This is a genomic window from Flavobacteriales bacterium, assembly GCA_020435415.1.
Taxonomy (GTDB): Bacteria; Bacteroidota; Bacteroidia; order JACJYZ01; family JACJYZ01; genus JACJYZ01.
On the sequence record JAGQZQ010000010.1, the window covers coordinates 1 to 57,671 of the forward strand.

Genomic DNA, 57,671 nt, shown 5'->3' on the forward strand with positions numbered 1-57,671 from the left:
AGGCAGAACATGGTCCGGACAGTCAGGTGGTTTTGTTGGCTACGGAGAAAGACTGGATAGACAAAGTGCTGGCGCAAATCAACACACAACTGGAATCGCTGCCAAGAAAAGACATCGCCGTGAAAGCCTTGAAAAACAGCAAGGCCATTGTGGTGAAAGACCTCAACGATGCGATGGCGATCAGCAACCGTTATGCACCGGAACACCTGATCCTGGCGACCGACAATGCACTTACACTCGCAGAGTCCGTTGTCAATGCAGGTTCGGTTTTCATCGGACATTACTCCCCGGAGTCAGCGGGAGATTATGCTTCAGGAACCAATCACACTTTACCCACCAATGGTTTTGCAAGAACCTACAGCGGCGTATCACTGGATAGTTTTGTAAAGAAGATCACCTACCAGGAGATCACCAGGGAAGGGTTGGCAAATCTTGGCCCCACCATCGAGGTTATGGCCGAAGCCGAATCTTTGGATGCACATAAAAATGCTGTGAGCATCCGGTTGGCAACGCTTAAAAACAACAACAATGTTTAGTCTGGACAAGATCATACGGAACAACGTGAAATCCCTGAAGCCCTATGCTTCGGCACGGGATGAGTTCAAGGGAAGGGAAGGGATCTTTCTGGATGCCAATGAAAATCCGTTCGGCTCGCTGGCAGGAGACGGCATGAACCGATACCCGGATCCGCTCCAGCGCAGTGTGAAGGAAAAGATCGCCGATTGGAAGGCCATATCAACCGAACACATCTTCCTGGGCAATGGCAGCGACGAGATCATTGATCTGCTGATAAGGGCATTCTGCGAACCGCGGGAGCACAACATCATCATCACCCCTCCAACCTATGGGGTTTACAGTGTATATGCTGAGATCAATGATGTGGTCGTAAAAAAAGTTCTGCTTGATGAAACGTTCAACCTCAACGTCGACCAGGTCCTGGACGCAGTCAACGAACAGACCCGACTAATTTTTCTCTGCTCACCGAACAACCCTACGGGGAACATTGTTCCACGGGAAACAGTGATCAATATCGCCAAAGACTTCCCCGGGTTGGTGGTGGTAGATGAGGCCTATGCCGATTTCTCAGAGCAGCCGTCCATGGTACATTTGCTCAATGATCTTCCAAACCTGTTTGTTATGCAAACCTTCTCCAAGGCTTGGGGCATGGCGGCCCTCCGGTTGGGAATGGGTTTTGCAAATCCGGACATCGTTAAGGTGCTTAACAAAATCAAACCGCCCTACAACATCAACGCCATTACGCAGGAGCTGGCATTGAAGGCCATGGATAGAAAAAGTGAGGCGGCTGATTGGGTACAACAGATCATCCTGGAACGATCAGACCTGGCACAACAACTCCGTGGTTTGGATGTCGTGAAAAACGTATATCCCTCCGAGGCGAATTTTCTGCTGATCAAAACCACGAATGCAAAGAAAATTTATGATTACCTGACCGGCCGCGGCATCATTGTCCGGAACCGCTCATCCGAACCGGGATGTGCGGAATGCCTTAGGGTAACGGTGGGCACGAAAGACGAGAACATCGAACTCATTGCATCGATGAAAGAATATTCAGAGAACTTGAATCCATGAGAAAAATTCTATTCATAGACCGGGACGGGACCCTGATCCGTGAACCCGAAGACGAGCAGATCGATTCGCTGGAGAAACTGGAGTTTTTTCCGGGAGCAATCACCGGACTGGCGAAAATTGTTGCGAATCTGGACTACGACCTGGTGATGGTAAGTAATCAGGATGGTCTTGGCACAGACTCTTTCCCGGAAGATACCTTCTGGCCCGCCCAAAACAAGATGCTGGCCACACTGGAAGGCGAAGGAATCACCTTCAGGGATATTCTGATCGACAGAAGCTTCCCCAAAGACAATGCGCCAACAAGAAAACCGCGCACCGGAATGCTAACCGCATACATGAACGGTGGCTGTGATATGGAGAACTCCTTCGTGATCGGAGACCGGCTCACGGACATTGAACTGGCAACCAACCTCGGCGCCAGGGCGATCTTTATTGCAAATGAAAACCACAAGGATGCCGCACTGACCACCATGTCATGGAATGAGATCTACCGGTTCCTGAAATCACTGTCAGGTCGCACCGCAACCGTTGAAAGGAAAACAAAGGAGACGGAAATTTCAATCACCCTGAACCTGGATGGACAGGGCAACACAAACATCAATACCGGACTGTCTTTCTTTGACCACATGCTGGACCAACTTGGCAAGCACAGCGGATGTGATCTCAATATCGTCGTAAAAGGCGACCTCGAAGTAGATGAACACCACACCATCGAAGACACCGCACTGGCGCTGGGAGAAACTTTTCTAACAGCCCTGGGAGATAAAAAAGGCGTGGCCCGTTACGGATTCACCCTGCCTATGGATGATGCATTGGCACAGGTGGCCATCGACTTCGGTGGCAGGCCCTGGATCGTTTGGGAGGCAGAATTCAAACGCGAAAAGATCGGAGATATGCCCACCGAAATGTTCTACCACTTTTTCAAATCATTCTCCGACGCAGCGCGCTGCAACCTGAACATCAAAGTGGAAGGAGACAACGAACACCATAAGATAGAATCGCTTTTCAAAGCCCTGGCAAAGGCCATCAGGCAGGCCAAGAAGGTAGAAGGCGATGCATTGCCAAGTACCAAAGGTGTATTATGATGAGACCATGAACATCGCCATTGTAAAATATAATGCCGGGAATATCCGGTCCGTCCTCCATGCCCTGGAAAGGTTAGGAATTGAAGGGCAGATCACCGAAGATACCGCCGACCTCCTGATGGCCGACAAGGTGATATTTCCTGGTGTGGGAGAAGCAAGCAGTGCCATAAAATACCTGCAGGAACGGGGACTGGACCGGGTGATCACCAGTCTCAAACAACCCGTACTGGGCATCTGCCTGGGTCAGCAATTGCTTTGCAAACACAGCGAAGAAAACGACGCAGACTGCCTGCATATTTACGATCTGGACGTAAAGAAATTTCCACCCCGCGATAAAGTACCGCACATGGGCTGGAACAAGATCACCGGATTGAAAGGACCGTTGTATGAGGGGATCGGTGAAGGATCCTACGTATATTTTGTACACAGTTTTTTTGCAGAGTTGGGTGAAGACACAACCGCACAAACGGACTACATCGTTCCGTTCAGCGCGTCCCTCCGAAAAGCCAATTTCTTTGCAACACAATTTCACCCCGAGAAAAGCGGCGAAGTGGGCGCCAGGATTCTTGAGAACTTTATAAGGAATACATAAAAAGATGAAGATCATTCCGGCCATAGACCTGATTGAAGGAAAGTGCGTACGCCTCACCAAGGGAGATTATGCACAAAAGAAAGTCTACAATGAAGATCCGTTGGAAGTGGCCAGATCTTTTGAAGATGCAGGCATCCGTCGCTTACACCTGGTGGACCTTGACGGCGCGAAAGCAGGACACATCATCAACCACAAAGTGCTGGAAAAGATCGCAGGCAAAACAAAACTGCACATCGACTTCGGAGGAGGCCTCAAAGCGGATGACGACCTGCGCATTGCCTTTGAGTGCGGTGCCCGCCAGATTACCGGTGGCAGCATTGCAGTGAAGAACCGGGACCTTTTTCTATCATGGCTCGAAAAATACGGCCCGGAGAAGATCATCCTTGGCGCCGACGCCATCAAAGGAAAAATTGCCATCAGCGGATGGCAGGAAGAAACTTCATTGTGGCTTCAGGACTTTCTGAGGGCTTATCTGGACGAAGGAATCCGTTATGTGATCTGCACGGATATTGACAAAGACGGAATGCTGGAAGGACCTGCAACAACTTTGTACAAAGACCTGCTGGATGAATTTCCAAAGATGAAACTCATCGCCAGCGGTGGCGTTTCCGGGATGAAGGACATCGAAGAGCTGGCCGAACTGAACCTTGAAGGCGTGATTGTAGGCAAGGCCATTTACGAAGGCAGGATCAATCTCAACGAGCTAACAACCATCCGATGAGTCCTTTCATTTTCAAACCCGCCTACCAAAGCAAGGGCCCAAGCGTTGGCCGGCAGGTTGATACATTCTCAAACCCGCCTGCCTCGCTCAAGCCAATATTTTGGCGGGCAAATCTTCAAATTAACCCGTGCTAACAAAACGCATCATACCATGCCTCGATATCAAAGAGGGGCGCACCGTAAAGGGGGTGAACTTCGAGCAACTACGTGATGCCGGAGACCCGGTCGAGCTGGGTGCATTATATGCCCGACAAGGCGCAGACGAACTCACGTTTCTGGATATCACCGCCACCCTCGAAGCACGTTCTACCCTGGTTGATTTGGTGAAGCGTATTGCCAGAGAGATCAACATTCCATTTACGGTCGGAGGTGGAGTGCGAACCGTGGGGGATGTAGGTGAACTGCTACAGGCCGGTGCGGATAAGATCACGATCAATTCCGCTGCCGTGAGAAACCCGGAAGTGATCTCTGAAATGGCAAGGGAATTTGGTAGCCAGTGCATCGTAGTTGCCATTGATACAAAGAACGTGAACGACACCTGGCTTGTACACACACACGGAGGCACAAAACCTACGGATATCGAAACCGCGGCCTGGGCAAGAGAGATTGAATCTCGCGGCGGAGGTGAGATCCTACTGACCTCCATGAACAATGACGGGACCAAAGACGGCTTTGCCCTGAACATCACAAGGAATGTATCCGATGCCGTGAACATTCCGGTCATCGCATCGGGTGGTGCCGGCACCATGCAGCACTTCGTGGATGTTTTCAAAGATGGTCATGCCGATGCAGGGCTTGCGGCCAGTATCTTTCATTTTAAAGAGATTGCCATACCGGATCTTAAAGCATTTTTACAATCACATCAAATACCCGTTCGCCTATGAAACCCGACTTTAATAAAATGAATGGCCTGATTCCCGCAGTGGTTCAGGATTCCCGCACAGGCCGGGTGCTCATGGTCGGATTTATGAATGAAGAAGCCCTGGCTAAAACCGAGGCAGAAAAGAAAGTCACTTTTTTCAGCCGCAGTAAGAATCGCCTTTGGACAAAAGGTGAAGAGTCGGGAAATTTCCTCCTGGTAAAAGACATCCTGATCGATTGCGATGAAGACACCCTTTTGATCAAAGCTGAACCTACGGGACCGGTTTGCCACACCGGCAGCGATACTTGCTTCAAGGAAACAAACAGAAGCATCGACTTCTTGTCTCACATGGAAAACGTGATCAAGAACAGAAAGGAACAACCGGATGAAAAATCCTATACCGCATCACTGTTCAAGAAAGGCATCAACAAAGTCGCACAGAAAGTTGGAGAGGAAGCCACCGAACTGGTGATCGAAGCTATGGACAACAACGATGAACTTTTTCTGGAGGAAGCCGCAGACCTGCTCTTTCATTACATCGTGTTGCTGCGGGCCAAAGACAAAGGACTGGCGGACGTGATGGATGTGCTGGAAGGAAGACATAAGTAAACAGGATCATCCCCGGATCATTATTAACTTGCACCTATGGAGATCAAAAAAATAGAACTTCGTAATCTTCGTGCTGAGGATTATGCACAACTGCAAAGCGTCATCCGGGCATATTATTCCAACTGGGAGAACTCATACTGGAAACCCCATCACATAGAAAAACTCGTGACACTGTTCCCGGAAGGACAACTGGCGGCGGTGGCAGATGGCAAGGTGGTAGGGTGCGCATTGACATTGATCATCAATCATGAAGAATTTGAGGATGACCACACCTATCGTGAGATCACCGGAAATTTCTCATTTGACACCCACGATCCGGACGGAGATATCCTTTATGGCATCGACGTATTCGTAGACCCGGATTACCGCGGACTAAGACTTGGTCGCCGGATGTACGATGCAAGGAAGGACCTGTGCGAACAGCTCAACCTGAGATCCATTGTATTCGGCGGACGCATCCCCAATTATGGAAAATATGCGGATACCCTTTCACCCAAAGAGTACATTGAAAAGGTCAGGCTGAAGGAAATCTATGATCCCGTGCTGACCTTCCAACTGAGCAATGATTTTCACGTTCGTAAAGTGTTAAAGGGTTATATGCCGGGCGATGAGAACTCACAGGAGTATGCCACCCTGCTTGAATGGAACAACATCTATTACACCAAACCACAAAAGATCATCAACACCAAAAAGTCGATCGTTCGGATCGGTCTGGTGCAATGGCAAATGAGACGCTTCGACAACCTCGAAGCATTATATGAACAAATGGAGTTCTTCGTAGATGCGGTATCCGGCTACAAAGCAGACTTCGCACTGTTCCCGGAACTTTTTAACGCACCGTTGATGTCAGAATTCAATCACCTTCCGGAAGCGGAAGCGATTCGAAAGCTGGCGGAATATACCGCACGCGTCCGTGACAAATTTCAGGAATTTGCCATCTCCTATAACGTGAATATCATCACGGGCAGCATGCCGGAAATGTCCGAAGGAAAACTGCATAACGTAGGATATCTCTGCAAACGGGACGGTACCTTTGAAAAATACGAGAAACTGCACATCACCCCGAACGAGATCAGTTATTGGGGTATGCAGGGCGGCAATGGATTGAAGGTCTTCGATACGGATTGCGGTAAGATCGGAATCCTTATTTGTTATGACGTGGAGTTCCCGGAACTGTCACGTATCCTGGCACAGGAAGGCATGAACATTCTCTTTGTCCCTTTCCTTACGGATACACAAAATGGTTTCACCAGGGTAAAAAGCTGCGCTTCGGCCAGGGCCATTGAGAATGAATGTTACGTGGCCATTGCAGGAAGCGTTGGAAATCTGCCTGGGGTGAACAACATGGACATCCAGTTCGCAGAGTCTGCCGTATTCACACCTTCGGATTTTTCTTTCCCCCCGGATGGCACCAAGGCCATTGCCACGCCGAATACTGAAATGACCCTCATCGCCGATGTGGATCTTGACCTGCTCAAACAACTGAGACAATACGGTAGTGTGACAAATATGAAGGATCGCCGGATAGACCTCTACACACTATCACGGAAACAGGATATGACGCAGTAACGCTACCGGCGCTTTTTCTCAAAAAAACGGATGAGTATGGCTGCACAATCTTCCGCCATGATTCCATGGATCACTTCTGTCCTGGGATGCAGCATGTCAGGCGTCATGCGACGGTAACCACGTTTAGGGTCCGAAGCCCCAAAAACCAATCGCGGAATCTGTGTCCAGAAAGCAGCACCGGCACACATGGGGCACGGCTCAAGGGTCACGTAGAGCGTGCAATCCGTCAGGTATTTTCCTCCCAGAAAATCCGATGCTGCGGTAAATGCCTGCATCTCCGCATGAGCCGTCACATCATTCAATTGTTCGGTCAGATTATGTCCCCGGGCAATGATACGGTCTCCCGCAGCTATCACAGCACCAACAGGCACTTCGTCCTTATCAAAAGCTTTCTCCGCTTCCCTGAGCGCTTCCTTCATAAAGTAATCATGCCCGAATGGTTGTAACGACATCTGATTGCTGATTGATGCCGAAAGGTAGGCAATCCCCGCAAGAGAACCGGCTTTCCACCCGACCGATCTGATTTTTTTCTACCTTCGGACTCCAATTACCACTACCATGTTACGAAGTCATACCTGCGGAGAATTAAGGTCGGAAGATATTGGAAAGGAAGTCACCCTTTGCGGTTGGCTGCAACGTTCAAGGGATCTGGGAGGAATGACCTTCCTGGATTTGAGAGACCGCTACGGCCTGACACAGCTGGTTTTCAACATGGAGACCCAGGCTGAACTCTGCAAACAGGCAAGGGCTTTGGGCCGGGAAGATGTCCTTCGGATCACCGGAACGGTATCTGAACGCAGCAACAAAAACAAACAGCTATCAACCGGTGACATCGAGATCATCGTGAAGGCACTGGACGTTCTGAATCCCTCAAAACTCCCTCCTTTTACCATTGAGGATGAAACGGACGGTGGAGAAGAATTAAGGATGAAGTACCGGTACCTGGACTTACGCCGCCAACCCATACGAAGAGCTCTTGAGTTACGACATAAGGTAACGGGCGAGATGCGCAGGTACCTGGATGAACAAAGATTTGTAGATGTTGAGACACCGGTGTTGATCAAATCCACCCCGGAAGGAGCCAGGGATTTTGTGGTTCCGTCACGGGTGCATACGGGCGAGTTTTATGCCCTGCCTCAATCCCCGCAAACGTTCAAACAATTGCTGATGGTCTCGGGCCTGGATCGCTATTACCAGATCGTAAAATGTTTCAGGGATGAAGACCTGAGAGCTGACCGCCAGCCTGAATTCACACAGCTGGACTGTGAGATGTCATTCGTTGAACAACATGATATCCTGGATACATTCGAAGGACTGGCAAAACACCTGTTCAAAAGAATACGAAATGTGGAGCTGCCCGACTTCCCGCGGATGAGCTATGACGACGCCATACGGAATTATGGCAGCGACAAACCCGATATCCGTTTTGGAATGACTTTCATGGAATTGAATGACACCATGAAAGGGAAGGGCTTCCAGGTCTTTGATCAGGCGGAGCTCGTGGTAGGCATTTGTGTTCCCGGCTGCGCTTCGTACTCGAGGAAGGAAACAGATGCACTTATTGATTTTGTAAAACGTCCGCAGGTTGGAGCCAACGGAATGGTTTTTATCAAATGCATGGAAGACGGTTCTTTTAAATCTTCGGTGGATAAATTTTATTCAGAAGAAGATCTGAAAACCTGTGCTGCAACTTTTGATGCAGCAGCAGGGGACCTGATCCTGATCCTGGCCGGTGAGACCCGGAAAACAAGATCCGCATTGAATGAACTAAGGCTGGAAATGGGAAAGCGACTGGGGCTTCGGGACAAAGATATATTCGCTCCACTGTGGGTGGTAGATTTTCCTTTGCTTGAATGGGATGAGGACAGCCAGCGTTTCTTCGCCATGCATCATCCTTTCACTTCTCCCAAACCGGAAGACATTCACATGCTTGACAGCGAGCCGGGCAAAGTGAAAGCCAATGCCTATGACCTTGTTATTAATGGTGTAGAGATCGGAGGAGGATCCATCCGTATCCATCGACGTGACCTGCAGGAAAAAATGTTTCAGACACTTGGTTTCTCCGATGAAGAAGCGAGGGAGCAATTCGGATTCTTACTTAACGCTTTTGAATATGGTACGCCTCCACACGGAGGGATCGCCTTCGGCCTGGACCGGTGGGTATCTCTCTTTGGCGGAAGTGAGACCATTCGCGACTATATTGCATTCCCCAAGAATAATGCGGGACGCGATGTGATGATTGACACACCTTCAGGTATATCAGAAGATCAACTGAAAGAACTTGGGTTGAAAATTGCCTTTGACCAAACCGAGGCTTAGATTTGTATCTACCATGACGACAACAGACCCCAAAAAACCGACGGGGCCGGCGGGGCAAACTCCACCGCCTGCACCTGCATCAGCAAAACAAGCAACCACTGAAAAGAAACAAGGCAAACGCCGGGGGGTGGTTATCCTGCTTATCATAAGTGTGGCCATCAATGCGCTTTTGATTTCAGGCGGAGGATACACCGTGATCAAATACGACAATCAGGTCGATAGTCTGGTTGATGTAAGTGTTGATCTGAAAACGGAGCTCAACCAAACTGCAACCGACCTTGATAAATACCGAGGTATCTCTGATGAATTGGATAAGATGCTCGCCTCTGCCAATCTTGAACTGGATACCACCAGGGCCAAGATCGAGCAGATGATCGCGAATGGTGTGAAGGACAAATCCATGATAGATCAACTGCGTCATGAATTGAGAAGAATCAAACGTAAACGGGCCAGGTATGAAGAAGAGATTGATCAGCTGTTGCTTGAGAACCGGGAACTAAAAAGTAAGAATCTTGATCTTGCTGTTACGGTTGGCAACCTGGAAGAGGAGAAAGAAGAGCTGGTAAAAAAAGTGGATGTGGCCTCCCGCATGTCTGTGGAATATGCCAACATCATTGGATGGCGGGGAAAGGGAAAGTCATACAAGGAGACGGCATTGGCAAAGAAAGTAGAACGGTTTAATGTTTGCTTTGATGTCATGGAAAATAAGGTAACGAATCCTGGCAACAAAGTGGTATACCTCAGGATGACTGGTCCCGCCGGAGAGATTCTTGGAAATGAAGAACTGGGATCCGGTAAATTTGTTGACACAGAAACGCAGAAAGAAAAACTCTTCACAATTCAAAAAAATATAGACTACCGGAACGAACGCCAGAATTTCTGCGTGGAGTGGGAGGATCCTGGCAAGGAAGATTATGAACCGGGAACCTATACTGTTGAATTTTATGTTGACGGTACAAAGGCGGGGGTGACTTCCTTCGTATTACGCTAATTCTTTTATCACAATTCTTTTATTTTAAAAAGCAGGTTCAAACTTGTCATATATTCTGCATTGCATGATGATGTGGGGTGACATCATATCCTTCAATCTCATACAATGTCAAGGGTTTAGGTAAAAATGGCGCGCTAAAAAGATGGAAATTTTCAGAATTACATTTATGTCAACATTACTTCCCTTGAAACCAGATGGTTATATAATAGGTGGTAAGAATCCACCCCATTTGCAGTCTAAAATTTTTTTGTACAAAAATTTGTCTCGTGGTTAGAATCTTTTCTATATTGGCCCCGGTTATTTATCCTTCCCAACGAAAATTGACGTCCGGCCTCCCCGATATTTAAGCCTGAAACCACTGGTTTCACTAGGCTCTTGAGGGGATGTTGTTATACGATCGGAGTGTTATATACCCGTTGCAACGTCTTTGGTTCGTTAGCCTTATGAAGGAGAGGATGCATCACAATACCATGAAAGCGCATTTATTTGAGTCTATATTTTAAACACTTGTAATTAACCAAAACCCTAAATAAACAACGTTACGCATGAAGAAGTTTTTCATTTTGGGAAGCCTTTGCCTGGGTCTATTGACGCAGGCATTGGGCCAGGACGGCGGCGAGAAAAAAGACAAACCTATCTCGGGGACCGTCATAAATTCGGCAGACAACCAACCGGTTGTCGGTGCCACGGTGGTCGTCAAAGGAACCATGTTGGGTACTTTGACCGATATAGACGGTAAGTTCAAAATCACCGTCCCCGCCGCCAACAACACCATCGTGATTTCATATGTAGGTATGAAATCGCAGGAATTTGAGGTAGGTACAAAAACCTCCTTTGATGTGAAGCTGGAAGAAGATGTGGTTGGTTTGGATGAAGTAGTGGTAACCGCTCTCGGTATCAGCCGGGAAAAGAAGTCACTCGGTTATGCCAGCCAGCAGATTGATGGTGAAGCGGTAGCCGAAACCAAAAGCGGAAACTTCGTAAACCAGATCTCCGGTAAAGTAGCCGGTGTTCAGGTGAAGACCAACAACAACATGGGTGGATCCACCAACATCGTGATCCGGGGTTACTCGTCACTGACCGGTAACAACCAGGCCCTGTTTATTGTGGATGGTATTCCGATGAACAACGACAACAGTAACGCATCGAAATATGCACCTGGTCTCCGCACACAGGCGGAAGGATTACCTGGGTATGACTACGGTAACGCAGTTGCTGACATTAACCCAAATGACATCGAGTCCATCAACGTACTGAAAGGTGCAGCTGCAACCGCACTGTACGGTTCACGTGCTGCGAACGGCGTGGTGATCATCACTACTAAAAAAGGAAAACAAGGAACCGGAAAACAACGGTTGGGTGTTGACCTCTCTTCTAACGTAACGCTTGGTTTCGTTGACAAGAAAACATTCCCTAAATATCAAAACAAATATGGTCAGGGATACGGACCCTATTACTATAACGATACCACTGGTCTTTATAATAATGACTTTATTTGGGCCGATCTTGATGGAGACGGTAACCTTGATCCTATCACCGCACTGACTGAGGATGCCTCCTATGGCGCTGAGTTCGATGAGAACCTGATGGTTTATCAATGGGATGCCTTCATTCCGGAGTCTCCTAACTACCACAAGAAAACCCCATGGAAAGCTGCCGATAACGGCCCCATCACCTTCTTTGAAACTTCCGTTTCTACTGCAAACAACGTTTCCATTACAGGTGGTTCGGACAAAGGTTCCTTTAGGGTTTCCTACCAAAAACTGGATCAAAAAGGCATCATGCCAGGTGGTGAACTTCACCGTAACAACTTCGGTTTCAACGGTGCCTTGACCCTGACAGACAAGTTCTCCGTAACGGCTACCGGTAACTACATCAACACCAGGGCCAAAGGACGTAACGTAACCGGTTACAACGCGAACCTCGTTTCCGGATGGCGTCAGTGGTATGCACTGAACGTAGACATGATGGATCTGAAGGAACTCTATGAACTGACCGACAGAAACGTTACATGGAACCCGAACGATTTCGAAGATGATCCGGTACCCATTTACTGGAACAACCCATACTACCAACGTTATCATAACTACGAAACAGATGAACGTAACCGTTTTTATGGAAACGTAGCGTTGAACTATCAGTTGAGCGAAGCCTTCTGGATTCAGGCAAGAATATCTGCCGATAACTTCGCTGAAATTCAGGAAGAGCGTCTGTCTGTTGGTAGTAACCCGACCCTCTTCGGTGTGAGCAGAAACGTGTCCCCTTCCGGATACTCCCGCTACAACAAAACATTCCTTGAAACCAACTTTGACCTGATGGGTTTCTATGAAAAGGATCTTTCTGAGAACCTGAACTTCAAAGGAACCATCGGAAGCAATGTACGCAGAACACGCACCAACTCAATCTTCGCTTCTACCGAAGGAGGTTTGGTTATCGCGAATCTCTACAGTCTTGATAACTCGTTTGACCGCGCATCTATCGAAAGCGATCAAGCCATTGGTATCAACGGTTTCTTCGCCAATGCGTCTTTTGGTCTGAAGCGATTGATATTCCTTGACATCGCAGGTCGGGTAGACAAATCCTCTACGCTTCCCGTAGACAAGAACACTTACTTCTATCCTTCTGCTGCACTTAGCTTCATCTTCTCTGAGAAGTTGAAACAAGACTGGTTGGATTTCGGTAAAGTGAGACTTAACTATGCACAAGTAGGTAACGATGCTCCGTTTGGTAGCCTTCAGGATATCTACTCCAAACCTTCTTCACACTTCGGAACCACTCCGCTTTTCTCGGTTAACCATACCAAGAGGAATTCTGAGCTGAGACCTGAGATCTCTTCCAGTATTGAAACAGGATTGGAAATGATCTTCCTGAAGAACAAATTTGGTTTTGACGTAGCATACTACAACACCAAAACCAAAGACCAGATCTTCCCTGTAGCTGTATCCGCCGCAACCGGTTACACCACTCAGTATGTAAACGCAGGTACCGTGCAAAACAGCGGTATTGAGTTGAGTCTGAATGCCAACCCTTATAAATCCGATAACTTTAAGTGGGATATCGGCATCAACTGGGGTCAAAACAGAAGTAAGGTACTCGAACTCTTCACCGATGCCAGTGGCAATGAAGTGACCAACCTGCAACTGGGTTCATTCCAGGGAGGTATCACCATCAACGCTACGAAGGGTGAAGCTTACGGTACCATCCAGGGTACTGACTTCGAATACATCAACGGTAAAAAAGTGGTTAAGACCAATGGTAAATACAAAGCCACTTCTACCACGGACAACGTTCTGGGTAACATCAACCCTGACTGGAACATGGGTATCACCAACTCCTTCAAGTACAAAAACCTGAAGCTGAGCGCCCTTGTAGACTGGCAAAAAGGTGGCGATGTATTCTCCCTTGACCTCTACTATGGTCTGGCTACCGGTTTGTATGAAGAAACCGTTTACAACAACGACCTCGGTAACCCGGTTCGTAATTCACAAGCAGACGGTGGTGGTGAAATCTTTGACGGTGTGAATGAACTCGGTGAAACAAACACTATTCGCGCTGATGGTGAGAACTTCAGTATGTTCGGTTACGCAGCCAATCCTAACGCAGCATTCGTATATGATGCTTCTTATGTGAAACTGCGTGAGGTTGTGCTTTCATACAGCATTCCATCTGCAAAACTGAAAGACAAATTCATCGGCGGAGCTACTTTCAGCATCGTAGGTAACAACCTGTGGATCATCCACAAGAACCTGCCCCATGCTGACCCTGAAGCCGGTGTAAGTTCCGGTAACCTGCAAGGTTGGCAATCAGGCGTACTGCCTACCACCCGCAATATCGGATTTAACGTTTCACTGAATTTCTAATTCATGAACCTAGAAAAAAGCAAGATCATGAAGACAAAAAAATATATTGTACTGGGATTGATAGCCGCATCGGCCATATCCTGTACGAAACTCGAAGACCTGAATAAGGACAAGAAAAACCCGACAGAGGTAAGCGGTAATGCTATATTCAGCAATGCCCTTAAAAACCTTTGCGACCAGGAAGCCAGCACAAACGTGAACAGAAACGTATTCCGTCTGTTCTCACAGTACTGGACAGAAACTACCTACACGGATGAGTCCAACTACAACATCACCACCCGTTCCATTCCTGACTATGCATGGAGAACATGGTACCGTGATGTATTGATGGACCTGAAGGAAGCCAACAGGCTCATCATGGAAGAATCTCCTGTAACCGCAGCCGACCAGGCCAACCAGGCCAACCGTTCTGCCATTACAGAGGTGCTGTCCGTGTATGCTTACCAACATCTGGTCGACCTTTTCGGTAATGTACCTTATGATGAAGCATTGAACATAGACAACGTTCTGCCCGCATACGAAGATGCTCAAAGCATCTACAGCAAACTGTTCGCACGTCTTGATGCTGCCATCGCAAAGTTGAACCCAAGTTTGGGAGATAGCTTTGAAGACGCAGATCTGATGTACGGTGGTGATGTAGCCATGTGGAAAAAGTTCGCTTATTCCCTGAAGCTGAAGATGGCCGTTAACGTTGGTGATGTTGCCGCTCTGAATCCCGCAACTGCTGCTGCTGATGCGGTTGCAGGCGGTGTATTCACTTCTTCTGCAGATAACGCTGTTATGAACTACCTCGGATCACAACCCAACACAAACCCTGTTTATGTTGATCTGGTTGCTTCCGGCCGTAATGACTTCGTTGTTGCAAACACCATCGTTGACATCATGAATACACTCAACGATCCACGTCGTGATGACTACTTTGCAGAAAACCTGGGTGCAGGAACATTCACCGGTGGTATCTATGGAGCTTCCAACAGCTTCTCATCCTACTCACATGTAGCAGATGCCCTGCAGGATCCTACTGCTCCAATGCACCTCATGGATTATGCCGAAGTACTTTTCTACCAGGCTGAGGCTGTTGAAAGAGGTTTCATCGGTGGTTCCGCAGATTTGCTGTATGCTGAAGCCGTAGCAACCTCAATCCTGGACTGGGGTGGTACTGCCGGAGAAGCAGCAACCTACCTGGCCCAAGCGGATGTTGCTTATGCGACCGCACCCGGTACATGGCAGGAGAAGATCGGAAAACAAGCATGGCTTGCTTACTACAACAGAGGTTTCCTTGGATGGACTACCTGGAGAAGGTTGGATGCCCCAGCCATGAATCCGGCAGCCCTGACCACAGACCCGCTGCCTGTACGTTTCACCTACGCTGTTAACGAACAAACGTTGAACGGTGCCAATTATACAAGCGCAGCTGCTGCCATTGGTGGTGATCTGCAAACAACCAAATTGTTCTGGGATAAATATTAATCCCGCACAATGCGCCTCTATCACAGATAGGGTTTGGTGGGATAAATAACCAAGTTTAGTTCAGCAGTTGACATCTTGTGATAGAAAATAGGACCGCCCTCGACCAGGGGGCGGTCCTTCTTTTTATAACAACTTCCTTCCGGCGATCATTATCTTTGCCGCCATGCGTTACCTATTATTACCCATTCAGTGGCTTTGGCGATTCTGGATCATACTGGTGTTCGTTATAGTATTTCTTATAGGTTATCCCTGGATCAAACACTACCTGCACAATGAATCCACATATAAGAAATCATTCCGGGTGCAACGCATTATAGCCCGGGTAACCGCTTTCCTCTCAGGGATCGTGATACGGGTGAAGCAAGTGCAACCCTTGAATACCCATCGCACCTATGTGATCATCTCCAACCATACCTCATACCTTGATGTGATCCTATCCTATGCATTTCTGCCTTTGTACTATCATTTCATGGGGAAGAACGAACTGGAACGCATCCCACTTTTCAATGTGCTCTTTAAGAAAACCAATATTCCGGTGGATCGGAAAAATCGCCGAAGTGCACATGCAGCATACCAGCGGGCCTGTACCGACCTGCAAAAAGGAATCAGCATATTTCTGTTTCCTGAAGCCACCATTCCCGATCATATTCCAAGGCTCAGACATTTTAAAACAGGTGCGGCAAGATTGGCTATTGAGAACCAGGTTCCCATTCTTCCGATCACCTACCTTGACCATTGGAGAATACTCCCGGAAGGGCGAAACGCCTGGAAAGGAGGGCGTCCAGGTAGAAATCGCATTATCATACATCCGCCCATCAGTACGTCCGGACTGAACGAATCAGATGTTCCTGCATTAAACCAGCAACTCCATAAGCTTACCAATGACACGCTGGTCCAATATAACTGTCTTCCGCCATCTGGCAAGACCCCCTAAAAGCCGCACTAAATGGGCGCTTCGTCTAAGTGCTGTTTGAATTGTGTATTAGAATTCCTATTTTGGCATGGGTACCAAAGACGCTGCATGCCCAACTTAGATTATGGCCAAAAAACCATCAGCCGATCTGTTTCACCTGATCAAATCATTGAGCAGGAACGAAAAGGGCTATTTTAAGAAATATGTCTCCCGGCACACCTTGAAGGGAGAAAACAATTACGTCAGACTATTTGACGCCATTGACCGGCAAAAGACGTACGATGAGGATAAGCTGCTCCGGAAGGAAAGCTATATCCGTCAGTTACCGCTGCTTAAGAACTATCTGTATCAGATGATCCTGGAAAGCCTTGAGAATTTCTATTCCAAGAGCAGGATCAATATCCGGTTATATAACATGATCACCCGGATCCAGATTCTTTACAACAAAGGATTATATGACCAATGCCATAAGATGGCCAGGCAAATAAAGAAGATGGCCTATCGGTTTGATGAGTTCTCCGTGCTGCTGGAAACCCTGAAATGGGAAAAGGTATTGTTGGGTTATGAACTCACCTTCCGTAAACTGGAAGATGTAATACGGGAAGAAAATGAGGTCCGCGCCTTTCAGCAACAGGTCAACGATCTCCAAAACCTGTCGCTCCGGTTCCTTGCATTGCATAAACAGCACGGAACCATTAACGAGGGGGAACCCGCGCGTTCCAAACTGAAAACCCTTATCGGCGAATTACCTGAAGAGAAGAAACTGCACAGCTTTACCGCATGGCTGCATTATCTCAGAATACAGGGATATTATTATTACATGCTTGGGGATTGGGAATCCTGTTTCAACTACCGGGAAAAACTGGTTAGCCATTGCGAAGAAAATTCTGGTTATATACGTGAAGAACCGGCGGAATACATTTCCGCAATTCATCAGGTGCTCAATGCCTGCAGCCCGCTAAACAACAAAGACGCATTCTTCGGCTACCTTCAAAAACTGAAATCAATCACCGAGGTCATTCCTGACACTGATACACGTGTGAACAAAGGCCGCATTTTCGCCGAAAGCCATAACCTCGAACTCAGGTGGTACATCATGAGGGGAGAGTTTGAGAAAGGCCTGAAAACCGTCGAGGAAGTTGAAAAGGGACTGGGTGAGTATGACAACGATGAAGTAAATCAGACCCTGGTACAGGAAAACATTTTTAACATTGCTTTCATATGTTTCGGTGCCGGTCAATATGAACAGGCACTTAAATGGATAACCAAGGCACTTGATGAAATGGATCAGGAACATGGCTTGAGCGGAATGCTGGATTTCAGATGCAGACTGCTCAAACTGATGGTGCTTCACGAGAAGGGTGATTTCGATGTTCTGGAAAGTGAAGTGAAACATGCATTCCGGTTTGCTTATACCAAGCAACGTACTTATAAAATGGAATTGTTTCTACTGGATTTCTTCAGAAAACTGGCTAAGACCGGTTCAGATAAATCAAAGACGCAACAGATCTGCCGTGAATTTATTGATGAAATGCCAGAACTAAAGGAAGATACCTACGAGAAATCGCTCTTTGACGGCTTTGACTTCCTGGCTTGGGTGCGAAGCCGCATGGAAGGTATATCATACATTCAGGCCATCAAGGAAAAAGCGGTACTAGCGGACAAGGGTAACGTGTCCGGTTAATTTCCGGTTCTCTCCATAAATATCGGTCGCCTTAACCAGCCACACATATACATCTTCCTGTGCAGGTTCCTGGCTTCCTTCTACCTTTCCATTCCAACCCTGGTTGATATCCGTGGCCTGGTAAATAAGGTTTCCCCAACGGTCAAACACATACATTTCAAAACTTTCAATGGCAATGCCTTTGGCCATAAACAGGTCATTGAATCCATCCCCGTTGGGTGAGAATGCATTGGGAATGTACAACGTCGGCACCTCAACAATACAAACCGTACCCATGGTTGAATCTATACATCCATATTGATTTTCCATCCACAACCATACCGGATAACATCCGGTATCCGCATATTCATGGACGGGGTTTTGGATCGTATCCGTGAGACTATCACCGAAACTCCACAACCACCTGACCGCATTGGTTGATTTATCAGTGAAATTCACCACCGGACTGAACAAATTGGCCGTCCAGGGATTCGCATCAAAGCCTGCGGTCGGTAATGGGTAGGCTTCAATATAACAAGGTTTGGTGGTGGTATTTACACAACCTTCCAGACTGGTAACAGTCAAGCTAACATCGTAACAACCGGCCACATCAAAGATGACGGTTGGTTGTGCTTCGGTAGAAACACCGGCACTTCCGAAGTCCCATTCATAAGTAGCCCCCGGGTCGGAACAGTTTGTGAACATAACCGATAAGGGCACACACCCTACGGTACTGTCTCCAAAACATACAACAGGAAGGTCCAGGATTCGCACCGTGTCCGTAAAACACGACTGACAGGCCGCAGGATCTGCAACACAATGAGTAACCACATAGGTGCCGGGAGCACTATAGAGATGAGACACATCACCACAATCTGCAGCTGTCTGACCATCACCGAAATCCCATGAACAGGTGGCAATGGTGCCTGAGGAAGCATAGGTAAATGTAGCCATGCTTCCATCAAAACATATATCCTGGGTTTGGAATAATGCCACCGGTGAGTTGGCATTGATAATGGTAGCACAAATATAATTGGTACATCCGTTCGCATCCGTCACGGTCACACAATATGTTCCTTGGGACAACCCGGAAGCAGTTGCTGAAACCTGGTTCCCTGCCGCCGCATCCCACAGATATGAAAAACCTCCGCTTCCTCCTGATGCCGTAACGGTGATGCTGCCATTGCCATTGCCATTGCCACAGCTTTCATCAATGCTTGTGTAGGTCAGGTTGATGGCTGGTGGTCCGTTAATGATCACATCCGTACAAACAATGCATCCCAAACCATCCGTGATGCATACAGAATAACTACCCTCACAAAGACCGGTCGCCGTTGCACCGGTTTGCGAAGCGGCGTCATTCCATTGATAGATGTACGGTGTGGTTCCACCACTCACGGTCACAGTAGCTTCACCATCACATACACCGAAACACGAAACTGCCGTACTGTCCGGAATATCTGCAGTCGGTGCACCATTGTTGCTTACGTTAGACTGGATGGTAGCCGTGCATCCGTTGGCATCGGTAACTGTGACATTGTATGTACCCGCACACAATCCGGATGCCGTTGCGGTTATCTGATCTGATGCCGCCACATCCCACAAATAAGTATATATTGATGTGCCTCCGGATGGAGATACCGAAGCCGATCCGTTACACTGTCCGCAGGTCGCCAGTGTGGTGGTGGTGGATAAGACAAGCTCCGAGGGTTCTGTAAGGGTAGCGCAAACCACAGCGGTACACCCATTCTGGTCGGTCACTGTGACACAATGATTGCCGATCGGTATACCTGTTACCAAAGAAGTGGTTTCACTATTATCCCAGTTATAATCATATGGTGAAACGCCACCTGTTACCGATGCTGTGATCGTACCGTCGCTTCCCCCGAAACAACTTACGTTGGTATGGGTTTCCGTTGCAACCAACGCCGGTGGCTCCTGTATGTGTACCTGTGCCGTATCACTGCAACCTGAAGCATCCGTCATGGTTACGGTGTATGTACCCACACACAAGCCGGTGGCGGTAGCAGAGGTCTGCCCGTTACTCCATTGCAGGCCTATGGGAGGGTTTCCTCCACTGGCATTGATTGTGCCCGTACCATCACACAAGGCAAAGCAGGAAATATCCGTCACAGAGGTCGTGAATACAATGGCATTGGGTACAGTGATGGTCACGGAGATGCTATCTGTGCAACCGTTTGCATCGGTCACGATAACATGCTGTGTCCCGGCACAAAGCCCTGTGGCAGTCTGATCCGTCTGACCATCACCCCACAGATATCCATATGGTACAGTACCACCCGATGGGGTCACCGTGGCCGTGGCATCACAATCGTTATTGCACAGCAACGCTGTGGATGAGATATTCAGGGTGACGGAAACCGGAGCATTCAATGTGATGGTTTCAGTTGCCTCACATCCGTTGACATCCGTTACCGTAACGTTGTAGGTGCCTTCGCAAAGACCCGTGCAGCTGACATCTGAGCAGGAAGTATCCCATACATAAGTATAGGTTGGATTACCGCTGACATTCAGGGAAATGCTGCCGTTGCAAACACCGCTGCAGGAAGGGTCTGCAGAGGTGAATGTGATAACCGGAGGTTGATTTACCGTGACGGTAACCGACGCGGTATCTGTTTCACCAACGGCATCAGTTACCGTTGCATGATAAATGGTGGTGGTGGTTGGACAAACATTGTGCGGACCTGTTCCCGTGGGGAGGCCCTGATCCCATGTGACCACCAACGGCGGACTGCCATTGGAAACGGTTGCGGTGATATCCGTACACTCTCCCAGGCAAATCACCTCCGGGTCGGCATCCAGGGAAATATTCGGGCTGCACGGACCTTCAACATAAATGGTATAGGAAAATGTCTGACCACCGGAGTATGGACAATTATCATCGTTGACATCCACCGTGAACGTATAGGGTGTGGACCTGACATCCGCAGAGGTGGGTGTCCAGCAGAAAGTGCCTGTCGGATGCGGACTACCAGCTATGGTAAATGTGCCGGCCGGGATTCCGTTGTTCCAGTCCATGGTCACGATCTGACCGGCATCCAGATCATCGGAGAAAATGTCGAAACAAAAGGGTTGATTCTCGCAGACCGTGATCTCAAAATCGTCACTCCCGTCAATACCACTTGCAGTAGGCAGGTTATTGGTACAGTTGATCACCACCAGTTGCATATCGCGTGTTACACTCCCGATCCACTGACCATTGCGGTATTCATCTACCTTGACCGCCATAACGGTTACTTCAGTCATTTGAGGTGTCATACAAAGGTCACCCGTTTTGGTATCAAGGGTTAACGGAGGGTTGGACTGTAACGGGTTCGATGCACTATAGCCTGTATTGTAAGTGACCGTGGAAGTCGCACCGGTCTTAGGTATAACCAGCGAGTAGACCAAAGAGTCTCCGTCACTATCCAACGCACCATGATTGAAACAATACAACTGACCTACACAGATCCAGGGTACCGGAGCATTTGAGAATTCCGGAGAACTGTTGCATCCGGCGATGGTATTATCGAGTTCCGCATCCACGTGGATCATGACCTGATCCGGTGTTGCGATGGTTGAGATCAACCCGTTGCGGTTTCCAACCTCAAAGCTGAATTTCCAATCCGTACAATTGGCGGGCAGGGTCACAATACCACGGTATAACCATTCTTCCGCCCCGGGATATTGACTATTCGGATCACCGCAAGTACTTTGTTCATTGGCACAAATCGGGGTGACCTCCGTTCTGGTACCATTGCTTGGTACTGCAAATATCTCAAACTGGCCATTCAGGCCACAATTGACAGAAGAATAAGAAATAACCGGATTATCCCACCCGCTGCAGGTTTTGGTGGTTGTACACACACCGTTGCTACAAGTTGTGCTGGTGCCTGTGCTTTGACAAAATGGGAACACCCCTCCGCAATCGCGATAAAATTTCAGGGTGACCTCATACTGGTTGTTTCCCAGACACACATAGGTCAGGACGCATGCCAAGTGCGACGAAACAATCGCAGGGCATAATGCAAAACTATATAAAAAGTTACGGTAAATCAGGTAAAAACAGTCATTCTTTCTGAGAAACCACTGCAATCTCAACCGGCTGTATTGTCAAATATACCGTGCAATTATCTATAATACCGGAAGGAGTTCATACCTTTACAACATATTTGAATCACGTATACCATGCCGCAATATCAGGGAATGATCAGAAGCAAGCTGCCAAACGTAGGCACAAGCATATTTGCTGTGATGTCAGGTCTGGCGAGGGAATGCAAAGCAATAAACCTGTCGCAGGGATTTCCCGATTTCGATTGTCATCCGGACCTCAAGAAACGCATTGCCCATTATATGAACTCCGGGCATAATCAATATGCCCCTATGCAAGGTGTTCCGGCATTAAGAGAGGCCATTGCATCAAAGACCGAACGATTGTACGGCATTTCTTATGATCCGGAGAAAGAGATCACGGTAACTGCCGGAGCAACGCAGGCCATATATACAGCGATCGCTGCCGTGGTACAGGAAGGAGATGAAGTGATCGTTTTTGAACCTGCCTATGACTGCTACGTACCCGCCATTGAACTCCACGGAGGCAAGCCGGTTTTTGTTCAGCTGACACCACCGGACTACGGAATCAACTGGAATCAGGTGAAAAAGCTGGTGAACAATCACACCAGAATGATCATCATCAATACTCCGCACAACCCAACGGGAACGGTTATGTCGGCAAAGGACATGGAGGAACTCCAGAAACTCACCAAGGGTACCGACATCATCGTCCTGAGCGATGAAGTATATGAGCACATCATATTTGAAGGCATCGATCACCAGAGTGTTGCGCGATTTCCTGATCTGGCATCCAGGAGCTTTATCATATCTTCATTCGGTAAAGTATATCACACGACCGGATGGAAGATGGGCTATTGCCTGGCACCTCCATCGCTTACCGAAGAATTCCGGAGGGTTCATCAGTTTGTGGTATTTTCCGTGAATACGCCTATCCAGCTGGCTTATGCCGATTTCATGAAAGAACCTTCCCATTACCTGGAACTGAACGCATTTTATGAAGAGAAAAGGGATCGCTTCACCAAACTGATGCAAGATGGTCCGTTCACCATGAACCCTGCCAAAGGAACCTATTTTCAATTAATGGATTTCAGCCAGGTCAGCGAAGAGAAGGACACCGATTATGCCATCCGGCTGACCAGGGAATTTGGTGTGGCCTCGATACCGATCAGCGTTTTTTACCACAACAAGGCTGATCATAAAATGCTACGTTTTTGTTTTGCAAAGAGTAACGAAACCCTTGAGAAAGCAGCCCGGAACCTATGCAAGATTTACGCATAACCGTCATTCAGACTTCCCTATTCTGGGAAGACCGCAAAAGAAACGTTGAGCACTTCTCCGCATTGCTCAACCAGGTTAATGCGCCAACAGATCTCATTGTTCTTCCCGAAATGTTCACCACCGGCTTTACAATGAAAGCATCGGAGTTGGCGGAATATCAGGATGGCGAGGGTTTACGGAAAATGAAAGAATGGGCCTCCACAAAAAATGCGGTGATCACAGGAAGCATCATTACGGGCGATAACGAAGGCCGGTACTTTAACCGCCTTTATTGGGTCAGGCCTGATGGAACCTATGAGACATATGATAAACGGCATTTGTTTCGAATGGCAAATGAACATGCATCCTATAGTGGTGGTGAAAAAAGACTGGTGGTTTCACTCAATGGATGGCGGATCTGCCCATTGATCTGTTATGACCTGAGATTCCCGGTATGGTGCCGCAACCGCAGGCTGGATGGTGCGAATGAAAGCGCATACGACGTGATGGTTTGTATTGCCAACTGGCCGGAACGCAGAAGCTTTGCCTGGAAATCATTACTCATAGCAAGGTCCATTGAGAACCAGGCCTACGTGATCGGGGTGAATCGTATTGGTATGGACGGGAATGATATCAACTATTCCGGTGATTCGATCGCCCTGGATCCGCAAGGGAGAAGCCTGACTGCAATTCCTTCAGGAAAAGAAGCCGTCGCAACGGTGATTCTGAGTGCATCGGAGTTGGAAGAGTATCGCAAAGCATTTCCCGTACATCTGGACGCCGACGCGGTTTCAGTGATTACGCAACAAACGGTTTGATATAAGATTAATAGACATTAGAAGTCAGATATCTGATACCCCGTTCCGAAAGTTTATTACCGTATCTAGAGTCTATTAATCTAAGGTCTGAGATCTTTTAAGGTCTGAGATCTCAATCACCTCCATCAACTTCCTTGATCATTGCGGTAACCGTCTGTAGATGCAAGACCATCTTGCCTGCCTCTTCAACGGGAATCAGGTTCTTAAAGAACTGGTGCAGGTCCTTTTTTAAAACAGGGTAAATGCGGTCCAGCATGTCCAATCCGGTATCGGTAATGGATATTTCCGATTGACGTCTGTTACCCGGACAAACATTTCTCTCTACCAATTTTTTGGTGATAAGCCGGTCCAGCAACCTGGTAAGGTCCGGATTCCGAAAGATCATTCTTTCCCGGATCTGTTTTTGAGACAATGTCCCTGGTGAAGCACCCCTCAGTATCCTCAGTATGTTGTATTGATGGGTGGTGATTTCAAATGAACGGAGAATGGCATTAATATTCTGATCCAATTCAAATCCCGTTTGCATAATGGCCACAACCATCTGCTCCATGATATCAGGATGTTTGAGCATGGTCACAAAATTAGGACAAAATTTATTTGTTTCAAACAATTGTTGTTTACAACAACTATTATTAGATTTGCATCACCAAAACAAAGCTCACGATCATGAAACGTAACACACAACTAATGCTCCTGATTGCATCCACAGCAATCATTGCCTCCTGCGGAGGTTCAAACAAAGACAACGAAACCATGGAAGAAACACAAAACACAACCACCACTGAAGAAGCCACATCCGCACCTGTGACCATAGATGTTCAAAAGTCAATGGTCACCTGGAAAGGGGTCATGCTTGGAGTGAAATATCACGAGGGTACGGTACAACTGAAGGAAGCGTCCCTTACTTTGAATGGCGACCAGGTTGAATCTGGTTCTTTTATTATTGACCTTACGACCATACAACCCACAGATGATAATTACAATCCCAAAGAAGGATACTCCCAGGAAAAGCTGGTTGGTCATTTGTCCAGTGCGGATTTCTTTGATGTTGCCAACCATCCTACGGCTTCTTTCAAAATAAACGAGGGCTCCACAGGTATGCTCACCATCCGCGGAAACACCCATGAGGAAAGCATTACGGATATTAAAGTTGAAAGAAACGATAATATGGTAACCGTATCCGGGAAGGTTGTATTCGACAGACAAAAATATGACGTAAGTTGGGCAAGCCCAATGAAGGACATGGTTCTGAGTGATGAGATCACCATCAATGTGAAATTGACAGGTACCCTGTAAACATTAGTTTTAGGGTCAATCCTAAGAACCCCTTTCAATCCGGAAGGGGTTCTTTTATTTTGGTACGGGTCCAACATCCCAGATCCATTCGGATTCCCAATTCGCCCTGATGGTAATTTTTTCCGGGTAATGAATCATGGGCTCAGGCAAACGTTTCACCCTGTATTCTCCACTATCCCACCGACCATTGCCATTCACATCCATGATAAGTTGCAACTTATATTCTGCCGGAATCACCTTGTCAAATACCACCTTTCCCGAACCGTTTCCCTTCTGCGATCTTATGACTCTGTCCCTGGCATCAACAACCTGTAATATCCAATCTCCCTTTTGATCCTGAATCGTCAACTGCACGGTCATCTTTCCCAGATCTTCAAGACTACCTCCTGTAAATCTGTACCTCAGGGTATCGTTTGTGAAACCCATGATGTCCGTGAATGCACCTGGCATGACTTCCAGCAAGTAAGATGTTCCTTCATGCCATGGTGCGGTTACCGCCATGGTATTTGGCTGTGTCGTATCCTTCTTCACCTCCACCGTCGTCTTTTCCTGAGCATCATTCCACAGGGTGATCAAATCCGGATTCCTGGTTCGGACAGGGTGGCTGCTGGTTATTGAAAGCACATCCCCGGGCATCGGTTTACCGGTCTGTCCGGCTGACAACTGAAGGGGAGTAAAGCGCTCGGACACGGCGAGGGATGATATGGTACTGGTTTTTAACTTAACGGTATCGGTTTCCATTCCTTTGGCTGAAACGCTGATTGTAAGGTGCTCCGCATCCATTTCAGGAAGCCAGTATGACAACGTATCCGTTCCGATCATGCCTGGTATCACCCGCCCCACCGACACTTCTTCATTCATGTTTTGCCAGTTCACATCCGAAACCGGCATATTGAAAATCAACGTGAGGTGACCGGCACGCTTCATGGAAGCCTCCAGCAACCTGGGTTTTTCCGGCGGCTCTGTGAACATGCGAAGTGAAACGGAATGATCCGTGGGTAATACCACCGTGCTATCATAAAACGCGATCCTTTCCGATGGTTGATCAAAAAGGTAATTCCCGTTCCGGTCATCCAATGCGAACAAAATATAATTGCCCTCACGGAGATTGGACAGCGTATACGAACCATCTGCGGCGGTACGGGTAAAATATCTGGGCTTTGACTTGTACGGAAGAGAATCCCCGGTGCCGTTATAAAGCATCACAAGCATCTGTTCCTGCGCATCGCCTTTGTAGGCATCTTTAAGTGTTCCTTTGAGATTCAATGAATCCAATACATCTCCCGTGGAGAAGACATAGGTAAAAGACGATATGGCATTGCCTTCGGTCATATCCCGGATGGCGTCACCGAAATTGAGGGTATATGTAGTGTTGCTTTCCGGTGCGGAGGGAAAATAAATCCACAGCGACTTCTTCTTTACCTTCACCTGGGGCATTGTGGCCAGGGCAGGCGAAACAATGAGTTTCTGTTGAAGGTTGTCCAACCGGATAAATTCGTTGAACTCGATCACCACGGTGCTCGTGTTAAAACGTGTGGCACCATTCTCCGGCTGAGACCCGACCACCTCGGGAGGGGTTTCATCTTTGTCACCACCCGTGGGCGCCACTACATTTGCGCACCCGCATAGCAGACCGATCAACGAAGTGTAATATGCAATTCGGAAAAACAATCAATGAAGGGATTGAATCAACGATGCCACCTGTTCCAGGTAAAGACGGTCGGTATCACTGAAATCGTTCAGTTTATCACTGTCCACATCTATGACCATGATCACATTCCCTGAGTGATCAAAAACGGGAACAACGATCTCACTTAGTGACGCCGTACTACAGGCGATGTGACCCGGAAACGCATTCACATCAGGAACAACAAGTGTTCGCTTTTCCTTCCAGGCAGTACCGCAAACACCCTTACCCTTTCCGATACGCGTGCAGGCAACAGGCCCCTGAAACGGCCCCAGAACCATTACTTCTTTCTCAACGCGATAAACACCAACCCAAAAGAAACCGAAAGTTTCCTTCAAGGCTGCCATGATATTCGAAAGGTTTGCAACCAGGTCGCTTTCCCCTTCCACCAAAGCCTTCAACTGAGGTAAAAGACTTTGATACTTTTCTTCACGGGAAGATGTGTGATCGATAATAAGGGATTCTGCCATATGACAAAGATGCAACATATTTCAGGAAACAACGGACCTTTATATGGCCCTGAAATCATATTATTCAGTAACATTGCAAATATGAGACCCTTCTTATTGGGACTTTGCATGCTGTCCGTTTTGAGCGGATGGTGTGACCCCTCCGATACGTCTCTCGTGGAGACCTATGGTTTTGCTTCGTGGCAAAATCAGGTATTGAATATGGAATGCCTGCACAGCAAAGGATTCACTGGCAAGGGTATCACCATTGCACATTTTGATGACGGTTTCAACGGTATCGACACCCTGGGTGCATTCGGACATGTTTTTCGCGACAGTTTGCTCAAAGGCACCTGGGACTTTGTGTACAACCGACCCATTGAATTTTCAAAAACCGGAACCCATGGCGCCCATACACTATCCGTGATCAGCGCTTACCAGCCGGGCTTTTTTGTAGGAACGGCATATGGTGCCAACATACTTCTTGCGCACACGGAGGACAGCAGATCTGAAACACACCAGGAGGAGATCAACTGGAAGAATGCTGTTTACTGGGCGGACTCCATGGGCGCAGACATCATTACCTCTTCCTTGGGCTACGCCATGTTTGATCAGGGAGAAGTTGATTATACCTTATCAATGCTCAACGGCGACACGGCCATCATTACAAAAGCGGCTGATGAAGCATCATTACGTGGCATACTGGTGGTTGTACCGGCAGGAAACAGCGGCAGGGAAAAGTGGCAGAAGGTTACCTTTCCGGGAGACGCGCACTATGCCCTGACGGTAGGAGCTGTAGATTCAATAGGCAAAGTGGCTGATTTTTCAGGAAGGGGGCCGACCACCGACGGCCGCATAAAACCGGATGTAGCCGCTATGGGTAGAACTGTTTTCTTCCTTCGCACCAATGGAGAAGTAGCCTATGGAAGCGGCACGTCGTTTTCAACCCCGATGATGGCAGGCCTCGCCGCTTGTCTGATGGAAGCACATCCGGAAAGAACGAACACCCAGGTCATCTCGGCGATCAGGCAAAGCGCGAACCAATATGATCAGCCCGACAATGACATAGGCTATGGCATTCCGGATGCGTGTATCGCTGATTCCATTCTCGGTGTAATGGATGATCAGGCGAACGGAAACATTGATTTACGTCCAATTGTCCATGGTACAATCACCTCCCAAATCTCAGCTACGGAAAGCGGCGTTGAAATGCGGTTTGATAAAAATGTCTGGCGAAAAAACAAAAAACAGAGACCTCGGAAAGTGATCATCACCAACCTTCATGAGGAGTTGGTTTACGAGGCACGGAAATTCAAGACCAAAACAAAGGAGAATGAGGTAATCTTCAAAAGTGACTTTACCCTTCAACCAGGCAACTATATATTGAAAGTTTATTACCGGGATGGTCCGGCAGGTATCATAAACATGAGGGTAAAGTGATTCTTTACCAATTATAAATGCCCAGGAATTTTCCGGCAGACACCACCACCACCGCTATCAGAATCCATCGGACAAAAACGGGCCCCCGTTTTACAGCCATCCTTGAAGCAAGCCAGGCCCCGACCATATTTCCTGCGGCAAGGGTAAGTCCGGATACATATTCTACCTGACCATTGTAGATAAAGACCCCGAGGGCCAACGGTGTATAGATAAGCACGATAAGCACCTTGATCGCATTTGCACGAACCAGGTCATAACCTACCCCCAGCACAAGCCCGGCCAGCAAGAATATACCGGTACCTGCCTGAATAAATCCACCATAAAGGCCAATCAGAAACATGATGACAATTTGTATCACCGTGGGTTTACCCTTTATTTGATCTGCCTGTCCCTTGATCCATTTCTCGGGTTTGAACAGAATAACAAATAACATGACGATGAAAATACCTCCGATAATGCGCTCCAGCATTTGCTCATTAAGATCTACGGCAAACAATGCTCCGATCACAGCACCTGCGATGGAAGGAAGTGCCAGAACAAGACCCTGTCTCATATCAAGCACATTTTGTTGGTGAAAACTGCGAACGCCCACCAGACTTTGAAGTAGAATGCCTATCCGGTTAGTCCCGTTTGCCAACCGGATATCCATCCCGCCAAAATACATGAGAACAGGCAATGAGAGAAGTGAACCGCTGCCAGCAAGGGTATTGATGAATCCGCATACCACCCCTGCCAATGCAATCACAAGGGCGTTCGTCCATTCCATCACTATTCTTTCGGGTTTAAGGACACGTTGTCGATCAACCGGACCTTCCCGGCATATGCCGCAATGAATGCCCTTGGATCGGAGGAGTCATTCCAACTATGAATTGGCTGTAAGGTAACACCATCTGCGAACTCCAGGTATTCGAGCTGAATACCGTGATTCGCAAAATATTGGGATGCCGTTGCTTTTAACTCAGCCGGGGTCTTCGTTGCCATTTCGTTCGGCAAGGTATGAAGAAACGCAGGAATGAAGGAAGCATTACGACGGTCTTCGGGGGTAAGCAAAAGATTTCGTGAACTCATGGCCAACCCATCCTTTTCACGCATCGTAGGCACCGGCCTGATGGTAAGATCCGGGAACCTCAGGGCTGCCAAGTGTTTTACAACCATCAATTGTTGGTAATCCTTTTCACCGAAATACGCCTGATGAGGTTGAACCAACGAAAAGAATCTTTCAAGGACCATGGCGACGCCTGAAAAATGCCCCGGACGAAATTGCCCTTCCATCACCCTATCCAATTTACCGAGGTCAGGAACGACCGGTTTAGGGGCATCCGGAGGATATACTTCATCGGGAGCAGGAAGAAATAAAAGGGTGCAACCCGCTTCATCAAGCATCCGAATATCATTTTCAGTGCTTACCGGATATCGATCAAAATCTTTTGGATCGTTGAACTGGGTTGGATTTACGAAGATGGACGCCACCACCACATCATTTTCTCCCAACGCATGCTTAATCAAAGAGATATGCCCTTTATGCAGCGCACCCATGGTTGGAACAAAGCCGATTTTCCTGCCGGCAGTCGAAAAACCTGCAAGTCGCTGACGGAGTGCGTCGGACGAACGAATCACTTCCATGGCCACATTTATCTTATCTCCCATTGTTACAACGTGTTAACCATGATCAAAAGGGGTTTGAGACGTGAGGGCCATTTGAAAATTGCCATAATTTTACTATCTTTGCATACCCAATTAAGCATCTAATTAGCGCTTAACACACTTCAGCAGAAAAGTAAAAATCCGCTTTTTATGGAAAAAACCAAAGTTCTCTTCGTCTCCCAGGAAATTTTCCCTTATCTAAAAGAAACCGAAATGAGCAGCGTTGCCCGGCATTTACCGCAAGGCATCCAGGAAAAGAACAAAGATATAAGAACTTTCATGCCACGTTTCGGATCAATTAATGAACGCAGGCATCAATTGCATGAAGTGATCAGATTGAGTGGAATGAATCTGATCATCGATGAGAGTGACCATCCGCTGATCATCAAGGTAGCTTCCATTCAGGCAGCCCGTATGCAGGTTTACTTCATCGACAACGAAGATTACTTTCAGCGTAAATACACCGTTGCAGATCAAAACAACAAGTTCTTCAAGGACAACGATGAAAGAAGTATTTTCTTCTGTCGGGGTGTTCTTGAAACCGTTAAAAAACTGGGATGGGCGCCTGACATCATTCACTGTCACGGTTGGATGACAAGCTTTTTGCCGCTGTTTCTGAAGAAGGCATTCAATGAAGATCCATTATTCGCCGAATCAAAGGTGGTCTTTTCCGTTTACAATGACGGATTCAAAGACAAATTCAATAAGAAGATCGCGGATAAAGCGCAGTTTGACAGCATTTCCAAGAAAGATCTCAAACACCTTTCCGAGCCAACATATACCAACCTGATTAAAACCGCCGTTGACTATTCCGATGCAGTGATCTTTGGCAGTCCTAAAGTGGACTCTGAGATTGCGTCTTATGTTAAATCATCAGGCACCCCGGCATTGGAATACCAATCAAAAGATACCTATGTAGATGCATACGATACCTTTTATGATGAGGTGGTTTTGGGGGAGCCGGCTTTAATTAGTTGAAATGAATCCTCACGGCCCCAATTTTAAAGTGATTTCTGTTTTGCGGAAGGCGTTCTCGTTTTCCGCAAAATTTTTATTCCTGCTTTTTTTAACGGGTTTCTACGCCTGTAACAAACCCACCCCTATTGGTCTCGAGGTACAGCCTTCCCAGGATCAGATCGGCGTATACGTATCTGATACCAGCACGGTCATGGCCTACACTTTTCGGAATGACTCACTGCGTTCAGACGAGACTTCCCTGGCCTTGCTGGGCAGTTACGTTGATCCTGAATTCGGTAAAGCCGAAGCTTCATTTTACACACAATTAAGGTTGCCTACCGCAAACGTCGACTTCGGGACGAACCCTGTCCTGGACTCCGTAATCTTCACACTCGGATACAAGGGAACCTATTATGGTGACACCAATGCGGTCCAGACCGTCGAAATTTATGAAATGACGGAGGCCATGCACCTGGACAGCAACTACTACTCCAATAGCACATTCCAAACTGATCCCACTCCCATTGGCACCGCTACGTTAAAGTTCACCCCCAATACCGTGGTTGTGCTGGATACCGATACCGCCGATACCCTTGCACCTCATATCAGGATTGCATTGGATCCGGCATTCGGACAGAAGATTCTCGCCGAATCAGGAGGACCAAACCTCGCAGACAACATTGCCTTTCAGGAATTTCTGAAAGGCCTGTACGTAAAAGTAAATAACCCTTCACAATCAACAGGTGATGGTTGCATCGGCTATTTCAATATTATCAATGGTGTTTCCGGAATTGACCTGCACTATTCCAATGATGATGCAGATTCCCTTGTATATCCCATCACCATCGGATCATTTGCCGCGCGATCTAACCACTTCGAACATGACTACACCGGCACCATCGTAGAACAACATATCAATGGGACAGCCCCGGATACAAACCTCCTTTACCTGAGTGCCATGGCAGGCGTAAGTGCCAAAATCGAACTACCTTTTATTGAGAATTGGGCAAACAACCCCAAAAGATCCATCAACAGAGTGGAGCTTGTCATGACGCTGGATAATGGATCGGACGTGACCTTTCCTGCTCCCTTGAAGGTCCAGCTGGTAGGACTTGACTCTGCCGGAGCATGGACCACCCTGGTTGATGATGCTTATAGTTCACAGGTATATCTGGACAGCAGATATTTCGGAGGACCGTTACAGGACGATAACACTTATCATTTTTTGATCACTCTTCACACAAATCGGATCCTCTCCGGAGAAATAAAAAACAACGGTATGGTGCTTGTGGTTTCTGGTAATGCCATTTCCGGATCTCGGCTCATACTAAACGGACCTCAGTCCCCGCTGGCGGGATCCCGAATGAAGTTAAAAGTAACTTATACAGAATTCTGAATCGGATAAATTATGTGTGGAATTGTTGGATACATTGGAAATCGCCAGGCCTACCCGATCCTGATGAAAGGGTTGAAACGCCTGGAATACCGGGGCTATGACAGTGCAGGAATTGCACTGCTCGACAATGGCTTCGAATTGTTCAAATGTAAGGGTAAGGTGGTGGATCTTGAAAAGGTTACCGAAGGAAGGCACACCGAAGGCACCATTGGCATCGGACACACCCGGTGGGCGACGCACGGTGCGCCCAATGACCAGAATGCCCACCCCCATTACAGCCAATCCATGGAGCTGGCCATCATTCACAATGGCATCATTGAAAACTATTCCGCATTAAAAAAGGAACTCGAGAAAAGAGGGTACGAATTCAGAAGTGAGACGGATACCGAAGTATTGATCAACCTCATCGAAGAAATTCGCAAAAACGAGAAGACCGATCTGTTTGAAGCAGTGCGTATCGCACTGAACGAAGTCATAGGAGCCTACGCCATTGTGATTCTTTCAAGCCATGACCCGGATCGTTTAATCGTTGCCAAGAAAGGAAGTCCGCTGGTTATCGGTATCGGAGAAGATGAGTTCTTCGTAGCATCAGATGCGACTCCCATTGTAGAATACACCAAGAACGTCGTGTATCTGGAAGATAACGAGATTGCCCTGATCGAGAGAGGACGTGACCTGGTGCTGAAGAATATCAAAAACGAGGAAAAGACCCCTTATATCCAGGAGCTCGAACTACAACTGGAGATGCTCGAAAAAGGAGGGTATGATCATTTCATGCTCAAGGAAATTTATGAGCAACCCACCTCCATCCGTGACAGCCTGAGAGGACGCGTAAGTGCCGAACAAGGCATTGTGGCGTTGGGTGGAATCAAGGATTATGAACAAAAGATGGCCAATGCGCCGCGTATCATCATAGTTGCATGTGGTACATCATGGCACGCAGGACTGGTCGGCGAATATTTGTTTGAAGACCTCGCACGCATTCCGGTTGAAGTGGAATATGCCTCAGAGTTCAGGTACAGGAACCCCATTATCAATGAGCACGATATCGTCATCGCTATCTCTCAATCCGGTGAAACCGCAGATACGCTTGCTGCCATTGAAATGGCCAAATCAAAAGGTGCAACGATCATCGGCATCTGCAATGTGGTTGGCGCATCAATTCCCAGAGCGACGCATGCCGGCTCTTATACCCATGCTGGACCGGAGATCGGAGTGGCTTCTACCAAGGCATTTACCGCACAGATCACCGTGCTTACCCTGATGGCCCTTTCGCTTGCACATAAAAAAGGGAGCATACAGGAATCCAAGTTCAGACAGATTCTTCACGAACTGGAATTGATCCCTGAAAAGGTGGAAACCATGCTCAAGGCCAATGAACAGGTACAATACATCGCCAATATCTACAAGGATGTTCGCAACTTCCTGTATCTGGGACGTGGCTACACTTTCCCTGTAGCCCTCGAAGGTGCATTGAAACTGAAAGAGATCTCATACATCCACGCTGAAGGTTATCCGGCAGCCGAGATGAAACATGGCCCTATCGCCCTTATTGATGAAGAGATGCCTGTGGTGGTGCTTGCTACCAAAAAAGGCAACTATGAAAAGGTGGTAAGCAACATCCAGGAAGTGAAAGCGCGCAATGGAAAGATCATTGCCGTAGTTACCGAAGGGGATGTCACGGTCAAGGAATTGGCCGATCACGTCATTGAGATACCTGAGACCGAAGAACACCTGGTTCCCTTGATATCAGTGGTGCCACTACAACTTCTGGCTTATCACATTGCCGTAATGCGTGGCTGTAATGTGGACCAACCCAGAAACCTGGCCAAATCGGTAACGGTAGAATAATCCCTGGCCTTTTCCGTTGAGATTGACAAAAAAGTCCGTACTGGTAAACTTTTGTAATCTTAATAAATGAAACAATTACGGTTCTCAGGGGCATTTGCACTGATGGTATTAATTACCTTGCTCTTTCAGGCATGCAGTTCAAACAGGGATGTGATCAGCCGCGGGCCTATCCAAAAAAGGAAATACACCAAAGGTTATCATATCGACTTTGCAGGGAAACGAAAAACCCCGAAACATTACGACGCAGGGCCTTCACCAACAACCACTACCAGGGATGATCAGGCAATTGAACAACCGGGCATCCTAAAACCCACAGAGGAGTTCACTTCTAATGCAATGCCTATTGCGGCTCCTCAAGTTAAACAAAGGATATCAGAGAAAGAATTTAAGTCAAAGTCTAACTACCCAGACGGTCAGACCGATCTCACAAGTAAAAGCACCCGCATTTCACGACCGGCCCGAAAACAACAGTTAACAGAAGACCCTCCCGACAATCGTAAACATGACAGTAAGGATACTGCCTTGTTCGGAATATTTAGCATCAGCTTTGCCACTTTGGGCATCGTTCTCTTTTTTCTTGGTGGGTTCTTTCTGTCTCTTGCATTCTTTGTAGCAGCCATACTCTCAGGTGCACTGGGCCTAAAAAGAAAAGGAAAAGGATTCGCTATTGCTGGATTTGCTTTGGGAATTGCCGGAACAATTTACCTCGTTGTATTTTTTATTCTCATCATATTATCACTTGCCGCATTGGTCAACTGACGGAACAAATTCTCAAACCGCTTACAAGAGGATTTCCCAAAATGATTCAACCAATAAAAAGCCGGATATGTGTATCCGGCTTTTTTGTGAAACATGATTCTGACCATGGTATAGAGAACAATGATTCTTTGGCTACTTACTTTTCTTGTAAAAAATATACTGGGTTTCATCACGATCTCCTACTTTAACCGGCAATGCTGACTGTAGCGTCCATCCCTGGTTAGCAAGATAGTTCAGGATATCCACATCTTCCGTGATCACCGTTACCTTTCCACCCGGTAGCAAAAGCTTAACCGTTCCATTTTCACCATTCTCAAGTACACCCTTCATACTATTTGGGAAATGTTCACCAAAGCCTACGAAAAGTTTACATACCACATTATCACCTTTAATCCTGTACTCCGCTTTCACCAAAAGGTATTCCTTCTTCATCTGTTCACCGGCTGGTATCTGTCCATAGCTATGGACAGCAAACAAAAGAACCATGAAAGGCAAAAGCCTTCGGATCATTGAATATTTAGACATGCGTGCTCATTTGAGTTCCCCAAAAATAAAAAAGGGACCTGAAAGGTCCCTTAATAAAGTTTCTGATGATACTAGAATTTGATATCCAGACCAACCTGAAATACAGCCTTGGCAAGACCTGTCTCAGCATATAAACCGAAATTATCACTGAAAAAATACCTTGCACCCAACGTGGTCTCAAATCCGAACGGGATATATGACTTAAGGCTGGCAGAATTATCATAGTCCGGGTCATTATCATCATACGTGGTGTTACCTGTGCGATAGCCTAATCCAAAGCCCCAGTAAGGATCAAACTTGTCATTGTCTCCAAAGTGAAGGTTCATTCGTGCCAATGCGCTGATATTACTCCACTTGATGGTTTCTTTGTAAAACTCTCCATTGGAGGTGATATGATCCTTATCCGTATATGAAACTTCAGCCCCAATATAAGCTACATTCAGTCCAATACCGATTTTATCATTAACCGCATATTCATATTTAAAGAATAACGGACCGGTTCCTTTGAATTTAAACTCATCATAAGTTGTTTCATAGGTTTTGAAAATAGCTTGAACAAAATTACCGAATCCATAACCAATTTGGATATTACTATTGCCTGTTTCAAAAGCTTGTCCAAATGAAAGCGACATGATACACATCATTCCACTGCTGGCAATTACGCGACGAAGGTTCTTTTTTGAGATCATCTTATTTGAATTTGGTGTAACTAAATTAGTCTGAATCCTTAATTTCTGATACAAACATACTTTAATATCAGGCATATGCATTCACGTACATGCGAAATAACATAATGATAGTGCATCAAACGATAAGTATGGATAAAAGGTTATGGATTTCAACCAACAAAAAAAGCCGGATAATATTACCCGGCTTTTTTTATTCAATCATTTCAATGTCTACTTTGCGGCGGCCAACGTCTGATCCACGGTTTGCAGGCGTTTGTTAACCTCGTCCCAGTTGATCACATTCCAGAATGCCTGGATGTAATCCGGACGACGGTTCTGATAATTCAGGTAGTATGCATGCTCCCATACATCAATTCCAAGGATAGGAGCACCTTTCACTTCGGCAATGTCCATAAGTGGATTATCCTGATTTGCGGTAGAACAAACTTCGAGCTTGCCGCCGGAAACCACCAGCCAGGCCCAGCCCGAACCGAAACGGGTTGCAGCGGCATTGGAAAATTTCTCTTTGAAATTGTCAAAAGAACCGAATGCATTATTGATGGCTGAACCGATTTCTCCGTCCGGATTACCGCCACCCTTCGGCGACATCACCTCCCAGAAAAGGCAGTGATTGTAGAATCCGCCACCGTTGTTGCGGATCGCAGGAGAATGCTTGGAAACGCCCGCCAGAATCTCTTCGATACTGCTGTTTTCCAATGGTGTTCCCTGAATAGCCGCATTCAGATTGGTGGTATAACCGTTGTGATGTTTGCCATGGTGAATTTCCATGGTACGGGCGTCAATATGAGGCTCTAATGCATCAAATGCATAAGGCAATGAAGGTAGTGTAAAAGCCATAACTTAAAATTTATGATTGTATAGTTCAAACATGTTCTGCCAACGAACTTACACATTTCCCTTATCATTTGCACGGATAATGTCCGTCATCTTGTCATCATCCAGGACATTTCTTTACCCGGAAATAGCTTAACGTAAGGCCTATAACTACCTGAAAAAAAGTCCGAAAATTTTGACACAAGCCAAATTTGGTTACATTTGTGGTGGATTGACCTTAAAAGTTGTTATTCATTCTAAAACAGGTGTTACCATGAAAAAGGTTTATTTACTACTAATGTCTGCCGCTATGTTCGGCTTCATGGCTTGCGGTGATGGCGGTCATAAAGAAGAAGGTGCTGAAGAAAACGGTACTGAAGAGCACGGTGGTGAAGCCATGAACAATGGCGATGCTACTGAAGCTCAGGACGCTACAATGCAAGAAGCTGGTGAGATGGTGGAACAAGAAACCGCTCCTGCTGCTGATGCAGCCGGTGAAGGTGAAGCTGCTCCCCAGAACGAAGGAGAAAGCATGGAAGGCGGCGAGTCTATGGAAGAAGGCCAGGAAGGCTAATTCCCAACAATGCTAGAAAAGGGGCTATCCGATCAGATGGCCCTTTTTTTTTTCTCATAACTGAGCGATCACCCCTTCAATTTTTCTGTTCTTTTATGAACGGATTTGACCAAGCAACTACATTGGTTACTTTTATCGCCTAATTCATAATCCGGCACTGTGCATGGCTATTGAGATCAAACCGGTTACTTCTGCAAAGGACATACGTACATTTTCAGAGTTCCCTTACCAGTTATACAAGGACAACGCCTTTTGGGTACCCCCGATCAAGGCAGATGAACGCAAAGCCCTGGATCCGAAACGCAATCCGGCATTCGCATTCTGTGATGCCAAATTCTTCATAGCCCTTCGTAACGGTGAATGTGTGGGAAGGGCCGGCGCCATCATCAATCGCCTGTACAATGAAAAAACCGGGAAGAAGTATGGTAGAATCAACCGTATTGAATTTATTGACGACAAGGAGGTAAGCACCGCATTGGTCCGGGCCTGCGAAGACTATTTCCGCAGCGAAGGCATGGAACTCATCCATGGCCCCCTGGGATTTACCAATCTGGATACCCAGGGATTGCTGATTGAAGGATTTGATCACCTGCCTTCCATCGCATCGGTGTACCATCTTCCCTACTATCAGGAGCATTTCGAACAGCTTGGTTTTGAAAAGGAAAATGACTGGGTTGAGTTTCGCCTCACTCTTAGCGAAGTTGCTGTTAAGAAGGGCATACGCGGCGGGGAAATCGTGAAAAAAAGATATGGGTTCGAGTTGGTGAACTTCAAGTCGAAAAAGGAACTCACCGCCTACGGCAAGCAAATCTTCAGCGTATTCAACGATGCATTCCAGTTCCTGCCATACGTGACACCGCTCAATGACGATATGATCGCATTGTATACTCAGAAATATTTCGGCGTTCTGAATCCGAGGTATATCAAGATCGTGAAGAAGGATGATGAGGTTGTGGGATTCTTTGTGGGACTTCCCTCACTATCCAGGGCCATGCAAAAGGCAAAAGGCAAGCTGTTCCCATTTGGATTTCTGCACGTACTCAAGGCACTGAAAAAACCCGATGTGATCGATATGTTGCTCACCGGTGTCAAGCAGGAACACCAATCATCGGGAGTGGCGGTGATCCTGATCAGTGAATTGCAGAACGAAATGCTCAAGGCAGGCATCAACACCATGGAAACCACAGGAATATTCGATACAAACCAGAACGTGATCTCAAACTGGAAGAACTACGATCACATACAACATAAGAGCAGGCGCTGCTATGTAAAGCAGATCTGACACCGGATATGCACCCATAAAAAAGGCCGGAGAGTTACCTCTCCGGCCTTTGTATTTTATGACTTTTGGATTCCTGCCTTATTCCATGGCAGGATTACCGTCGATATCCAGTTCTTCGATCTGGTATCCCAGTTCCTTCAAAGCCTCCATGTTGCTTTTCTTATCACCTACCACAACAATCACGAGTTTGTCATACGGAAGGTGTTTTTTGGCGAGGGCATCAATGTCACTTTTAGACATCTTTTGAAGAATCTCGTTCTGCTTGGCTACAAAATCCTTGTCCAACTTGTATTCCAGAATCCTGCGAAGGAAGGATGCCTTCTGGGAAGGGGTCTCGTATGCCCTTGCATCGCTTTGGCCAATGGACATTTTTGTGAAGTTCAGCTCCTGTTCCGTTACGCCGTTCTGGGCATAATTGGAAATCTCCATCATGAATTCCTTCACCGAAGCCGCCGTGGCATCCGCACGCACGGCTGCAGATGCAGTAAAAGGACCTACATATTTTGAACCTCCGAAGTATCCCCGGGCGCCGTAGGTATATCCTTTATCTTCCCGCAGGTTCATGTTGATCCGGCTGTTAAACGCACCTCCGAGTGGATAGGCCATGATAAAGCTGCGATAGCGTTCTCCCAGCGCATCATAAGGCATGGCCAGGTAACCGATCCTGATCTCTGACTGAGGAGCACCTTCTTTATCCACCAGATAGATTCTTGTTTTGTCGATAACAGGAATATCTGATTCTTTAGGCACAACCACGCCTTTCTTCTTCTGCTCTTTTAAGAAAGTCAATTGGCCAAGGGCCGTTGCTTTATCCACATCTCCAACAACCACCACCATCGCATGATCGGGAGCCACTACTTTATCGTAGAATGCTTTTACATCCGCCAGCGTCATGGATTCGAGTGACTGCTCTGTTCCGCTGGCTGGTACTGACATCACACCGGAGCGATACAGCAATTTATCATACACGTTGTTGGCAATGGTAGTGGCACTTGTTCCGCGGCTTTTTACCGCCTCCAATTGCTGTTTCTTGATCCGGTCAAAGTCTGCTTCATCAAATTTCGGACTCATCAGCATTTCCCGGGCGATGTCCATGGTCGCCTTGAGGTTCTTCTTCAGAGATAGCACATTCACTGTGAGGTATTCATCGCTGCTACCGATGTTTACCGAGCTACCAAGCAAATCCAGCTTTCTGGTGATCTCTTCCGAAGAACTCTTGGTGGTTGCTTCGTGCAGCATGGAAGCCATCATTTGAGATACGCCTGCTTTATCCACGCTTTCCATCCGGTGACCTGCAGGAATGGATATCTGCACGGATACCACGGGGACTTCATTGTTGGCAGCGCCGATCACCCGGATACCATTTTCAAAATTTTCTGTCCAGAAATCAGGTACCTTGATCACCGGGTTCGGACCGGCGGCCGGGCGCACCGAACGATCGAAAGTATCTTTCCCTTTGTTGTACACCAGGTCTTTGTAATCCGCATCATGATTCGGTGCATCGCCCGAGGTAGGTCGTTTAAAATTGTCCGCAGCAGCTATCATATCTTCCTGCCCTTCGGGGATCACACTCAGGATCACCGCCGGCTTTCCCTTGATGTACTGATTGTAAACCCTCATCACATCTTCCTTGGTCACCTTTCTGTAGCGTTCCAGATCCTTCGAAATGTAGTTCGGGTTTCCGGTGAAGGTCTGATAGGATGCCAGGGTTGAAGCTTTACCGCTAACACTGGTCAGGGAGTTGATGGTTTGTGATTCGTAGTTTGCGATGAACTTCTTGATATCCTCATCATTCACTCCCCTGGTTTCAAATTCGAGAACCGACTCACGTGCCAGTTGTTCCATATCCTTCAGTGAAGTACCAGGATAAGCGTAAACCATAAACGTGAATTCTCCTGCCAGCTCTGTACAGGGATGGCTTACACTCGCATAGCGGGCTTTTTGGGATTTCACAAAGTTCTGGTAGAAGATCGAAGTCTTTCCGCCGCCAAGGATATCGGAAAGCATATCCAGTGGCGCTTCGTCCTCGTGGCGGTTCGGAACGGTAGGCATGGCCATCACCAGCAATGGGAACCTGATCTTATCCACATAAGAGATGTACCGGTTGTTATCGAGTGATATCTTGTCCTTCTTTACCGCCGGAATGGATGGTCCGGAAGGAATAGGCCCGAAATATTTCTGTACCATGGCCAATACGTCCTTGCTGTTAAAGTCGCCTGCAACGGTAAGGGTGGCATTGTTAGGTCCGTACCAGCGAAGGAAGAATTTTTTAAGATCATCCAGATTCGCCCTGTTCAGGTCTTCGATGTAACCGATGGTTGTCCATGAATATCCGTGACCATAGGGATACATGGCCTCACCCATTTTTTCGGAAACGAGACCATACGGACGGTTATCATAATTCTGTCCGCGTTCGTTTTTAACGGTCTCTCTTTGGATTTCAAACTTTTCTTTGGTGACCGCATCCAGGAAATACCCCATCCTGTCGGCCTCAAGCCACAGCATGGTTTCCAGCTGATTGCTCGGGACGGTCTCGAAGTAATTGGTACGGTCCTGGTTGGTGGTACCGTTCATGGTTCCACCTGACTCGGTCACGATCTTAAAATGCTCATCATCCGCCACGTTGTCGGACCCCTGGAACATCATATGTTCGAAAAAGTGAGCGAAGCCGGATTTACCGACATCTTCCCTGGACGAACCCACATGGTAGGTCACATCCACATGCACCACCGGATCAGAATGATCTTCGTGGATCAGCAGGGTAAGTCCGTTACTCAATTGATATTTTTCATAGGGAATGATGATTTCGCTTCCCTTTTTCTCAACTTTCTCTATGAGCCTGGGCCCTGCCTGCTGGCCATTCACAGCAGTTACGGACAGCAAGGCAGCAAGGGCGATGGATGCCTGCAGGGATTTTTTCAGAATAGTGTTCATAATCAAAGATTACTTTGGTTTAAGATAACTGGTATTATGGTCGATCAACGTGGAGAGGGCGGTAAATATATGATTCCGCCCCCTAACAGACAAGATTTTATTAATTTTGCTGCAAACCTATTAAAAGAAAATCGCATGTACCCAGAAGAATTGGTAGCGCCTATGCGCCAGGACCTGACAGAAGTAGGATTTGTTGAACTCAGGACAGCGAATGAAGTGGATGAAGTATTGTCGAACACAGCGGGGACGGTATTGGTTGTGGTGAATTCCGTTTGCGGTTGCGCAGCCGGCATGGCCCGCCCCGGTGTAAAGATGGCACTAACCGGAGGCATCAAACCGGACAAGCTGACCACAGTTTTTGCCGGTCAGGATCAGGAAGCCACCGCCAAGGCACGCAGCTACATGATGCCATATCCTCCGTCTTCGCCTTCCGTGGCCTTGTTCAAGGACGGCAAATTGGTGCACTTCATTGAACGGCACCATATTGAAGGCAGGACGGCTGAAATGATCGCCGAAAATCTAAGCGGAGCATTCCAGGAATTTTGTAAGGCTTAGAAGAACGCTCTTACCTGTGCACTTCCGGTGTGAATGGTTTTCAACGCTCCGGGCTTGCGACCGCTATATTGTAATTCCAGTTGCAGGTTCTTTGCAAGATTCCGCTGCCAGCCGAGTGACCAGGTGAAGTTACGGCCTGTTCGCAGTCCTGAAAGCATCTCAAAACCCAGGGGACTGTTCTGCTCGCCGTTGTACTCAAAGAACACGTAGCTTATCCTGGACATGACGCTTCCCTTATCCGGTACATTAATGGAAGCTTCCACGGCACCTTCCTTCTTGAATGCTTCCTCATCACCGTATTCCACGGCGTTCTGTTTATGTCCAAGGTTCATGATCACAGACCACCGGTTCGAAGGGTTCGGCTGGTAGGTGAATTTGCCTTCCGTCTCCTCTGACCGTATCAGGTAATTGCGTTTCACAAAAAATTCGGAGCGGCTCACTTTGTTTCCGTATCCCCGCATCAGTTGGAAAGTAAATACCTTACTCATGGTCCACCGGCCGGTTGTTTGCCATGTACGGTTACGTGTCCATTCAGGACCGTTGATCAGCAGCGTTCGGTTAAAGGCATCGAGCCACTGCATATCTACCCCGACTTTGCCCTTATTCCTGTTAAACGATACCGTATTCCGCAATCCGGCATTCACACTTACCAAACCGTTCAGTTCCTTCGTATAATTGAACAGGTCGAGTGTAGCTTGTTCCCCGGTCTTTCTCTGCAACCGATAAGAGAATTGATTGGAAAACCGGTCTGCCAGACGCCTGAGTGCCGAAGGCTCCTGTTTGCGACTGGTAGGTTGAATAAACACCGCATGGCTGAATTGCTGGTTATACACCTTTACATATTCCTGTGTTGGTGTAAACACACGGATATACCGGGCCTGATCTGGAAACAGGGCCACTTCAAACTCATCAAGTTCCTTCACCCCATTTCCGTTGTAATCGGTCCAGGAAAAATTTCCCTGCCCGGAAGGTACCTCCAGGTAAATGAATTCTTTTTTCAGCTCCAGGCCACTGGAAGATTCATAAAACAAAGAAGAGCGTAACCAACCGGCCTTGGCTTGGTATCGGTGTTCCAGCCGGATATTAAGCACTTCCTCCGGTTTGATATCCGTTAAGGTCGTATCGATAACTTCAAGTGAACGCCATGCCACACTACCCCGAAACCGGTGGCCAGGTGCCATGATCACGGAAAGGTCCAATCCGGCCTGTTGCGCATGGAAAGCCTGGATGAGATTCCTGCCGGTGGGCTGATCATCATTACGTTCACCATAGTATAATTTATACCCTAGCCTGGTAGAATCCCTGCTGGCAAGATATACCTGCCAGGCATTCCATGAGGCGGACGGGGCAATCAGTGAATCTCCTTTGGTTTGAAGCAACGTATTGTTCTCGCCTTCAACCAATACCCCCAGACGGATCTGACCCCACAAACGTTCAAGTCCGGTATCATATCTTAAAAACCCGGAACGAATGTCAGAACCATTGGCATTCAGCAGACTCACCTTTGCATTTGCACGCCACCTGGATGGTGCCCACCGGAGTGTACATGCATTCCTTATTCCTTTGTAAACCGTATCCCGGAGAAGGGTACGGATATCCCAGGATATCTCAAGTTGCTTCTTATACTGTGCTTGCCACAAAAATCCTCCGAAATGCTGCGATGTGGTATCCGTTAATGCGGACAAGTTCCAGTCCCGCTCGAATTCCACTGTTCTGATGCGTTCAACAGGTTTGAAATAACGATGCTGAAATTCATAACTCAGGGCATGCGATGTTCTCCATTGTCGGGAGGTATCATTCGGCATTCTGCGATCCCAGGAAAGGGATATGGCCGGACCGTGATCATCGTGGGAGTCCAGCGAAGAGAACAGGTTCTGATCCTGTTCGGACCATGCGCCTTCTGCTGTAAATGAAGAACGCCTGGAGAGTTGCTCTGCCCAACGTGCCGTGACCATCCGCCGGTTCTTCGGAGCGATCAGTTGACGCACCGGTTCATAATCTCCCTGCGGAATTCCGGCCTGTGGCATCACCCATTGAAACACCCGACCGTTCGCTGCACTCTTGATCTGTTTATAGTTTCCCTTTCCGGTACCAACATAAGTGAAAGCAAGCCGGTATACAGCCTTGGTGGGATCGGTTGAATAAACATAGACGGTATAACCTGCAGAATCTATTTTGACATACCGCACTTCCGAATCACCAAAACCAACGGAATCCACGGCCGGGCGAACAGCCTTTGTAGGATCATCTCCCGCATCAGACAGCAATTGTTTGTCACCCTGGGACAGATCCTGCTGAAGCGGTTGATTCTTGTTATCCTGTTCTGAATAGACAGACACCTGGAAGTCAGAGGTTCTGCCTTGCCAGCCCGTTCTTGCAAAGATCATAGAACGGGCATAATTACGGTCGGTATACTGAAATTCGAACACCAGGCGGGAATCCTTGGTGATCATACGACGAGCAGTAAAGGTTACCTCCGCTGTATTGTAGTTGATCACATAGTCATTTTCCTGGCCCCGTTCCAGCAACATTCCATTCAGGTAAACCCTTTCCGTACCTGCCAACACTACTATGTAGGTTTCATTTTCCGCCCCCCTGAGCCGGTATGGTCCCTGATTTCCCTCCTGACCCGGAACAATCTGTCTTGCAAATTTCCCCTTGGAAACTGCAACATTTGCAGACACAGAGACCCGCTGACTATCCGCCATGTTGAAAGCCGTTTCATAGCCAAGTCCCTGGTTCCTTTTGTTAAAATGCAGCCAATGGCTCTGTGGTGAGATCAACTGAAAATCACCGGCGATAAGCTTGCTGTCGTGGCTGCTTAATTCGATGTACACCTGATCAAAATCCTGGATGGCTGCTGTGTTGCCGTCCGGTTGAATCGGTATGTTATCATCCGAAATGGCCGCCCGCACTTCCATCTGATCGTTCAGTTTACCAGAGAACTGCAGGTCCATACTGGAATTGACCGATAGGTCCTGATTATTTCCGATCATGATTCCGCGGGTAAGGTTACCAGACCTGGACAGTGATGAAAAACCGAAAAGATCCTGGGTTGGGTTCTTTATTGAGGGTTTATAGGTGAACGGGTTGGACACTTCCGGGCTATGTTGAATCCATTGCTCAGGGACCTTGTTTTGGGCTCTTTCGGAAATCAGGTATGGCAGCGTTCGGTAACGGATCAGCAGGGTATCATTCTTATTCAAACCCTCACGCCACACGGGGTTCAGAAAAATCCGTCCTCTGGCATCATCATGCTGGTAAACGTTGCTATCTACAGGTGTTCCGGAAACGAACAGGTGAACCGAGCCAGGGATCAGGCTCAACGTATCTACACGCACAGTATCGGTCAGTGCAGATGCGGGAATGAAAACCCGTTTTTCATCCACATCCTGCGCCAGTGTAGTGGTTACTGTGCCCACAACCGTCAGGCATAAGATCTTATACTTCCTGTTCAAATGTATGTGCAGGTTACGATGCTAAGATAACGGCTTTAACGTCAATTCATTTCCACCCGGGACAGGAAAGGCCAATGACTTTTGTATACGGGTAAAAAAGTACGTACAGGTATACCCTATGTAAGTTTGGTAGTGTTGATATATTTTTATATTTGTACCTTGATCATCGTGTAAGATTTCTGTTACAAACATGCGAAGAATATGAAAAGAATTGCCTTCTTGTATTTAGTCACCATGGCCGCACTGGCCGGATGCGGGGATCCTGGACCTGAACAGGAACAACAATCCGCCAAAGGTGGTGTAAACTACGGCGGAGTATTCCGCATCAACGAGGAGGAAGATTTTCGTAATCTCTTTCCACTGAACGTTTATGAGATTGTTTCTCATCGCATCGCTAACCAGGTTTATGAGGGATTGATCCTGTTCAATCAGAACGACCTCAGCCTGACTACCGGAGTAGCTGAAAGCTGGGAGGTAAACGATTCTACCAACACCTATACCTTCCATATTCGCAAAGGGGTGATGTTCCATGACGACCCTTGTTTTCCGGAAGGCAAAGGCAGGGAAGTCACAGCCAAAGACTTTGTATATAGCTTTACACGGCTGTGTACTGCCGATCCTATGAATGCAGGTTTCTGGGTATTCCGCGACAGGGTAAAAGGTGCCAATGCCTATTATCAGTCAACTGTAGACGGTTCACCTTTGGCAGAAGGCGTTACCGGTGTGAAAGCGGTAGACGATTATACCCTTCAAATTGAACTTGTAGATACTTACGGCGGATTCCTGAACCTTCTGACCACCCCGTATACCTGGGTATTCCCGAAAGAAGCGCTTGAAAAGTACGGTGATGAAATGCGCATAAAATGCGTGGGCACCGGCCCGTTTAAAGTGAAACAGGTCAAAGAAGGGGATGCCGTTATCCTTGAAAGAAATGACAAATACTGGGGCAAGGACAAACATGGAAATGCATTGCCATATCTCGACGCGGTGAAATTCACTTTTGTGAAGGAAAAGAAATCCGAATTTCTGGAATTCAAGAAGCAAAATCTTGACATGGTGTTCAAGCTTCCCGTAGAGATGATTGATGAGATTCTGGAGGACCTGGAGAACGCCAAAGGCAATCTGGGGTATGACCTTCAGATCAGTCCTGCCATGGGTACACAATACTATGGATTCCTTCAAACAGATAAGGTGTTTAATGATATCAGGGTACGGAAGGCATTCAGCTATGCGATCGACCGCAAAAAGATCATAAACTACACCTTGAGAGGTGAGGGTATCCCGGGAAATTACGGATTCGTACCTCCCATCTTTGACCGTGGCACCAACTCTGCCAAAGCATACAATTCAGAGGGCATTCGGGGTTATGAATACAACCCGGAAAAGGCAAAGCAACTCCTGGCCGAGGCGGGGTATCCGGAAGGAAGGGGTTTTCCACCCGTTACTTTACAACTCAATAGCGGAGGTGCAAGAAACATACAGGTGGCTGAGGTTGTGCAAAACATGCTCGTTGATAATCTCGGAATCAATGTTGAGATGAATGTGATGCCATTTGCCCAGCACCTGGAGAATGTGGAATCCGGGAAAGCCCGCTTCTGGCGTGGTGGATGGTTGTCCGACTTCCCTGAACCGGAAAGCTTCCTGACACTGTTCTCAAGCGCACACGTACCTAACAGCATGGAGGAAAAATCCCTCCTGAATACCTTCCGCTACAGGAGCGCAAGATTTGACAGTCTCTTCAATGCTGCACTGCATACCGTAGACGATAAAGAACGGTACGCGCTTTACCAGAAAGCAGACCAGCAGGTCATGGATGATGCAGTAGTCATGATCATCTACTACGAAGAAAATTACCGTCTTCTGCAACCATATGTGAAGAACTTCCCCATCAACCCGATGGAGTACCGGAAGCTCACGGATGTATATTTCGATATGTCCGCGGATTCAAATAAGAAGACTGCGAAAAAATAATTCCGTTGACCGGACATAAAAAAACCAGCTGTACGTACAGCTGGTTTTTTTATGTCCATGTCTGTGTTCAGGCCATCCCTGTTTCCTTGTAAATATATCGGACCAGCAATCTTTTGGCCATCGGAAGGAATGTTTCATTCTCCGGAATGCTTAGTTCCGATTCGATCGCATATGTAGCTGGATTCGGCAACTCATGCCTATGACGTATCAAATCCTCTTTGATCCCTTCAAACGTATGGTTCAGGGACCGCTTATACTCTGTCAGAAAACGGGTATGCACCGCCCTGTATTTTCCCTCCGGCTCCTCGATAAGTGTCATTTTGTATTCAAAAACCCTGCAACCGGATACAGACGTACCGTCGAGGATGAAATAACCTTCATAAGGATACAAGGGTGTGACACCCACCGGAGAAATGTGCATATGGGACTCTATAAATTCATATATCTTTTTTCCTTCATCAAGATAGTATTCAAACCTGGGCAACGAATACCCGATGATCTCTTCAATCTCCCTGATCAGATCATCATCCTGGATCAACCGCTCGTACATCAATGTCATTTTTTCACTGGAAAAGCTTTTCAGCTTTTTTGGAAAGGACTCATTCATTTGCTGGGTTTGTTCCTTCAGTTCCACCAGGTTTCTGTGATGTTCAATCAGCTCGGCCAGAACCGGGTACAGTTTAACGGCATCGAAATGTGAGCTAACCTCCTGTAAATATGCCAGCAGCAGGTATTTTTTATACTCAAAATCAATCCACTTCTCCGTGATCCAATCTTTATTGAGTTTTTTCATAACACAAGGATGTTTCTCATTTAACGTATGCTACCGGGCCTATGTTTCCCGTTCATGCTCATAACTGACATTCCGTTGAGCTGTAATCCGGTATTGTCAGGAAAAAAATGCAAATTTGCCGGAACGGATTTTAGACACCCCAATGATGATCTCAAACCCATCTTACATGAAAAATATTCACCGGATCGCTTATATATGTACAATTGCCTCAGTACTATCCTTCTTTCAGGCTTGTGTTCCTGCAAGGAAATTCGAAGAGATCAAGGCAAAGCAGGAGCGCTGTGAGGCAGACAATGCATTACTTAAGTCCAGGAATGAGGAACTCACCGTAAAATCTACAGAATTGGAAGCTTCCCTTTCGGATATCAAAAAGCAAATAGACGGGCTCTCTTCCGATACCACGGTACTTGGAAAGTCACTGAGACAAATGACTGTGAACTATGACAAACTGAATGAAACATATGAGCTTCTGCTGGACAAAAACAAGGAAATGCTGGCCGGCAACCGGTATGAAACCGAAAAACTGATGCGTGAACTTCAGTCTACCCAAACCTCTCTTCAGTCCAAGGAAGATGCCCTTAAGTCACTCGAAAGGGAACTGAATACCAAAAAACAAAACCTGGAAAAGCTGAGTGGCGAATTGAAGGACAGGGAAGCAAAGGTTGCAGAGCTCCAGGACATTCTGGACAAAAAGGAAGCAGCCGTTGCTGATTTGAAAAAGAAGGTAACCGAAGCTTTGTTGGGTTTTGAGAACAAAGGTCTCACCATCCAGCAAAAGAATGGAAAGGTTTACGTTTCTCTTGAGGAAAGTCTGCTGTTTGCCTCAGGCAGCTATAAGGTAGATACAAAAGGACAGGATGCGTTGGGTAAACTGGCCCAGGTACTGGCGGACAACAAAGATATCAACGTATTGATCGAAGGGCATACAGACAATGTGCCTTTGAAAGGTAGTGGACAAGTCAAGGACAACTGGGACCTCAGCGTTATGAGGGCCACAGCGATTGTAAAGATCATCACCGAAAACCGGGGCGTGGATCCAAAAAGGTTGACGGCCGCCGGAAGAGGTGAATACGTACCCATTGACCCGGCAGATACCAAGGAAGCACGGCAGAAAAACAGGCGTACTGAAATTATCCTGACCCCCAAACTAGACGAACTCTTCGAGATTCTCAACACGAATTGACAAGAGCCTGAAAAAGCATGACGAAAAAAAGAAAAGCAGCACGGACACCGAAAGGCTGGCGGTCATCCTATCTTTCCACTGTGGTAAGTATGGCCCTTGTTCTTTTTGTTCTGGGTTCTCTCGGACTCATTATCCTTCAGGGCCAGCAGATATCTGATTACGTAAAGGAAAATATCGGATTTACGGTGTTTTTCAAGGAATCCACAAAAGAGGTGGAGATTCTCCAGTTTCAAAAATCTCTTGAGGCGGAAAATTATGTTCGCCATACCAATTATGTAAGCAAGGAAGAGGCTGCCCATATCATGGAGGAGGAGTTGGGTGAAGATTTTATTTCATTCATCGGAAAAAACCCATTGCTTCCTTCTATTGATGTTTTTGTACATGCCAACTACGCAAACAATGATAGCCTGACCTGGATCACCGCACATGTCATGGAAAATAAGATGATCGATGAACTGGTGAAAGAAGAAAACCTGATCGAAGCAGTGAACAGCAACCTGAGGAAGATCAGCGTGATCATGCTGTCATTCTCCGGTCTGCTTTTACTCGTCGCGGTGGCACTCATCAACAACACCATCAGACTGGCAATCTATTCAAGGCGTTTCCTGATAAGGAGCATGCAACTTGTTGGTGCTACTCAGGGCTTTATACGCAGACCGTTTCTGGCCAATGGGGTAATACAGGGCATCTTCGCTTCCCTGATCGCCGTAGTGCTTTTACTTTCCATATTGTTTTACCTCCGGGCAGAATATCCTGAGGTGTTTACCATTGCCGAACCGGACCTGTTGTTGCCTTTGTTCGGAGGCATCGTATTTATTGGTATCAGCATATCATGGATATCAACATTTTTCTCTGTACGCAGGTTCCTGAGGCTGAAAGCCGACGATCTCTACTAAAGTCATGAGATAACAACACTTGTTAACAGGTCTTAACATGGTATGTATTTTCGGATTCACTATGTTTGCATCGAATTAAGACAGTTATGGAAGACAAAGCAAAATCCTCCTTCGCCTTTACATCAACGAATTACCGCCTGCTTCTTATCAGCATCGCGGTGGTAATTCTGGGTTTTATCCTGATGGCAGGTGGCGGAACCGACGATCTGCATTCGTTCAGTGAGGACATCTTCAGTACCAGGCGGATCAGTGTTGCTCCTCTGATTGTACTGGCAGGATATGTGATGGGTATTTTCGCTATCATGAAAAAAAACCGCTCCTGATATGTCGGTTCTTCAGGCCTTACTCCTGGGCCTGATCCAGGGTCTAACGGAATTTCTTCCCATCAGCAGCAGCGGCCACATCGAAATCGGCAAAGCACTGCTTGGTATCAAATACCAGGAAGATCTGACCTTCACTATTGTCGTTCATGGTGCCACCGTACTTAGCACATTGGTATACTTCCGCAAGGATATCATACGTCTGATTACCCAAGGCATTCGCATACCATTCACCGAAGAAACCAAATACATCACTTACCTGGCCATTTCCATGGTCCCGGTTGGAATCGTGGGATTGTTCTTTAAAGATGAGCTGGAATCCGTGGCCCTGGGAAATGTCCCACTGGTGGGAGGAATGCTGTTGATCACCGCATTCCTGCTTCTTCTGACAAGATATCTTGGCCGGGAAGGAAAACCTTTGAATCTGCCGCGTGCCTTTGTCATTGGCGTTTCTCAGGCGGTCGCTGTCATGCCCGGTATTTCCAGATCAGGATCCACCATTGCTACGGCACTTATGTTGGGTATAAGTAAAGAAGAAGCCACCCGTTTCTCTTTTCTAATGGTGCTGGTCCCGATCTTAGGTGCAAACGTTAAAAGCATCATGGACGGCGAATTTGGCGGGAACACGTCGGCAGTTCCCCTGATGGTGGGATTTGTCGCAGCCTTTGCATCTGGTCTGATTGCCTGTCACTGGATGATCCGGATTGTAAGACAAGGGAAACTCACCTGGTTTGCCATATACTGCCTTGTTGCAGGAACCGCAGCGATCCTTTTTGGATAAACTAAGACCATACAAATTCGAGGAAGGAGAGATCCTCCTGATCCATAAACCCTTGGAGTGGACTTCCTTTGATGTGATCAAGAAGCTTCGCAGACACCTGGGCGCCAAGGTGGGACATGCCGGAACCCTGGATCCACTGGCCGAAGGCCTGCTGATTCTATGTACCGGGAAAAAGACCAAAGAAATATCATCCATCCAGGGCGCGGAAAAAGAGTATACCGGGACGATCTGTCTGGGCGCCGAAAGGCCTTCCTGTGACAAAGAAACCGAGATCAGTAAGACTTATCCGCTGGAAGGCATCAACCATGAAATGATCGTGGAGGCTGCACACTACTTTGAAGGTGGTTACAAACAGGTGCCGCCTGTCTTCTCCGCCAAAAAGGTAAATGGGAAAAGGGCCTACGACCTTGCCCGGAAGGGGAAGGAAGTGAATCTCGAAGGAAACGATGTGGAGGTGATGCGGTTTGAGATCGTATCAGTAAGCCTGCCAATGGTCTATTTCAGAGTAGTTTGCGGCAAGGGCACGTACATCAGGTCTCTGGCCAGGGACCTTGGAAACCAACTCGGTTGCGGCGGGTACCTTGAAACACTGACCCGTACAAGAATTGGTGACTTCCGGCTTGAAAATGCCATGTCACCGGATGATTTGATCAGGCAACTTTCAACGTATGCCGATCCCTTAACTAAAAAATAGGCTTAAATCAATGAATGCCTGCAAAATTTAATATATTTGCACCCCCCAAGATTTTTGGGGTCCGAAGACGTTCGCATATATGAAACTATCCCAATTCAAGTTCAAACTGCCCCCCGAACAGGTGGCACTTCATCCGGCAAAAACAAGAGATGAGTCCAAACTCATGGTCGTTAACCGGGAAGACGGCAGCATAACACATCGCAAATTCAAGGATATCATTGAATACTTCGATGACCAGGACGTGATGATCCTTAACAATACGCGGGTTTTCCCAGCCAGACTTTATGGCAACAAGGAAAAGACCGGCGCCAAGATCGAAGTATTCCTGTTGAGAGAACTGAACCGGGAGAGCCGCCTTTGGGATGTGCTGGTGGATCCGGCGAGAAAGATCCGCATCGGCAACAAACTGTACTTCGGCGATGATGATGTACTCGTTGCGGAAGTGATTGATAATACGACCTCAAGGGGACGTACCCTTCGCTTTTTATTTGATGGCTCGTACGAAGAGTTCAAAGAAACTGTGCTATCACTTGGTGAAACACCTCTTCCAAAATACATCAAACGGAAGGTGGAGTCTGCCGATAAAGAGCGTTACCAAACGGTATATGCCAAAAATGAAGGTGCGGTTGCCGCGCCAACTGCAGGCCTTCACTTCAGCCGTGAGCTTTTAAAACGCCTCGAGCTGAAAGGCGTGAATTTCGCAGAACTTACACTTCACGTTGGACTGGGCAGTTTCCGTCCCGTGGAAGTGGAAGACCTCACAAAACATAAGATGGACTCTGAAGAGATCATCATTGAACAACCCTGTTGCGATATTGTGAATGCGGCCAAGAAGAGCAAACGTCGTGTTTGTGCAGTGGGTACCACCACCATGAGGGCCATTGAAACATCCGTGTCAACAGCGGGTGAATTGAAACCATACAAAGGCTGGACAAATAAATTTATTTTTCCTCCCTACGACTTTAGCATTGCAAATTGCATGATCACGAATTTCCATATGCCGGAATCAACATTGTTAATGATGGTTTCCGCATTTGCAGGCTATGACCTGGCCATGGAAGCATACAAAATCGCCATAAAGGAGAAGTATAAGTTCTTTTCCTACGGCGACGCGATGCTCATTCTTTAAGCCCCAGACCCATGGGACAAGAAACCATGGATATTTCTATACTGATTGTTGCCGGTGGTTCCGGTAGCCGGATGGGTTCGGATATTCCCAAACAATTCATGCTTTTTGCAGGGAAGCCTATCCTTTTGCATACCCTTGAGAATCTGCATGCATGTGCACCTGATGCTGCGATCGGACTGGTCCTTCCCAAGACGTTCATCGAACAATGGTCTGGTATCTGCCAGAAGTTTGGTTGCCGCATTCCCCATCAGGTATTCGAAGGAGGAGCTGAAAGACAGGCATCTGTGCATTACGGTTTGAAAGGATTAGAAGGAAATGATAAGTTCGTTGCCATCCACGATGGTGTGAGGCCCTTTGTTTCCGGCGAGTTGTTTCAACGGCTGCTTCAACAAAGTCATCAACACGGAAATGCCATCCCGGTTCTACCCATAACCGACAGCCTGAGAGAGCGCACCGGAGATCATACCAGCAAGGCGGTTGACAGGGACAGGTTCATAAGTGTACAAACACCGCAGATTTTCCGTAGACAGGAACTCCTGGAAGCATATGAGCAAAACGGATCCGGCCGCTTTGCCGATGACGCTTCCCTTATGGAGTCCTGCGGGCATGCTATACATACGGTGGCCGGGGATGCCGCAAATATCAAGATCACCCTGCCTGAAGATTTGTTAAGGGCCGAAGGAATCGCGCCTGGCTTCTATGAAAAAAATGGCTAACTTGGAATGCAACAAAAACGAGCCCTATGAAAAAGAACTTTTTTGCCTGTCTGTTTGTTTTTATCGGCCTTTGTCTGGCAACCATGCCGGCATCTGCACAAAAGAAAAAAGACAAAGACAGCGAGCCTGAAAAAGAGGCACCGGAGATGCCAAGAGAGAATGATCTCATCGTGTATAAAGGAGAACAGGCAGCCACTGGAAGTCAAGCGGATTTATATAAGAAGTGCCTTGCCTGGTTTAACGGATACTATAAAAACCCAACCAGTGTATTTCGTGAAAGGGACGAAGAAAAAGGTCTTATCAGCGGTGTGGCACGTTTCCAGATCAAGAGCTTAAATCCCAAAACAGGCACGAAAGACAATGCCGGCCTGGTGGTATACGATATCAGCGTAACATGCAAGGAAAATGGTTACAGCTACCGCATCGAGAAGATCAATTGGAAGCAGGCTTCTTATTATGGAATCGAGAAATGGTTTGATAAGGATGGTCAGTACTACAAATCGGAGTATGTGGATTTTCTGGAACAAACGGATACATTCCTGAAGGAACTCATCGCAGACCTGGAATCACATATGGCCGGTTGATCAAAGTCGGATTCCGATCACCAGGATATCATCGATCTGCTCTTCCGAACCTTTCCAGTCAAGAAACCTGTCCTCAACAGCTTTTCGCTGAACATCAGGTAAAGACCCGTTCATACTGAGCACCAGTTCACGGAAACGCTTATTCATGAACTTCTTTCCCTTCGGTCCCCCGAACTGGTCGGGATATCCGTCGGTAAAGAGGTAGATCATATCTCCTTTCTCATATCTGATCTCATGTTGCGTAAACCGCCGTTCGGTCTCTGACTGATAACCTCCAATGGGAAATTTATCCGGCGCTGTTTCATGCAACTTTCCTTTTCTTGTGAGAAATAATGGCCGGTTGGCCCCGGCATACAACAGCGTCCCGTTCGCCTGGTCAACACGGCAGAGGGAAATATCCATTCCCTCCCTGGACTCAGATCCTTCAATATCTTGCTTGAGTGATTTTCTTATGGCCCTGTGAAGCGCATTCAGGATAGTGGCCGGGTCGTCAAATTCCTCTCTCCGGATGATCTGATTCATCGCGTTGCTTCCCAAAACCGACATGAATGCCCCGGGCACACCATGTCCTGTGCAATCCGCCACGGCGATGTACTTGTACCCATTCTTCTCCGCGTACCAGTAAAAATCACCACTGACCACTGCCTTGGGCCGGTAAAGGATAAACGATTCCGGGAAGGCCAGTGCAATCTGATTCCGCATGGGAAGAATGGCTTCCTGGATTTTTTTTGCGTAGGCAATGCTTTTCTCAATCTCTTCTGACTTTCTTTTACTCTCCGTAAAATCAGTGTCTATGGCTACGATCTTCTGCACTTCGCCTTTCTCATTGAACACAGGTGATAATGTCGTGCTGATCCAAAGTTTTCTGCCGTCTTTGGCTTTGGTCATCGCCACATAGGACAATGGGATCTTGGATGTGAGTACCTTTTCCAGCACATGTTCGATGTCGGGATTGGAACTGATCTTCTGAATCGTTGAACCCTTCTCCTTTATAATCTCGTCAACACTGTATCCGCTCAAACTGACAAAGCCATCGTTGATGTATTCAACCTTACCTTCCTTGTCATAGATCATAACCCCGTTATGAGTTTTACTTGCCACGATGGAAAGTTTCTCCAGTTCGCGGCTGTTCTTCCTGATCCGGAAATAACCGTAGATCACCGCCAGGAGTAACATGGCTGCAAGCAACATCAACACGGTAAGAAACCGGTTCTCAGACTTTTGTTTGTCGATGACCAGCATCTGGTATGCGATTTCCTTCTCCTTCTGCTCACTTTCGTAATTGGCCTGCAATTCCGCCATGGTACGGGATCTCTCATCATCCAGCAATCGCTCTTTGATCGCAGCCGCTTTTTTGTAGGTCTCCAATGCTTTGTCCACCTGCCCCGTTTCTTCATAAAGCAACGTCAGGCCTTCATAGGCACCCACGAGTTGGTTCTCATTCCTCAACCGTTTGTTCAGTTCAATACCTTCATCAAAATACTGCATGGACGCAATGTAGTTGCCCAGGTATATCTGAGCTTCACCCATATTGCAAAGCGCCCCTGCGATCAGGTTCTGATCGCCTACCTTCCTGGCCATACCGAGCGCCTGCTTAAAATATTTCATGGCATCCCTGTACAAACCCTTCTGGCAGTATATCACTCCGATGTTGTTGGCCACTGTTCCGATACCCCTGACATTCTCCGTCCTTTCATAGGTTCTTAGGGCCTCAAAGTTCAACTCCATGGCCTTATCCACCTCATTCAAACTGTTATGCGCCGTGGCGGCATTATTAAGCAGTGCAGCTACCTTATCGCGCTTCCCGAGTTTTTTATACATATCCATGGACCGGGTATAAAATTTCAGGGCTTCCCGGTAGTTGTACTGCTTCTGGTGAAGGTTACCCATGTTGTTGAACACA

48 protein-coding genes (1 of these 48 running past the window's edge) are annotated in these 57,671 nt (G+C 47.3%); 34 read left to right on the top strand and 14 right to left on the bottom strand.

Annotation, left to right across the window (positions count from 1 at the left end):
• From KDD36_03190 to KDD36_03225, 8 genes are all read left to right on the top strand, one after another.
• On the top strand, positions 1–536 hold a 536-nt coding region (locus KDD36_03190), incomplete at its 5' end, for a histidinol dehydrogenase (protein MCB0395629.1).
• Positions 529–1,590, top strand: coding sequence for a histidinol-phosphate transaminase (hisC, locus tag KDD36_03195; GenBank protein ID MCB0395630.1), 1,062 nt, complete (start codon positions 529–531; stop codon positions 1,588–1,590). The genes KDD36_03190 and hisC, both read left to right, overlap by 8 nt.
• Entirely contained in the window at positions 1,587–2,675 is a 1,089-nt protein-coding gene (gene hisB / locus KDD36_03200) for a bifunctional histidinol-phosphatase/imidazoleglycerol-phosphate dehydratase HisB (GenBank protein ID MCB0395631.1), read from the top strand. Before hisC ends, hisB begins: the two co-directional genes overlap by 4 nt.
• Before the next feature lie 7 nt (positions 2,676–2,682).
• Positions 2,683–3,267 carry an imidazole glycerol phosphate synthase subunit HisH gene (hisH, locus tag KDD36_03205; protein ID MCB0395632.1) on the top strand — a complete coding sequence of 195 codons (585 nt, stop codon included), beginning with the start codon at positions 2,683–2,685 and terminating at the stop codon, positions 3,265–3,267.
• Between the two features lie 4 nt (positions 3,268–3,271).
• Positions 3,272–3,988 (top strand): 1-(5-phosphoribosyl)-5-[(5-phosphoribosylamino)methylideneamino]imidazole-4-carboxamide isomerase, encoded by a 717-nt coding sequence (hisA, locus tag KDD36_03210; protein MCB0395633.1) that lies wholly within the window; start codon positions 3,272–3,274, stop codon positions 3,986–3,988.
• 127 nt (positions 3,989–4,115) lie between these two features.
• A complete protein-coding gene (hisF, locus tag KDD36_03215; protein ID MCB0395634.1) occupies positions 4,116–4,871 on the top strand; it encodes an imidazole glycerol phosphate synthase subunit HisF in 756 nt (251 codons plus the stop codon).
• Entirely contained in the window at positions 4,868–5,458 is a 591-nt protein-coding gene (locus KDD36_03220) for a bifunctional phosphoribosyl-AMP cyclohydrolase/phosphoribosyl-ATP diphosphatase HisIE (protein MCB0395635.1), read from the top strand. The genes hisF and KDD36_03220 overlap by 4 nt, the downstream gene beginning before the upstream one ends.
• 36 nt (positions 5,459–5,494) lie before the next feature.
• Entirely contained in the window at positions 5,495–7,027 is a 1,533-nt protein-coding gene (locus tag KDD36_03225) for a bifunctional GNAT family N-acetyltransferase/carbon-nitrogen hydrolase family protein (protein ID MCB0395636.1), read from the top strand.
• A gap of 2 nt (positions 7,028–7,029) precedes the next feature.
• Here the strand turns inward: KDD36_03225 and KDD36_03230 are convergent, their stop codons facing one another.
• Positions 7,030–7,479 (bottom strand): nucleoside deaminase, encoded by a 450-nt coding sequence (locus tag KDD36_03230; GenBank protein MCB0395637.1) that lies wholly within the window; start codon positions 7,477–7,479, stop codon positions 7,030–7,032.
• A gap of 106 nt (positions 7,480–7,585) precedes the next feature.
• Here KDD36_03230 and aspS point away from each other — a divergent pair, with 106 nt between their 5' ends.
• The 6 genes from aspS (at position 7,586) to KDD36_03260 (ending at position 18,264) form a co-directional block, all read left to right on the top strand.
• Entirely contained in the window at positions 7,586–9,346 is a 1,761-nt protein-coding gene (gene aspS / locus KDD36_03235) for an aspartate--tRNA ligase (GenBank protein MCB0395638.1), read from the top strand.
• 13 nt (positions 9,347–9,359) lie between these two features.
• Complete coding sequence (locus KDD36_03240) at positions 9,360–10,337, top strand: hypothetical protein (GenBank protein ID MCB0395639.1); 978 nt, start codon at positions 9,360–9,362, stop codon at positions 10,335–10,337.
• 545 nt (positions 10,338–10,882) lie between these two features.
• Positions 10,883–14,197, top strand: a complete 3,315-nt coding sequence (locus KDD36_03245) for a SusC/RagA family TonB-linked outer membrane protein (GenBank protein ID MCB0395640.1) — start codon at positions 10,883–10,885, stop codon at positions 14,195–14,197.
• A 27-nt stretch (positions 14,198–14,224) separates the two neighbouring features.
• Complete coding sequence (locus tag KDD36_03250) at positions 14,225–15,667, top strand: SusD/RagB family nutrient-binding outer membrane lipoprotein (GenBank protein MCB0395641.1); 1,443 nt, start codon at positions 14,225–14,227, stop codon at positions 15,665–15,667.
• Positions 15,668–15,830: 163 nt separating this feature from the next.
• Entirely contained in the window at positions 15,831–16,601 is a 771-nt protein-coding gene (locus tag KDD36_03255; protein ID MCB0395642.1) for a 1-acyl-sn-glycerol-3-phosphate acyltransferase, read from the top strand.
• A 103-nt stretch (positions 16,602–16,704) separates the two neighbouring features.
• Entirely contained in the window at positions 16,705–18,264 is a 1,560-nt protein-coding gene (locus tag KDD36_03260; protein MCB0395643.1) for a hypothetical protein, read from the top strand.
• Here KDD36_03260 and KDD36_03265 read toward each other — a convergent pair.
• A complete protein-coding gene (locus KDD36_03265; protein ID MCB0395644.1) occupies positions 18,235–22,242 on the bottom strand; it encodes a gliding motility-associated C-terminal domain-containing protein in 4,008 nt (1,335 codons plus the stop codon). The two genes, KDD36_03260 and KDD36_03265, sit on opposite strands and share 30 nt — an antisense overlap.
• 207 nt (positions 22,243–22,449) lie before the next feature.
• On the opposite strand from KDD36_03265, the gene KDD36_03270 reads away from it, so the two are divergent.
• Together KDD36_03270 and KDD36_03275 are read left to right on the top strand one after the other, a co-directional pair.
• Complete coding sequence (locus tag KDD36_03270) at positions 22,450–23,595, top strand: methionine aminotransferase (protein MCB0395645.1); 1,146 nt, start codon at positions 22,450–22,452, stop codon at positions 23,593–23,595.
• On the top strand, positions 23,577–24,392 hold the full coding sequence (locus KDD36_03275) for an amidohydrolase (protein ID MCB0395646.1): 816 nt from the start codon (positions 23,577–23,579) through the stop codon (positions 24,390–24,392). The genes KDD36_03270 and KDD36_03275 overlap by 19 nt, the downstream gene beginning before the upstream one ends.
• Before the next feature lie 112 nt (positions 24,393–24,504).
• Here the strand turns inward: KDD36_03275 and KDD36_03280 are convergent, their stop codons facing one another.
• Positions 24,505–24,963 carry a MarR family transcriptional regulator gene (locus KDD36_03280; protein MCB0395647.1) on the bottom strand — a complete coding sequence of 153 codons (459 nt, stop codon included), beginning with the start codon at positions 24,961–24,963 and terminating at the stop codon, positions 24,505–24,507.
• 95 nt (positions 24,964–25,058) lie between these two features.
• Here KDD36_03280 and KDD36_03285 point away from each other — a divergent pair, with 95 nt between their 5' ends.
• Positions 25,059–25,688: a YceI family protein gene (locus tag KDD36_03285; protein MCB0395648.1), complete on the top strand. Its 630-nt coding sequence runs from the start codon at positions 25,059–25,061 to the stop codon at positions 25,686–25,688.
• A 54-nt stretch (positions 25,689–25,742) separates the two neighbouring features.
• Here the strand turns inward: KDD36_03285 and KDD36_03290 are convergent, their stop codons facing one another.
• Both KDD36_03290 and KDD36_03295 read right to left on the bottom strand, forming a co-directional pair.
• Positions 25,743–27,359 (bottom strand): Ig-like domain-containing protein, encoded by a 1,617-nt coding sequence (locus KDD36_03290; protein ID MCB0395649.1) that lies wholly within the window; start codon positions 27,357–27,359, stop codon positions 25,743–25,745.
• Positions 27,360–27,845: a GAF domain-containing protein gene (locus tag KDD36_03295; GenBank protein MCB0395650.1), complete on the bottom strand. Its 486-nt coding sequence runs from the start codon at positions 27,843–27,845 to the stop codon at positions 27,360–27,362.
• 81 nt (positions 27,846–27,926) lie between these two features.
• On the opposite strand from KDD36_03295, the gene KDD36_03300 reads away from it, so the two are divergent.
• A complete protein-coding gene (locus KDD36_03300; GenBank protein MCB0395651.1) occupies positions 27,927–29,264 on the top strand; it encodes a S8 family serine peptidase in 1,338 nt (445 codons plus the stop codon).
• Between the two features lie 4 nt (positions 29,265–29,268).
• Here the strand turns inward: KDD36_03300 and KDD36_03305 are convergent, their stop codons facing one another.
• Positions 29,269–30,030, bottom strand: a complete 762-nt coding sequence (locus KDD36_03305; protein MCB0395652.1) for a sulfite exporter TauE/SafE family protein — start codon at positions 30,028–30,030, stop codon at positions 29,269–29,271.
• 2 nt (positions 30,031–30,032) lie between these two features.
• Entirely contained in the window at positions 30,033–30,911 is an 879-nt protein-coding gene (locus tag KDD36_03310; protein MCB0395653.1) for a pantoate--beta-alanine ligase, read from the bottom strand.
• Between the two features lie 147 nt (positions 30,912–31,058).
• Here KDD36_03310 and KDD36_03315 point away from each other — a divergent pair, with 147 nt between their 5' ends.
• From KDD36_03315 to KDD36_03330, 4 genes are all read left to right on the top strand, one after another.
• Positions 31,059–31,886 (top strand): glycogen/starch synthase, encoded by an 828-nt coding sequence (locus tag KDD36_03315; GenBank protein ID MCB0395654.1) that lies wholly within the window; start codon positions 31,059–31,061, stop codon positions 31,884–31,886.
• Between the two features lies 1 nt (position 31,887).
• The gene (locus KDD36_03320; GenBank protein MCB0395655.1) at positions 31,888–33,261 is read left to right on the top strand and encodes a DUF4270 domain-containing protein; all 1,374 of its coding nucleotides are present in this window, start codon (positions 31,888–31,890) and stop codon (positions 33,259–33,261) included.
• Positions 33,262–33,273: 12 nt separating this feature from the next.
• The gene (glmS, locus tag KDD36_03325) at positions 33,274–35,112 is read left to right on the top strand and encodes a glutamine--fructose-6-phosphate transaminase (isomerizing) (protein MCB0395656.1); all 1,839 of its coding nucleotides are present in this window, start codon (positions 33,274–33,276) and stop codon (positions 35,110–35,112) included.
• A gap of 66 nt (positions 35,113–35,178) precedes the next feature.
• Entirely contained in the window at positions 35,179–35,871 is a 693-nt protein-coding gene (locus tag KDD36_03330; GenBank protein ID MCB0395657.1) for a hypothetical protein, read from the top strand.
• Between the two features lie 132 nt (positions 35,872–36,003).
• Here KDD36_03330 and KDD36_03335 read toward each other — a convergent pair whose 3' ends face one another.
• The 3 genes from KDD36_03335 to KDD36_03345 all read right to left on the bottom strand — a co-directional run bounded on the left by KDD36_03335 (position 36,004) and on the right by KDD36_03345 (position 37,922).
• Positions 36,004–36,396, bottom strand: a complete 393-nt coding sequence (locus tag KDD36_03335) for a hypothetical protein (GenBank protein MCB0395658.1) — start codon at positions 36,394–36,396, stop codon at positions 36,004–36,006.
• Positions 36,397–36,467: 71 nt separating this feature from the next.
• Positions 36,468–37,160 carry an outer membrane beta-barrel protein gene (locus KDD36_03340; GenBank protein ID MCB0395659.1) on the bottom strand — a complete coding sequence of 231 codons (693 nt, stop codon included), beginning with the start codon at positions 37,158–37,160 and terminating at the stop codon, positions 36,468–36,470.
• Between the two features lie 135 nt (positions 37,161–37,295).
• Entirely contained in the window at positions 37,296–37,922 is a 627-nt protein-coding gene (locus KDD36_03345; protein ID MCB0395660.1) for a superoxide dismutase, read from the bottom strand.
• A 172-nt stretch (positions 37,923–38,094) separates the two neighbouring features.
• On the opposite strand from KDD36_03345, the gene KDD36_03350 reads away from it, so the two are divergent.
• Together KDD36_03350 and KDD36_03355 are read left to right on the top strand one after the other, a co-directional pair.
• On the top strand, positions 38,095–38,472 hold the full coding sequence (locus tag KDD36_03350) for a hypothetical protein (protein ID MCB0395661.1): 378 nt from the start codon (positions 38,095–38,097) through the stop codon (positions 38,470–38,472).
• Between the two features lie 163 nt (positions 38,473–38,635).
• A complete protein-coding gene (locus KDD36_03355) occupies positions 38,636–39,754 on the top strand; it encodes a hypothetical protein (protein ID MCB0395662.1) in 1,119 nt (372 codons plus the stop codon).
• A 78-nt stretch (positions 39,755–39,832) separates the two neighbouring features.
• Here the strand turns inward: KDD36_03355 and KDD36_03360 are convergent, their stop codons facing one another.
• Positions 39,833–42,688 (bottom strand): insulinase family protein, encoded by a 2,856-nt coding sequence (locus KDD36_03360; GenBank protein MCB0395663.1) that lies wholly within the window; start codon positions 42,686–42,688, stop codon positions 39,833–39,835.
• Positions 42,689–42,823: 135 nt separating this feature from the next.
• Here KDD36_03360 and KDD36_03365 point away from each other — a divergent pair, with 135 nt between their 5' ends.
• Entirely contained in the window at positions 42,824–43,243 is a 420-nt protein-coding gene (locus KDD36_03365) for a BrxA/BrxB family bacilliredoxin (GenBank protein MCB0395664.1), read from the top strand.
• Here KDD36_03365 and KDD36_03370 read toward each other — a convergent pair.
• Positions 43,240–46,701 carry a hypothetical protein gene (locus KDD36_03370; GenBank protein ID MCB0395665.1) on the bottom strand — a complete coding sequence of 1,154 codons (3,462 nt, stop codon included), beginning with the start codon at positions 46,699–46,701 and terminating at the stop codon, positions 43,240–43,242. The two genes, KDD36_03365 and KDD36_03370, sit on opposite strands and share 4 nt — an antisense overlap.
• A gap of 201 nt (positions 46,702–46,902) precedes the next feature.
• On the opposite strand from KDD36_03370, the gene KDD36_03375 reads away from it, so the two are divergent.
• Entirely contained in the window at positions 46,903–48,672 is a 1,770-nt protein-coding gene (locus KDD36_03375; protein MCB0395666.1) for an ABC transporter substrate-binding protein, read from the top strand.
• A gap of 67 nt (positions 48,673–48,739) precedes the next feature.
• Here the strand turns inward: KDD36_03375 and KDD36_03380 are convergent, their stop codons facing one another.
• Entirely contained in the window at positions 48,740–49,465 is a 726-nt protein-coding gene (locus KDD36_03380; protein ID MCB0395667.1) for a hypothetical protein, read from the bottom strand.
• Positions 49,466–49,631: 166 nt separating this feature from the next.
• Between KDD36_03380 and KDD36_03385 the strand changes: the two genes are divergently transcribed.
• From KDD36_03385 to KDD36_03420, 8 genes are all read left to right on the top strand, one after another.
• Positions 49,632–50,648, top strand: a complete 1,017-nt coding sequence (locus KDD36_03385; protein MCB0395668.1) for an OmpA family protein — start codon at positions 49,632–49,634, stop codon at positions 50,646–50,648.
• A gap of 17 nt (positions 50,649–50,665) precedes the next feature.
• On the top strand, positions 50,666–51,544 hold the full coding sequence (locus KDD36_03390) for a permease-like cell division protein FtsX (protein ID MCB0395669.1): 879 nt from the start codon (positions 50,666–50,668) through the stop codon (positions 51,542–51,544).
• A gap of 86 nt (positions 51,545–51,630) precedes the next feature.
• On the top strand, positions 51,631–51,867 hold the full coding sequence (locus tag KDD36_03395; GenBank protein MCB0395670.1) for a DUF3098 domain-containing protein: 237 nt from the start codon (positions 51,631–51,633) through the stop codon (positions 51,865–51,867).
• Between the two features lies 1 nt (position 51,868).
• Complete coding sequence (locus tag KDD36_03400) at positions 51,869–52,645, top strand: undecaprenyl-diphosphate phosphatase (protein MCB0395671.1); 777 nt, start codon at positions 51,869–51,871, stop codon at positions 52,643–52,645.
• Positions 52,638–53,339, top strand: a complete 702-nt coding sequence (gene truB, locus KDD36_03405) for a tRNA pseudouridine(55) synthase TruB (protein MCB0395672.1) — start codon at positions 52,638–52,640, stop codon at positions 53,337–53,339. Before KDD36_03400 ends, truB begins: the two co-directional genes overlap by 8 nt.
• A gap of 79 nt (positions 53,340–53,418) precedes the next feature.
• Complete coding sequence (queA, locus tag KDD36_03410) at positions 53,419–54,468, top strand: tRNA preQ1(34) S-adenosylmethionine ribosyltransferase-isomerase QueA (GenBank protein ID MCB0395673.1); 1,050 nt, start codon at positions 53,419–53,421, stop codon at positions 54,466–54,468.
• An 11-nt stretch (positions 54,469–54,479) separates the two neighbouring features.
• Entirely contained in the window at positions 54,480–55,184 is a 705-nt protein-coding gene (gene ispD, locus KDD36_03415) for a 2-C-methyl-D-erythritol 4-phosphate cytidylyltransferase (protein MCB0395674.1), read from the top strand.
• Between the two features lie 26 nt (positions 55,185–55,210).
• Positions 55,211–55,768 carry a DUF4468 domain-containing protein gene (locus tag KDD36_03420; GenBank protein ID MCB0395675.1) on the top strand — a complete coding sequence of 186 codons (558 nt, stop codon included), beginning with the start codon at positions 55,211–55,213 and terminating at the stop codon, positions 55,766–55,768.
• Here the strand turns inward: KDD36_03420 and KDD36_03425 are convergent, their stop codons facing one another.
• Positions 55,769–57,671: the 3' portion of a tetratricopeptide repeat protein gene (locus KDD36_03425; GenBank protein MCB0395676.1), read on the bottom strand. 479 nt of this gene lie beyond the right edge of the window; only the last 1,903 of its 2,382 coding nucleotides appear in the window; its start codon lies off the right edge, out of view; its stop codon occupies positions 55,769–55,771.

Bases quoted from the DNA above. Each gene is read 5' to 3' on its own strand.
- KDD36_03230 (MCB0395637.1), bottom strand. From the start codon at position 7,479: ATGTCGTTACAACCATTCGGGCATGATTACTTTATGAAGGAAGCGCTC.
- glmS (MCB0395656.1), top strand. From the start codon at position 33,274: ATGTGTGGAATTGTTGGATACATTGGAAATCGCCAGGCCTACCCGATC.
- queA (MCB0395673.1), top strand. From the start codon at position 53,419: ATGAAACTATCCCAATTCAAGTTCAAACTGCCCCCCGAACAGGTGGCA.
- KDD36_03420 (MCB0395675.1), top strand. From the start codon at position 55,211: ATGAAAAAGAACTTTTTTGCCTGTCTGTTTGTTTTTATCGGCCTTTGT.
- KDD36_03395 (MCB0395670.1), top strand. From the start codon at position 51,631: ATGGAAGACAAAGCAAAATCCTCCTTCGCCTTTACATCAACGAATTAC.
- ispD (MCB0395674.1), top strand. From the start codon at position 54,480: ATGGGACAAGAAACCATGGATATTTCTATACTGATTGTTGCCGGTGGT.
- KDD36_03260 (MCB0395643.1), top strand. From the start codon at position 16,705: ATGGCCAAAAAACCATCAGCCGATCTGTTTCACCTGATCAAATCATTG.
- KDD36_03320 (MCB0395655.1), top strand. From the start codon at position 31,888: ATGAATCCTCACGGCCCCAATTTTAAAGTGATTTCTGTTTTGCGGAAG.
- hisH (MCB0395632.1), top strand. From the start codon at position 2,683: ATGAACATCGCCATTGTAAAATATAATGCCGGGAATATCCGGTCCGTC.
- KDD36_03315 (MCB0395654.1), top strand. From the start codon at position 31,059: ATGGAAAAAACCAAAGTTCTCTTCGTCTCCCAGGAAATTTTCCCTTAT.
- KDD36_03330 (MCB0395657.1), top strand. From the start codon at position 35,179: ATGAAACAATTACGGTTCTCAGGGGCATTTGCACTGATGGTATTAATT.
- KDD36_03255 (MCB0395642.1), top strand. From the start codon at position 15,831: ATGCGTTACCTATTATTACCCATTCAGTGGCTTTGGCGATTCTGGATC.
- KDD36_03275 (MCB0395646.1), top strand. From the start codon at position 23,577: ATGCAAGATTTACGCATAACCGTCATTCAGACTTCCCTATTCTGGGAA.
- KDD36_03335 (MCB0395658.1), bottom strand. From the start codon at position 36,396: ATGTCTAAATATTCAATGATCCGAAGGCTTTTGCCTTTCATGGTTCTT.
- KDD36_03245 (MCB0395640.1), top strand. From the start codon at position 10,883: ATGAAGAAGTTTTTCATTTTGGGAAGCCTTTGCCTGGGTCTATTGACG.
- hisC (MCB0395630.1), top strand. From the start codon at position 529: ATGTTTAGTCTGGACAAGATCATACGGAACAACGTGAAATCCCTGAAG.
- KDD36_03305 (MCB0395652.1), bottom strand. From the start codon at position 30,030: ATGGAATGGACGAACGCCCTTGTGATTGCATTGGCAGGGGTGGTATGC.
- KDD36_03345 (MCB0395660.1), bottom strand. From the start codon at position 37,922: ATGGCTTTTACACTACCTTCATTGCCTTATGCATTTGATGCATTAGAG.
- KDD36_03280 (MCB0395647.1), bottom strand. From the start codon at position 24,963: ATGCTCAAACATCCTGATATCATGGAGCAGATGGTTGTGGCCATTATG.
- KDD36_03270 (MCB0395645.1), top strand. From the start codon at position 22,450: ATGATCAGAAGCAAGCTGCCAAACGTAGGCACAAGCATATTTGCTGTG.
- KDD36_03365 (MCB0395664.1), top strand. From the start codon at position 42,824: ATGTACCCAGAAGAATTGGTAGCGCCTATGCGCCAGGACCTGACAGAA.
- KDD36_03295 (MCB0395650.1), bottom strand. From the start codon at position 27,845: ATGGCAGAATCCCTTATTATCGATCACACATCTTCCCGTGAAGAAAAG.
- hisB (MCB0395631.1), top strand. From the start codon at position 1,587: ATGAGAAAAATTCTATTCATAGACCGGGACGGGACCCTGATCCGTGAA.
- hisA (MCB0395633.1), top strand. From the start codon at position 3,272: ATGAAGATCATTCCGGCCATAGACCTGATTGAAGGAAAGTGCGTACGC.
- KDD36_03220 (MCB0395635.1), top strand. From the start codon at position 4,868: ATGAAACCCGACTTTAATAAAATGAATGGCCTGATTCCCGCAGTGGTT.
- KDD36_03380 (MCB0395667.1), bottom strand. From the start codon at position 49,465: ATGAAAAAACTCAATAAAGATTGGATCACGGAGAAGTGGATTGATTTT.
- KDD36_03385 (MCB0395668.1), top strand. From the start codon at position 49,632: ATGAAAAATATTCACCGGATCGCTTATATATGTACAATTGCCTCAGTA.
- KDD36_03225 (MCB0395636.1), top strand. From the start codon at position 5,495: ATGGAGATCAAAAAAATAGAACTTCGTAATCTTCGTGCTGAGGATTAT.
- KDD36_03310 (MCB0395653.1), bottom strand. From the start codon at position 30,911: ATGGGAGATAAGATAAATGTGGCCATGGAAGTGATTCGTTCGTCCGAC.
- KDD36_03375 (MCB0395666.1), top strand. From the start codon at position 46,903: ATGAAAAGAATTGCCTTCTTGTATTTAGTCACCATGGCCGCACTGGCC.
- KDD36_03300 (MCB0395651.1), top strand. From the start codon at position 27,927: ATGAGACCCTTCTTATTGGGACTTTGCATGCTGTCCGTTTTGAGCGGA.
- aspS (MCB0395638.1), top strand. From the start codon at position 7,586: ATGTTACGAAGTCATACCTGCGGAGAATTAAGGTCGGAAGATATTGGA.
- KDD36_03340 (MCB0395659.1), bottom strand. From the start codon at position 37,160: ATGCCTGATATTAAAGTATGTTTGTATCAGAAATTAAGGATTCAGACT.
- KDD36_03390 (MCB0395669.1), top strand. From the start codon at position 50,666: ATGACGAAAAAAAGAAAAGCAGCACGGACACCGAAAGGCTGGCGGTCA.
- KDD36_03240 (MCB0395639.1), top strand. From the start codon at position 9,360: ATGACGACAACAGACCCCAAAAAACCGACGGGGCCGGCGGGGCAAACT.
- KDD36_03400 (MCB0395671.1), top strand. From the start codon at position 51,869: ATGTCGGTTCTTCAGGCCTTACTCCTGGGCCTGATCCAGGGTCTAACG.
- KDD36_03250 (MCB0395641.1), top strand. From the start codon at position 14,225: ATGAAGACAAAAAAATATATTGTACTGGGATTGATAGCCGCATCGGCC.
- KDD36_03355 (MCB0395662.1), top strand. From the start codon at position 38,636: ATGGCTATTGAGATCAAACCGGTTACTTCTGCAAAGGACATACGTACA.
- KDD36_03360 (MCB0395663.1), bottom strand. From the start codon at position 42,688: ATGAACACTATTCTGAAAAAATCCCTGCAGGCATCCATCGCCCTTGCT.
- KDD36_03285 (MCB0395648.1), top strand. From the start codon at position 25,059: ATGAAACGTAACACACAACTAATGCTCCTGATTGCATCCACAGCAATC.